The sequence below is a fragment of the Rhizobium sp. 01L419 genome (genome assembly GCF_056400025.1).
Window position 1 is genome coordinate 335,154 of the sequence record NZ_JBFTSM010000003.1, and the last position, 54,929, is coordinate 390,082.

Sequence of the window (54,929 nt, forward strand, 5' to 3'; positions counted from 1 at the left end):
GGCTGGAAGCGGAGGAAGCCTGGCTTGCGCTCGGACGCAAGCGCGGCGTGCCGGCGGCGATATTGCGTCTCTCGGGCATCTATGGGCCGGGACGCAACGCCTTCGTCAATCTCGATCGGGGCAAGGCGCGTCGCATCGTCAAGAAAGACCAGGTCTTCAACCGCATTCGTGTTGAGGATATCGGCGCTTCTGCCCGCTTTCTATCCGAGCATGCGCTCGGCGGCATCTATAATGTCACCGACGACCAGCCCGGCCCGCCGCAGGACGTCATCGTCGAAGCGGCGCGGCTGATGGATGTCGAGCCGCCACCGGAACAGGCTTTCGAGACGGCAGAAATGACGCCGATGGCCCGCTCCTTTTATGGTGAGAACAAACGGGTTTCGAATGCCAAACTGAAGGCCGCAGGTTTCCATTTCGCCTTTCCGAACTACCCGATGTCGCTTGCCCAGCTCTGGCAAAACGGTCATTGGAAGGGATGATGAAATCACCCCATTCGGGTGAGTGGGCTATAACCCGTAAAGAGTAGAAATTTCCTACTTTCTAATTTTGGCGAACTGAATTTCGCTCCATATTATGGTTAACGGCCTCTAAATTTGCGCAAATGTGGCAGCAAATATGGCAGTCTGAGAAAAAAATTTTTGTGATTTCCAACGGCTATCAAATGTTTACCGTTTTTCGGGAAAAATCGTTCATATTTTAGCTGATTTCATTTGGTTTTTTCCAAAACCTGCCAATGCGGTGCCCTGCTACCGCAATGTTACCAAAATCACAAATGTTACAGACTGTAACGTTCCGTGATTGCGAACGGCACTTTTTCGCCACTTTTCCCCGGATTGAAGCCCCACCGCCTGCGAAGGCGCAAGTTCAACAGTTGAGGGACAATCCGTTTTGAAGAAAATCTGCCGTTCTCTAATCACTACCGCAGCTATTGCAGCCTGTTCATTCGCCCTTCCGGCGGAAGGATTTGCTGGTAACGGATGTGGCGGTGCTTCGTGGTACGCACTTCGCTCCAAAACTGCTTCCGGGGAACGCATGAACCCGGCCATCTATACTGCCGCACATCGTTCTCTGGCGTTCGGCACCAAGGTGAAGGTCACCAACCGCAACAACGGCCGCAGCGTCGTCGTTCGCATCAATGATCGTGGTCCGTTCATCCGCGGTCGCGTGCTCGATCTGTCACGCGCTGCCGCGCAGAACATCGGCATGGTCTCTACAGGTACTGCGAAGGTCTGCTACGAAATCATGAGCTGAGGCCAGGTCCTCCGCGAAATCCCTGCGCCGGATGCGGCGCTTGCTCTTGCCGTCAATCGCGGGTAACCACGCGGTTGGGACTTGTGAACAATCCGCCCAGTCACTCAGGTTTCCTTGGCAGGCTTCCTGGGACTCATTTGCGCGGATCGTTCACCAGCCAAGGCAATAGGAGAAGTTTGAATGCGTTTGGGCGGCCGCCTCGAAGGGGCGATTTCGGTTCTGGCTGATATCGATGCCCGCAAACGGCCTGTCGCCGATGCGCTGAAGGATTGGGGCCTTGCCCACCGTTTCGCCGGCTCCGGCGACCGGGCGGCGATCGGCAATATCGTTTATGACGCGCTGCGCATGCGCCTCTCCCACGCCTTCCTGATGGACGACGATAGTGCTGTTGCCATTGGGCACGCCGTCATGTTCCGCCAGTGGGGCTTCACGCCGGAAACGCTGGCTGCCGAACTTGCCGACGACAAGTTCGCACCAACGCCGCTTTCGACTGAGGCGCTCGCGGCCTTTACGAGCCGCTCTCTTTCCGACGCGCCCCTGCATGTACAGGGCGATATTCCCGATTGGGTCCAATCCTCCTTCGAACAAGCTTTCGGCGACGGCTGGCTTATCGAAGCGCAGGCGCTTGCCGGGCGCCCGACGCTCGATCTGCGCGCCAATATCCTGAAGGCCACCCGCGAAAAGGCCGTCAAGGCGCTGGAACGCGCCGGCGCGAAGGAGGCCAAGATCGCACGCCACGGCATCCGGATTGCCGCCGGTGAAGGTGCCTCACGTCTTCCAAACGTCACTGCGGAGCTTTCGTTCCAGAAAGGCTGGTTCGAAGTGCAGGACGAGGGATCGCAGATTGTTGCCGATCTTGTGCTGGCTGGGGATGGCGAGCAGGTACTGGATTACTGCGCCGGCGGCGGCGGCAAGACGCTTGCAATGGCGGCCGCCATGCACAACAAGGGCCAGGTTCACGCCTATGATGCCGACCGCAAGCGGCTGGCACCAATCATCGAGCGGCTGAAGCGCGCCGGCACGCGCAACGTTCAGGTCCATGACGATGTCAGGGGCCTGTCCAGCCTGCGTGGCCGCTGCGACAAGGTGCTGGTCGATGCACCCTGCACCGGTACGGGCACGTGGCGCAGACGCCCGGATACGAAATGGCGGCTGACAACCAAGAACCTCGACGAGCGCAAAGCCCAGCAGCAGGACGCGCTGACGCAAGCGAGCAGCTTTGTGCGCCCCGGCGGCGAACTGGTCTACGTTACCTGCTCGGTGCTGCCGCAGGAAAATGAAGAGCAGGTGCGGCGCTTTGCTACCGACAACGGCGATTTCGAAATCGTCAATGCCCTGCCGGCCTGGGACAGCCTGTTCGGCAAGGAAAGCACACGCCCACGCTCTTCCGACGGCAAGACGATCACCCTGACGCCGGCCTCGACGGATACGGACGGCTTCTTCTTCTGCCGCCTCAAAAGGAACCGCTGAGCGGGCCGGTCTGCCGCGGAAATCGAAAACGCGGCGTGACCGGCATGTGCCAGATGACACAACAGCAGAACGCGCTGAATTTTCGGGCAAATGTTCTTCCGCCAGCCAGGTTGAACACAGTAAATCCATCCTTAAAACCATTCCAAACTAGAGTGTTTGACACCAGTTTGCTTTTGCGCGAAGAGACGATTGCCGGATTCAGACGGAAATCCGTCACAGGAGAGGATCATGAAGCTCAACCGCACATTCCGCGCAGCCGCGCTGGCGATTGCCCCCGCCGCCCTGCTCGCCCTTCCCGCCCATGCGGCAACCGACGCAGCGGCTGTCGTGAAGCATTATGCTGAAGTCGCACATGCGAAGTACGAAGACTCGCTGACAACAGCCAAGGCGCTCGACGCGGCCATCGACGCGTTTCTGAAGTCGCCTGATGATGCCACGCTGAAGGCCGCCAAGGACGCCTGGATCAAGGCACGTGTTCCCTATCAGCAAACCGAAGTCTATCGTTTCGGCAACCCTGTTGTTGACGACTGGGAAGGCAAGGTCAACGCATGGCCGCTCGACGAAGGCCTGATCGATTATGTCGATCCCTCCTATGGCACGGAAAGCGACGAGAACTCCCTCTATGTCGCAAACGTCATCGCCAACAAGACGATCAAGATCGACGGCAAGGATGTCGACGCCTCCAAGCTGACACCGGAGTTCCTCTCCGGCACGCTTGCTGAGGCCGGCGGTATCGAAGCCAACGTCGCGACCGGCTACCACGCCATCGAATTCCTGCTCTGGGGCCAGGATCTGCACGGCACGGGGCCTGGCGCCGGCGAACGTCCAGCCAGCGACTACGACCTGAAGAATTGCACGCACGGCAATTGTGACCGCCGCGCCGACTATCTGAAGTCGGCCTCCACGCTGCTCGTTTCCGACCTGCAGGAAATGACCGACGACTGGGCGCCGGATGGAGAAGCCGCAAAGCATGTCGAAGCCGATCCGAAGGCTGGCCTCGTCGCCATCCTCACGGGCATGGGTTCACTCTCCTACGGTGAGCTTGCCGGCGAGCGCATGAAGCTCGGCCTGCTGCTGCACGATCCGGAAGAAGAGCATGATTGCTTCTCCGACAACACCTACAACTCGCATCTGAACGACGCGATCGGCATCGCCGCCGCCTATACGGGCGAATATACCCGCGTCGACGGCACCAAGCTGGCCGGCCCGTCGCTGCACGACCTCGTTTCAGCCAAGGATAAGGCTCTGGACGCCGAGATGACCGGCAAGCTCAACAAGACGCTGGATGCCATGCATGCCATGGCCAAGCGCGGCGAGACGGTCGAGAAGTACGACCAGATGATCGGCGAGGGCAACAAAGAAGGCAACGCTGTCGTTCAAGCGGCCATCGACGGCCTCATTGACCAGACGAAGTCGGTCCAGCGCGTTATTGCCGCACTTGACCTCGGCACCGTCGAGCTTGAAGGTTCCGACAGCCTGGATAATCCTAACGCTGTCTTCAAATAAGCAAAAAGGCGGGCCGCTCCGAACCCGGAGCGGCCCGGATCCTTGAAATGTCGCATAACCCGGTCGGACGTCTTTTTATCAGCGCAGCTTTCTGCGCTTTGGTTGCCGGGCTGCCCGTCGCCATAGCCGGCGCCTTCGACCTTCCGGCTGAACGTACCGATCTTTCCAGTGCGGATTTGAAGCGCGTCGCCGATGTCACGCGGCCGACCGGCGATTTCACCAAGGCTGAACCCTATGAGGCGATGCAGGCGGGTGCAGCGACCTCCATCGATCCGATCACCGAAGACAGCTTCTCGCATATCGCCGCTAATATTCCCTTCGAGGAAGAACAGAATTTCCGACTCGGCAATGCACTCTTCCGCAAACTCTGGGTCTCTGCACCCTCCTCGACGCAAGCGTCCGACGGGCTCGGCCCACTTTTCAATGCCCGCTCCTGCATGAGTTGTCACGCCAATGACGGCCGCGGCAAACCACCGGAGGGTGGTCCGAGCGCCACGTCGATGGTCCTTCGCGTAGCCCGTGCGGCAAAAACACCTGAGGAAGAAAAAGCGATCGCCGGGGCCGATGTCGTCAATTTCCCCGATCCGGTTTACGGCCACCAGCTTCAGGATCTTGCCGTTCCCGGGCTTGCCGCCGAAGGCAAGATTGCCGTCAGCTATACAGAGGAGATCGCGGCACTTGCCGGCGGCGAGACGGTGAGCCTGCGCAAGCCTGTCTATTCCGCCAATGACCTTGCCTATGGTCCGTTCGATCCGGCGACGACGATCTCTGCGCGCGTTGCCCCGGCGATGATCGGCCTCGGGCTGATCCAGGCGATCCCCGAGGCAGATATTCTCGCTCACGCCGACCCTGCCGATCTCGATCACGATGGAATCTCCGGCAAGGCGGCCATCGTGCGCGACCACCGTAATGGCAAGATTGCGCTCGGCCGTTTCGGCTGGAAGGCGCAGAACGCCACGGTACGCGACCAAAGCGCCGACGCCTTTTCCAACGACATCGGCATTTCGACGCCGGACGCGCCCAATGCGTATGGCGATTGCACTGCGGCCGAGACAAAATGTCTCGGCATGCCTGATGGCGTGCAGAAACGCCTCGGCGACGAGGAAGCCCCGGACCCTGTGCTTGATCTCGTCACCTTCTATTCAGAGAACCTCGCCGTGCCGGCACGCCGCAAGGCGAGCTTTGCCGGGACCCTGCGCGGCAAGCAGCTTTTCTACGAATCCGGCTGCATTTCCTGCCACGTGCCGAAGTTCGTCACCCGCCGCGATACCGCTGAGAAGGCCCAATCCTTCCAGCTTATCTGGCCCTATTCGGATTTCCTGCTACACGACATGGGCGATGGCCTGGCGGACGGACAGCAAGTAGGACTTGCCAGCGGACGTGAATGGCGCACGCCTCCGCTATGGGGTATAGGACTGACCCGGACTGTCAGCGGACACAGCTTCTTCCTGCATGACGGCCGCGCCAGAAATCTCACCGAAGCGATCCTCTGGCATGGCGGCGAAGCTGAAAAAGCCCGTAACGCATTCTCCTCGCTGTCAAAAGACGATAGAGAGGCCCTGATTACATTCCTGGAGTCACTCTGATGCGCCCTTGGCATACCCTCCTTTGCCTCGCCCTGACCGGCCTTGCCACATCGGCAGCCGCCCAGAGCGCCGCACCGCCCGCTTCGGGCCTCAACGAGGATGCCGTGCCCTCAGTCATGCAGCGCGCCGTCGATGAGGTCATCCGCCCCGGCTACCGCAACATGCAGCAATCGGCCGCACGCCTGACGACCGCCATGAACGATCTCTGCGCATCCGGCACGCAGCAGACGCTCGACCGCGCCAAATCCACTTTCGACGATACGATCCGTTACTGGTCGACCATCGAGATCGTGCAAACAGGCCCGGTCATCCAGGACAATCTCTTCGAACACATCCTCTTCTATCCCGACCGCAAGGGCGTCGGCCTCAAGCAGGTGCAGGCGCTTATCGCCAAGGCCGATCCGAAGGACACGGCCGTCGATGCCATCGCCGGCAAAAGTGTGGCCCTGCAGGGCCTGACCGCGCTCGAATATGTACTTTACGGCAGCGGTTCTGAAGATCTCATCAAGCAGAAGGGCGGCTTCCGCTGCCTCTACGGCCAAGCGGTCGCCGGCAATATCCAGCGAGAGGCCGGCGAAGTGGTCGCCGCCTGGGAAAAGCCTGACGGCGTGCAGGCGAGCTGGAAGCATCCCGGCCCGCAGAGCGACGATTTCATGGACAACAAGGAGGCCGTCACCGCCCTTCTCGGCATCCTCGTCCACGGCGCCGAGAATGTCCGCGATCAGCGGCTGGAGCAGTTCTACAAGGGCAAGGATACGCCTGCTCGCCCGCGCATGGCGATCTACTGGCGGTCCAAAAACACGTGGAAGTCCATGGCTGCCAATCTCGAGGGCATCCGGACGCTCTGGCAGAAGGCCGGCATGGCCGAGCTGTTGCCGCCGGAGAAGAAGCAGGTTGCCGATGCGATCGACACCAAGCTCAAGACGATCATCGACAGCGTCTCCAAGCTGAACCCGGATATCGAAATCGCCGTCAGCGATGCGGAAAAGGCCAAGCTCGATACGCTGCTGACCGAGAGCCGCGACCTCATCACCACGATCAGCGACCAGTATGGCGCCGCGATCGGCCTTTCGGCCGGCTTCTCCTTCTCGGACGGGGACTGAGCCAGTGTGGCGCAGCGCCGCCATCGACAGACGCGGTTTCATCAAGGCCGCCGGCATCGGCTTCCTGGCCGCGCTGAAGCCGCAGGCGCTGTTGGCGCTCGACCGCGCCGATGCCGTCTATGCCTCCGGCATCCGTGCCGCCAACGGCTCCTTCGCCGTGGCAACGGTCACCGAGCGTGGCGAGATCGTCGATCAGGTGACGCTTCCCGCCCGCGCCCACGGCATGGCCCATAGCAGCGCCACCGGCCGCGCCGTCGCCTTTGCGCGCCGGCCCGGCACATTCGCCATGATCTTCGATCCCCGGAACCAGGCAGAGCCCATCGTCATCACCTCGCCGGAGGACCGGCATTTCTACGGCCACGGCGCCTTTTCGCCGGATGGACGGCTGCTCTATGCCAGCGAGAACGACTTCGACAATAACAGGGGCATGATCGGCCTCTACGATGCGACGAACCGTTTTGCCCGCATCGGTGAGTATGAGACCTATGGCGTCGGCCCGCACGACATGACGGTTTCCGATGACGGCCGCATGCTCATCGTCGCCAATGGCGGCATCGAGACACATCCGGACTTCGGCCGCACCAAGCTCAATCTCGGCAATATGCAGCCGTCGCTGGCGCTCATCGATGCGGTGACCGGCGCACTGATCGAAAAACACACGCTGCCGCCGCAATGGTCGTCAGTCTCCACACGCCATGTCGATATCGACGCCAGCGGCCGCATCTGGTTTGCCTGCCAATACGAAGGTCACCGCAAGGATCTACCGCCGCTCGTCGGCCATTTCGCCAAGGGCGAGGATCTTGTTTTCATAGACCTGCCCGAGGAGACGACACGGCTACTTGCCAATTATGTCGGGGCGATCGCCGTCAACCGGAAGGAAGGGCTCGTCGGTGTCACCTCGCCGATCGCCGGTGCGTCCGTCACCATTGATGGGAAGACGGGCAAGGTACTGCGCGAGGAAAGCATTCCCGATGCCGCGGGCATTGCGCCGGCACCTGATGGTTTTGTCGTTTCATCCTATGACGGCAATTTCCTTTCCGCTCAAAGCGATGTCGCCTGGGACCAGCATATCGTGCGCATCGCTCAGCAAGCGTCCGTACGGTAAGCCTTCCAGTCCCTTTCAGTGGCTTCCGCGGTTGCCCGCGCCGCCTCGTAAAGCCAGTTCTCGCCGCGGGAGCGCAGATCATTGCGAATTGCCGCAACACTTGCTGCGTCATCTGAATGGCAGTTGGCGATCTCGAAGCCCATCAGTTCCAGCATCGAGCCGTTCAACAGGGTCTTCGCATCGCTCTTGATCTCGATCTTGCGGCTGTTGGGCGAAAGCCTGCGAACGAGAATGCGACCGGTTACAACGAAATGGGGATCGGGGCTGCGCATCCGTCCGGCGGCGATGACGCCGGTTCTGATGACGTGATCTCCTGATCTGGCCAAAGACCAGGCGGAGGGCACAAGGGCCTTGGCTTCACGCAACACCGGGCCGCCGCGCCACTCCTTCACATAGGCGATGAAACGCGGCCGCCCGAGACTTCCCGTCCCCTTCGTCACCGGTACAGGTGTGGCATTTCCCGAACCCCTCGGCAGAGCATTTTTCAAGGCCTCGACAAAACGGCCGGGTGCCGGCCTTTTGCCGGGTTTGCGCTTATCGCATTTTTCCCAGAAGTCTTTCCGCTCATCTTCCGAAAGCAAAAGCTTGTCGCGGAGCCAAGGATGATCGCGCTCCAGGATGACCGGAGCCGAGTGCTCAAGGCCGCGCACATAGCCAGCGAGGATGAGCTCGGCGATCGCCCTGCCGGAAATCCCGTCATCCGACTGAGCCAGAACGGCGCTTGCCACCAGCCGCACGAGATCCAGCCCGTAGGGCATGATCGCCGCGTCGTCGAAATCATTGGCACCCCAGACGAGCCGTCCCTCGATATCCCGCCAGGTCCCGAAATTCTCCAGATGCGTATCCCCGATCGACAGCACTTGCGGCATGTCGGCAAGCTCGGGCCTGACGTCGTAGATGATCTCGGACCAACGCCAGTAGGTGGCGCGCAAGAATGCGAAGGCCTCGTCGCACATCTTCCGGTGTTTCTCGTCGAGATCCTCCTGCACGAGCTCGCCCTGCAGCTCGTTTGCCAGCCACGCCTCATAATCGTCCACAGATTGAGAAAATCTCTTCATCGGCTCGCCCTCAGCTTCGGTCGATCATAATCCTGCGGGCCCTTATTCAGAAGAGGTTTCGGGATGATCCCAGGACGGACGCGACGAAGCGGAAATTCAGTCGTCGCGCCCATGACAAGATGTGTATCCGTCGTCTTTCTAGGCGACTAATTGCGCCGGAGCATCGAACAGGCCGAGCTTGCCGCGGATGCTGCAGGCCGTCCGTGAAACGACTGGCGTGGCTCCCTGGGCGGAAACGATCCAGTCGAATAGATGACCAGAGAGAGCCGCGTGATCGAAATTCGACCGAAAGACAAAAACATCGTAAGCCGGATTGAAACCTTGTCGAATCCGGCCGGTCATGCCACTTTCGCGGCTGCGAGAGGGACTGCGATGAACAATACCGACAGGGGCGATTTCCGGGAGCGGATCCGCCAGAATTTTTCCCGCCAGGCGGCAATGCACACGATCGGCGCGGAGCTGACACGCGTCGAGCACGGCGTGGTGGAAATCGAGCTTCCTTTCGACGTCAAACTGACACAGCAGCACGGCATTTTGCACGCGGGCATCATTTCCGCCGCGCTCGATTCGGCGTGCGGATTTGCCGCCTACAGCGTTATCGATCCTGACGCCTCGATCCTGACGATCGAGTTCAAGGTCAACCTCATGTCGCCGGGGCGCGGCGAACGCTTCCTCTTCAGGGGCGAGATCACGAAACCCGGCTCCAACATCATCGTCGCCGATGGGCGAGGTTATGCGATCAGCGATGGGCCTGCGAAGCTCATCGCATCCATGACCGGCACGATGATGGTTATCCGCGGAAGAGAGGGAATTACGGGATGAAATTCGAACTGAAGTCGGTCGCAGGCAAATCCATCCTGTTCGTCATGGCCGCAGAGGCCGAATATGGTCCGTTCCTGCGCTCACGCATCGAGCCGCTGATGACTGGCGTCGGCCCGGTCGAGGCGGCGATCGCCCTCACCAAGTCGCTCTCCCGTCTCGATGCATCCGACGATCTGCCCGATCTCGTGGTATCGCTCGGCTCGGCCGGCTCGGCGCGGCTGCAACAGACCGAGGTCTATCAGGTTACCTCCGTCTCCTACCGCGACATGGACGCCTCGCCTCTCGGCTTCGAAAAGGGCAAGACGCCCTTCCTCGACCTGCCGGCAGACCTCGATCTGCCGCTGCGCATTCCCGGTGTTCCCGAAGCCACCCTTTCGACCGGCGGCAATGTCGTCTCCGGTGCGGCCTATGCCAATATCGCAGCCGACATGGTCGACATGGAAACCTATGCAGTGCTGCGCGCCTGCCAGGGCTACAAGCTGCCCCTGATCGGCCTTCGCGGCATTTCGGATGGTGCAGTCGAGCTACAGCATATTTCCGGCTGGACAGAATATTTGCACATCGTCGACCGCAAACTTTCCTATGCCGTCGACAGTCTGTTTACTGCTCTGGAAGATGGCGTTTTCTGGTTCTAAGGGCTGAAAACAGGGACAATCGGGACAATAAAACCCGGCTTCGGCCGAATTCCCGGATTGCAAGCAGAGGCGCTTTTCATTAAAGGCTCGCCATGACCCAGACAGCACATCCCGATAGCGTTCTCATCGTCGATTTCGGCAGCCAGGTGACCCAGCTCATCGCACGACGCGTGCGTGAAGCCGGTGTCTATTGCGAGATCGTTCCCTTCCAGTCCGCCGAAGAGGGCTTCAATCGCCTCCAGCCGAAAGCCGTGATCCTGTCCGGCAGCCCGGCCTCGACGGTGGATGAAGGATCGCCAAGGGCGCCGCAGATCATCTTCGACAGCGGCCTTCCGGTGTTCGGCATCTGCTACGGCCAGCAGACGATGTGCATGCAGCTCGGCGGCCTCGTGGAGAGCGGTCATCACCGCGAATTCGGACGCGCCTTCCTCGAAGTCGATGAGGACTGCGCTCTTTTTGAGGGATTGTGGTCCAAAGGCTCCCGCCATCAGGTCTGGATGAGCCATGGCGACCGCGTGACGAGACTGCCCGAGGGCTTCGAGGTTGTTGCAACCTCCTCCAACGCGCCATACGCCTTCATCGCCGACGAGAAACGCAAATATTACGGCGTGCAGTTTCATCCGGAGGTCGTGCACACGCCTGATGGCGCAAAGCTGATCGCTAACTTCATTCACAACATTGCCGGCATCAAGGGCGACTGGACCATGTCGGCCTATCGCCAGAAGGCGGTTGACGACATTCGCAAACAGGTCGGCGACAAGCGTGTCATCTGCGCCCTTTCGGGCGGTGTAGACTCCTCCGTTGCGGCGCTGCTCATCCACGAGGCGGTCGGCGACCAACTGACCTGTATCCTCGTCGACCACGGCCTGATGCGCAAGGACGAGGCGGCGGGCGTCGTCGCCATGTTCCGCGAGCACTACAACCTGCACCTGATCCATGTCGATGCAGCCGATCGCTTCATCGGCGAACTCGAAGGCGTCTCGGACCCGGAAACCAAGCGCAAGATCATCGGTCGCCTGTTCATCGAGACTTTCGAGGATGAAGCCAAGAAGCTCGGCGGCGCCGATTTCCTCGGCCAGGGCACGCTCTATCCCGATGTGATCGAGTCCGTTTCCTTCACTGGTGGCCCCTCCGTCACCATCAAGTCGCACCACAATGTCGGCGGCCTGCCGGAGCGCATGAAGATGCAGCTCGTCGAGCCGCTGCGTGAGCTCTTCAAGGATGAAGTGCGCGCCCTCGGCAAGGAACTCGGCCTGCCTGACAGCTTCATCGGCCGCCACCCCTTCCCGGGTCCGGGCCTCGCTATCCGCTGCCCCGGCGGCATCACCCGCGAAAAGCTCGAGATCCTGCGCGAAGCCGATGCGATCTATCTCGACGAGATCCGCAAGGCCGGCCTCTATGACGCCATCTGGCAGGCCTTCGCCGTGCTGCTGCCTGTCCAGACCGTCGGCGTCATGGGCGACGGCCGTACCTACGAATTCGTCTGCGCACTGCGCGCCGTCACCTCCGTCGACGGTATGACGGCGGATTTCTACCATTACGATATGGAATTCCTCGGCCGCGCCGCCACCCGCATCATCAACGAAGTCCGCGGCATCAACCGCGTCGTTTATGATGTGACGAGCAAGCCGCCGGGCACGATCGAGTGGGAGTGAAGGGGAGTAGTATCGGAAGCAGAGGACATTCGAGCGAACCCTGGGGCCATCGATAGCAGTCGATAGGTTCCAGGCGCCCCGCAGATCTGCCGCTCCGTCGGGCGTCTCCCCGCTCTTCGAACGGCGCCCATGCGCCGTCAGGCCCACCCCAACCTACGCGACTTTGTGGCCTTCAAATACTCGGTCGCGCGCTGCTAGAAGAAGCTAGCGCGCGACCAATTCTCGGCGTCGATCACACGGTCGCAGATCGATTACTGCTCCTTCTTGAACAAATCCTGGAAGATGAGCTGGCCCCAAGTGCGGCCGCGTGCGTGCACCAGCGCGCCACCCTCGCTGAGCTTTCCGAGCGTGACGGGTGCGAACCCGAGTCGTTTGGCCAAGGCCGCCACGGGAGCAATCGCGTCCTCGTCGTCGCTCGACAAAAAGACGACCCGGTGTCCGCCCTCGACGATCGGATCGGCGGCCAAGGTGGCCGCAACCAGGTGATTGAAACCTTTGACGAGCTTGGCGCCGGTGAACGCCTTCGCGACGAAGGCGGAGGACGGGAGACCGTCCAGCTCTTCAACGAGAACTCCAAAGGCGTTCGTGGCGTCGATGACTGTCTTGCCTTCCCAGCTCGGCAGGGCCTTCGCAACCTCGCGATGCTCACCGAACGGGACCGCCAAGATGATTGTGTCGGCCTCGAGTGCATCCCGCAGCGACTTGGCGACGACCCCGGGTCCAATCGCCCGAGCCTGCAGCGCCAACGCCTCGGCCGGCCGGCGGCTCGCGACGGCCACGTCGATGTTTTTACGGGCGAAGGTATGGGCGAGAGCCTGGCCTACCGCACCGAATCCTATAATCGCATAGCTCATAATACTTCTCCGTGTTGATATTGATCCCCCGGCCTAGCCCGGCGGAACGCGTCAGAGTTGCGCGAGGCCGCCGTCTACCGCGACCTCGCTGGCGGTCATGAAGCTGCTGTCCGGCGACGCGAGAAATGCAGCCACCGCTCCGATCTCCGCCGGATCGGCCATACGCTGAAGCGGGGTCATCGAGGCGAAGACCTTCTGGCCCTCCTCGCCGAGCGCTTCCTTCGCCAGTTCGGTCGCCGTTGCCCCGGGCGACAGCACATTTACACGGATGCCGGTGCCTTTAAGGTCTTCCGCCCAGGTCCGCGCGAGGTTGCGCACTGCCGCCTTGCTCGCGCTGTAGGCGCTGAATGCCGGGGCGCCCGTGGTGCCGGCGCTAGAGCCGGTCAGGATGATCGAACCGCCTTCCCCCATCAGCGGCAGCGCCTTCTGGACCGTCATGATCGTACCCTTCACATTGGTGTCGAAAGTTTCATCGATGTGCTCGGGGGTGATCTTGCCGAGCGGAAGCGGGCTTCCCGCCCCGGCATTGGCAAAGACGATATCGAGGGTTCCGCGCTCGGCCGCCACCGCCGCGTAGAGTCGGTCGAGGTCGGCCAAATCGGAGACCGAGCCCTTCACCGCGCGGGCATTCGGCCCGAGGTCCGCCAAAGCCGCGTCGAGCGCATCTTGCCGGCGGCCGAAGATGAAGACGAAGGCGTCCTCGTCAATGAAGCGCTTTGCTGCGGCGCGGCCGATGCCGGTAGCGCCACCGGTGATAACGGCAGTCTTTCCATTCAGTCTGTTCATGTCATGCATCCTTCGTTGCCCCTGGTCGTTCGGGGACGCCCCGAGACCCTCAACATAGGTCCGCAGGATTCAGGCGGTGAGTGCGGAAGCGCGCACATCGGTGGTGCAAAATCGATCCGGCCGGACGAATGATGCTGGCCGCGACAGTCGATATCGCGCTTGTCAACATGGCCTTTGATGACCACCAATACTGCAGTACGATGCAGTAGAGACGGCTTTGGAAGGCGCACCGGGCGGTGCAGGATTGCACCATGATCGACTGGGATGACATTCGCTACTTTCTGGCTGTGGCGCGCGGAGGCTCAGTGCGGGCTGCCGCCGAGAGCCTCGGGGTGTATCACTCGACCGTGCTGCGACGCATCGCACAGCTCGAAGAACGCCTCGGGGCGCGGATGTTCGAAAAGCTGCCTTCGGGCTATCGCCTGACGGCTGCGGGCGAGGAGGTCCTCGAGCTTGCCAACCAGATGGAAGCGTCGTCACACCAGCTGGAGACGCGCGTCTTCGGGCGCGACCAAAGCGTGCGCGGGCTTCTGCGGGTGACGTTGGCTCCGACACTCGCGACACACCTGCTCATGCCGGATTTCGCCGATTTCGCGCGCCTGCATCCGGACATCGAGATGGAAATCTCGTCGTCCGGCGAGCTGGCAAATCTTACGAACAGAGAGGCCGACGTGGCGATCCGCGTCGTTTACGACCGCAAAACGCTGCCGCTCAATCTTCACGGCCTGAAGGGACCGGAGCTGTTCGGTGGAGTCTACATGTCCCGCGACCGACTAGCCGCATGGCGTGCGGGCGCGCCTGATCCCATCCGGTGGATCGTCATAAGCATTCATGGAATTCCGGATTGGGCCAGCGAGGGTGAGGTTCGCACCGCGGGGGGTCCATTCAGGATTACGGACGCCGAGGCGCAGATCGTTGCTGTGCGGCAAGGGCTCGGGATCACAACACTGCCGTGCTTCGTCGGAGATGCCGACCCCTTACTGGTGAGGGTGCCGGGCACCGACCTGCACATGTATGGAACGCTCTGGCTTCTCACACAGGGGGAGACGCGCAAGACGAAGCGCGTGCAGCTCTTTACCGAGTTCGTATCCCGCAGGCTCGCCGCCTCCGCTCCGCTTCTCGCGGGGCTGTGCATATCGCGCGACTGACGCCCGGCAGGTCGCAGGCGACGCTTGCCGTAATCCGATCGGAAGCCGAGCTGCGATCGCTTCGCGGCGGCTACGCTATCAAATAAGGCGCCGAGAAGGGTTACTGCCCGCCACCAACCGATTACACCCAGAAAAAATCAACCTCGGACAGCAGGATAAAACAGCGCCACGCAAGGTTGCTGTTTGACCTTTTCAACTCATCACTGCGAAAGCCGCTGTCCTTTAAGCCCGAGACGCGTCTCTCTCAGGGATGAGTGCCGCCAACTCATCAACCCGAGGTAATCGATGCCAACACTTACTTTTGCGAATACGAAAGGAGGCGCCGGCAAAACGACGGTCGCCCTCGTTCTTGCCACAGAACTGGCTCGCCGTGGCCATCGCGTTTCCGTTCTGGATGCAGACCCTCAGCAATGGGCCACACGCTGGCACCGCCTGACAGGGGAAGCAGCCAATTTCGCCGTCATGCCAGGCGTCAGTGAAGATACGATCGAACAGCAGATCAAGGACCTCAAGAAACGGGGCGGTTATGTCATCATCGACCTGCCGGCCGGGATGACCCCGCTGATGGCGAAGGCCATCGGCTTTTCAGATCATGTGATGGTTCCGGTGCAGGGCTGCGCCATGGATGCCGTCGGCGGCGCGCAGGTGCTTGAGATCTTGAAGCAGCTTGCGGCCCAGCATGATATTCTCATCCCGCATTCGGTCGTGCTGACCCGCATCAGCTCGATCATCACGACGCGCGCATTGCTCGCCGTAAAGGGTCTGCTCGCCAAGCAGGAGGTGAACGTCATCGACACGGCGTTGATCGAGCGCGCGGCCTATCGCGACATGTTCGTTTCCGGCGGCAGCCTCTACACGATGGATCCTGCCCGTGTCAGCAATCTCGACAAGGCGCAAGACAATGCCCGCTTGCTGGCAGACGATGTTCTTCGTCTCGCGCCGCCGAAGGCAGCCCGCACCAGGTCTCCCAAGAAGGCGGCTGAGCTCGTCAAGAACGCTGCATAAGACTTGTCTCAACGCTCGATTGACGCCAACAAACGGCTGCCTTGCGGCAGCCGTTTCAGTCTTTAATATCCCCAAAAAATATTTTGTTCATGTTTTGTTCTTGACTATAATGTCAATCCGGGTATGCTCCTCCTTGTCGAAACAAGGAGGCGGGCGATGTAGTCCGTAGTTCAAATGCCTCATTTTCCACTCGATCCGAATAGCGCAGGCCCGCAGAAGAAATCCGATCTTGTCGGAGAATTTCACGACAGGATTTTCTTCGCGCTTCGTCCAACCATCGAAGCGGCATCCGAGGCGCTGGACATCGCGCAAGTGTATCGCAATAGACATTCTCTGACCGGGCCCTCGCGGCCCAACGCAGTGCTTCATGTCACGCTGAACGGCATTGGCGCCTACCGTCGGCTCCCGGATGATATCGTGTTCGCCGCTGAACAAGTCGCCGCGACAGTCCGTGCCCAGCCGTTCGAAATTGTTCTCGACGAGGCCATGAGCTTCAAGCATCCTGGCCAAGCGCAGGCTTTCGTCATCTGTGGCAGGCAAGAAAACGAAGGCCTGCTGGATCTTCGCAACCAAATTCAAGAAGGTCTCTACGAGGCCGGGCTACCCTATAATGTTGGCGGACATCTGACGCCGCACATGACGATGGTCTATGATCGCAAGACCGTGCTGCCTGAAAAGCTTGACCGACCTGTGCGCTGGACCGTCCAGGAGTTCCTGCTGATTCACAGCATCTATGGGAAGAGCGAGCATCACGTCATCAACCGGTGGCCTCTCATCGGCTGAGCTGCGCTTGCACCGCGGGTGGGGATTCGCCTAAAACTCCCCACTCAATATGCACATGCGGAGCAAGACAGTGGACGTTTCAGAGATCATCATCCCCGGCGATACGCCCGGCATCGAATGGCGGTTGCCGGTCATGCGCTTCAGAGGAAGCGATCCGGCGGCGCCCAAGGTCTATATCCAGGCCGCGTTGCATTCCAATGAACTGCCGGGAACGGCGCTTGCGCATTTTCTCTGCCTTCAACTCGGGCAAGCAGAAAGCGAAGGACGTATCGCCGGCGATATCACGCTCGTGCCGCAGGCAAATCCGATCGGGGCGGCGCAATCGCATTTCGGCGAGTTGCAGGGCCGCTTCGATTTGGGATCGCGGACCAATTTCAATCGGGATTTTCCGCTGATCTCGGTTCGCGACCGGGAGGAGTTGCTTGACGGTCTCGATGATTATCCGGCTACAGATCGATTGAAGCGAAAGCTGATTGACATGGCACTCGGGGCCGATCTGGTGCTCGATCTGCATTGCGATGATGAATCGCTGCAATATGCCTATATCGATGAGGCCTTCTGGCCGGAGGCAGCGGACCTTGCCAATGCGCTCGACATGGAAGCAGTGCTGCTTTCTGATGGCGAAAGCTCCGCCTTTGAAGAAGCGGTCGGTTTTGCCTGGAAATATGAGGTGCCAGGCGAGCGCAAGACAAAGCTTCCGGGCAAGCTTTCGGTGACGGTGGAGCTGCGCGGCCGGCGCGACGTCTATCCCGATATGGCCGCAAAAGACGCCGAAGGCCTGCTGCAATTCCTGATCGGGCGTGGTGTCGTCAACGGCCGGGCAGGCGGTGACAAGACCTTCTTCGGACCGGCCGTGCCGCTCGACAATGTCGAGATCGTGCGCGCGCCGCAGGGTGGCACAGTGTTGTTCCATCGCAATATCGGCGAACGTGTTTCTGAAGGAGAGCTTCTGGCGACGATCATCACCCGACCCGGCTTTGCCGAAGGCGATATCCACATCCTGGCGCCGCAGGGCGGGCTGCTGCTGACCCGCACGTCCGATCGGCTGGTGCGCCGGCGAGGCGACCTAGTGAAGATCGCGGCCGACCGGCCGAGCAAGGCGACGCGGAGGGCCGGCGCGCTGGAAAACTGAACCGGCGTTCTTTTCCACACGCGAATGTAAGGCTCCGCGCAACTGTCACACAGGCTTCAAGATAATCCGCCAAGCCGTTGCAGACATGTTGCGAAGGAGCTTTCATGCCGCAATACGACGTTGCGATCGTCGGCGCAGGAATTATCGGGCTGGCGCATGCGCTGGCGGCGGCAAAGCGCGGCAAACGCGTTGTGGTTATAGACCGCGACGCACAGGCAAACGGCGCCTCGGTGCGCAATTTCGGATTTGTGACGGTGACCGGCCAGCAGGCTGGCGACTGCTGGGGCAAGGCACGGAAGGCCCGTGATATCTGGGCCGAAGTGGTGGACGAGGCCGGCATCGATGTCCTGCAGCGCGGGCTTTTGCTGGCAGCGAGGCTCGACGAATCCGAAGGCGTGATCGATGCCTTTCTGCGGACCGAAATGGGCGAAGGCTGCGAAAGACTGACGGTCGACGAAGCACGGCGGCTCGTGCCGGCGCTGCGGCCGGAGGCAGCGCCGTTTACACTCTACAGCCCGCATGAGCTGCGCGTGGAGTCCCGAACTGCCATTCCCCTGCTCGCGCGGTATCTTGAAGTCAAATACGGCATCGAGTTCCGCCGCTCCACGGCGGTGAGTGCCGTCGAACCGCCGCGAGTCGAAACGACTGCAGGGGTGATCGAGGCGGAAACAGTGGTCGTCTGCCCGGGCGATGATTTCAAGAGCCTGTTTGCCGACCGGATCGCTGCTTTCAACGTAACGCGCTGCAAACTGCAGATGATGCGCGTCGTTCCGGCGCAACGGGTTTCGCTCGGCACAGCCGTCATGTCCGATCTCGGGCTTGGACGCTATCTCGGCTATGCCGAGTTACCGGAGGCGACTGTGCTCAAGGCGAGGCTCGACCGGGAATTCAAGCCCGAGCGCGAAAACGGCATCCATCTGATCGTCACGCAGTCGGAGGACGGCTCGCTCGTCGTCGGCGACAGCCATCATTATTCCGAAACGCCCGATCCCTTTGGGCTGGAGCGGGTCGACAGGCTGATCCTCGACGAGTTGGACACCGTGCTCAACCTGCCGGGACGCTTCATCACCGAGCGTTGGATCGGCACCTATGCCTCCGCCCCGGACCGCTGGCGGTTCACCGACAAGCCTTTCGACGCGTTGCGCATCGTCGTGGTCACGGCGGGCTGCGGTGCATCCACTGCTTTCGGCATCGGCGAGGAAACCATCGAAGATCTTTACGGGAGCGCAGCATGACGCAATTCAAGGCAGTGGTCTTCGACTGGGCCGGCACGGTCATCGATTTTGGCTCCTTCGCGCCGATGGGCGCCTTTGTGGAAACCTTCGGCAAGTTCGGCATCGAAGTGACGATCGCCGATGCCCGCAAACCGATGGGGCTCCCAAAGCGCGCGCATATTGCGGCAATGCTGGCCGAGCCGCATATTGCCGCCCGCTGGCAGGCTGCATGCGGTACCTCCCCTGACGAATCGGCAATCGATAAGGTCTACGAACTCTTCGTGCCGCTCAACGAGGCGGTCGTGAGCAATTACTGCGCACTGGTACCGGGCGCACTGAGGACGATCGAGTACTTGCGTGAGCGGCAGATGAAGATCGGCTCAACCACCGGCTATACGCGCTCGATCATGGAGCGCGTGCTGCCGCTTGCCGCCGAACAGGGCTATGCGCCCGACAACCTGATCTGCGCCGATGACCTGCCGCTCGGCCGGCCGACGCCGATCGGCATGTACAAATGCTTCGTCGATCTGATGGTCTATCCGGCCTCTGCCGTCCTGAAGGTCGACGATACGGAACCGGGTATTGCCGAAGGTGCTGCCGCCGGCTGCGTGACGGTCGGCGTAACGCTCTCCGGCAATGAAGCCGGCCTGACGCCCGAAGAAGTGGATGCGCTTTCGCCGGAGGCGCGGGCCGAGCTGCACAAAAGGATCGGCGAGAAACTGATCGCCGCCGGCGCCGACTACATTATCGAGACCGTGGCCGACCTGCCGGCGCTCATCGAAGAGCTCGAGGGATAAACGCCGAACGACGTTTGCAGCGCTTATCCGCCGTGATATCTCCCTGCCGAAACAGGGAGATCGAACCCCATGGTCGCTACCATCTACGGTATCAAGAACTGTGACACGATGAAGAAGGCCCGCAGCTGGCTGGAGGACCACGGCGTTGCCTATGACTTCCATGACTACAAGGCTGTCGGCATCGACCGCGCGCATCTGGAACGCTGGATCGACGAGGCAGGCTGGGAAACGGTGCTCAACCGTGCAGGCACGACCTTCCGCAAGTTGCCGGACGCTGCTCGCGAGGACCTCAACCGCGAGAAGGCGATCGCGCTGATGCTCGACCAACCCTCGATGATCAAGCGTCCCGTGCTGGAAGCTGATGACAAGCTGCTGATCGGCTTCAAGCCGGAGATTTACGAGCGGACGTTCGAGGGCTGAGTCATGTCCAGGACCACCCGCGCCACGCAGGTTCTCACGCAGGCAGGCATCGCCTTTACAATTCACACCTATGACTACGATCCGAATGCCGAGCGCGTCGGGCTGCAGGCGGCCGAAGCCTTGGGTGAGGAGCCGCATCGCGTGCTGAAGACGCTGATGGCGGAGGTGGATGGGAAGCCGGTCTGTGTGGTCGTGCCCTCCGACCGCGAGGTCAGCATGAAAAAGCTCGCGGGCACCTTTGGTGGCAAGTCGGCCAATATGATGAAACCGACCGATGCGGAGCGGCTGACGGGATACCATGTCGGCGGTATCAGTCCCTTCGGGCAGAAGAAGATCGTTCCGACGGCAATCGAGGAAACGGCGCTGGCCGAACCGCTGGTTTATATCAATGGCGGACAGCGTGGGCTGCAAGTGCGGCTGGACCCCAAGGACGCGCTAAAAGCACTGAAAGCGACAGCTGCGGCGCTGATCGCCTGAGGCGAGATGAATTGGCCGGAGCGCTTCATTTTCGCCGTAAAGGGGTCTAAGTCTTTCACCTCCCGTCGTAGATATCAGAAGGCAGTTGATCCCATGACGTTCATGCCCCAGAGCCACAGCTCCGTCGATCCCGTCAAACTCGAGAAGCTGGCGGAAGTCGCCATCAAGGTCGGATTGCAGCTTCAGAAGGGGCAGGATCTCGTCATTACCTCTCCTGTCGTGGCGCTGCCGCTGGTGCGCCTGATCACCAAACACGCCTATCTCGCCGGCGCCGGCCTTGTTTCGACCTTCTACTCCGACGAGGAGACGACGTTGGCGCGCTACCAATATGGCAGCGACGAGAGCTTCGACCGGGCTTCCGGCTGGCTCTACGACGGCATGGCGAAGGCCTATGAGAAGGATACCGCCCGCCTTGCTATTGCCGGTGACAATCCGATGCTCCTGTCGGAGCAAGATCCCAGCAAGGTCGGCCGTGCCAACCGCGCCAATTCCACGGCCTACAAGCCGGCGCTGGAGAAGATCTCCAACTTCGACATCAACTGGAACATCGTCTCCTATCCCAACCCCTCCTGGGCGAAGGTCGTCTTCCCCGACGATCCGGAAGCGATTGCCATCGCCAGGCTTGCCAGGGCGATCTTTGCTGCCTCGCGTGTCGACCTCGACGACCCGATCGCGGCATGGGCAGAGCATAATGCCAATCTCGCCAAACGCTCATCCTGGCTGAACGGCGAACGTTTTGCCGCACTGCATTTCACCGGACCGGGCACGGATCTCACTGTCGGCCTGGCGGATGGCCATGAATGGCATGGTGGCGCCTCGACGGCGAAGAACGGCATCACCTGCAATCCGAACATCCCGACCGAGGAAGTCTTCACCACGCCGCATGCGCTGCGCGTGGAAGGCCATGTGTCGAGCACCAAGCCGCTTTCGCATCAGGGCACGCTGATCGACAATATCCGGGTTCGCTTCGAAGGCGGCCGCATCGTCGAGGCCAAGGCCTCGCGCGGCGAGGAGGTCCTGAACAAGGTGCTGGATACGGATGAGGGCGCGCGCCGGCTCGGCGAAGTGGCGCTGGTGCCGCATTCCTCGCCGATCTCCGCGAGCGGTATCCTATTCTACAATACGCTGTTCGACGAGAATGCCTCCTGCCATATCGCACTCGGCCAGTGCTACTCGAAGTGCTTCCTCGATGGCGCTTCGCTTAGCCAGGAGCAGATCAAGGCGCAGGGCGGTAATTCCAGCCTGATCCACATCGACTGGATGATCGGTTCCGACAAGGTCGATATCGACGGCATCAAGCCGGATGGTTCGCGGGTGCCGGTGATGCGCCAGGGCGAGTGGGCGTAACCGCAGCCTTCGGCATCAGGCTGCGCTGGCTGAGCCAGACGCTGACCAGCACCATGGCAAAACCGACAAGCTGGGTTGGCGTCAGGCTTTGGCCGAGCGCCAGCCAGCCGAGCAGGGTTGCGACGACGGGGCTCAGAAAACCAAGCGATGCCGCGGCCGAGGGCTCGATGCGTGACAGGCCGCGGAACCAGAGCAGATAGGTGAAGGCTGCACCAATGAGGCCGAGATAGGCGATGCCGAATATATTGGCTGCCGTCGGTACCGGAAGCGCAGGCTCCAGAAAGAAGGCGACGGGCACGAGCAGGATGCCGCCCGCAGTCAGTTGCCATGAGGTAAAAGTCAGGCTCGATACGGGCGGCTGCCAATGGCGGGTCAGCACCGTACCAAAAGCCATGGAGACGGCACCGGCAAGACCTGCGGCAACACCGACAGGATCGAGTGCCGCTTTGGGGCTGAGCACCAGAAGTGCCACCCCACCCATGCCGATCAGGCCGGCAATGACAGCGAAGAATCGGATCGGCTTGCCAAGGAAAAGGCGCGACAGCGCGATGACGATCAGTGGCTGCACGGCGCCGACCGTGGCCGCCACGCCGCCCGGCAATCGGTAGGCCGAAACGAAAAGCATCGCCCAGAAGAATGAGAAATTCAGCGCGCCGAGAATGAAGGCGCGGCCCCACCAGATGCCCGTGGGCAGCTTCCGGACAATCAGCAGCAGAAGCAGACCGGCCGGCAGCGCACGCAGCATCGCCACCGTCAGCGGATAATCCTGCGGCAGGAAGGACGTCGTGACGAAATAGGTGCTTCCCCAGACGGCGGGAGCAACAGCGGTCATCAGCACATCGGTGGCATAGCGTGCATTTGTCTTCATTTCAAGAATCTCTACTTCAAGATAAATTTAGCATAGTGCATTTTATCTTGACGTCAAGAGATCTCCTGATATCGATGCGGCATGGGCAAAACCAATGAAGATCACGTCGACCGGATCCTGGCTCAGTGGCGGCGCGAGCGGCCAGAGCTGGATGTCGAACCCATGGGGATCTTCGGCCGGTTGAAACGGCTGACGACGCATATCGGCCGGGAAGTGGAAAACGTACTGCTCAAGCATGGCCTCTCCTCTTCCGCCTTCGATGTGCTGGCGACCCTTCGCCGCTCCGGCGCGCCCTACCGGCTTTCGCCCGGAGAATTGCTCGGCATGACCATGGTGAGTTCAGGCACGATGACGAACCGGATCGACCAGCTGGAAAAGGCCGGCTTCGTGGAACGGCTGTTTAATCCCGAAGACAGGCGCAGCGTGCTGATTGCGCTCACCGAGAAGGGGCTGGCGATCGTGGAAGAGGCGGTCGGCGCCCATGTCGCCAACCAACAGCGGTTGACGCGCAATCTGACAGATAAGGACAAGGCGGAGCTTGATCGGCTGCTGAAGAAATTCCTGTCGGACTTCGAATAGTCAGACGGCCGCGAGCACCTTGCGGATGCGCTCCAGATGCGCCCTGCGTCTGGCATCCGTCGTGCGGTCCATGTCGTGCAGGCTCAGCATACGGAATACGAGTTTCTTCGAGCAGAAATTGGCAATGCCGCGCTTCAGCAGGCGGCGGACGGGATTGCCCATATAGAAATGCACCAGCCACCAGGGTGAACCTGTCGTCGTCAGCGCATAGAGCAGCCTGATATTGGTGAGCTGCGGCACGATGCGGCCGCCGGCGGCATCGTGGGTGAAAGCGACGCCCGGCGCAAAGATGCGATCGAAGAAGCCCTTCAGGATCGCCGGGAAATTGAACCACCACTGCGGGAAAACGAGGACGAGCCCGTCAGCAGCCTGAAGACGAACCAAGATACCGGCAACGGCAGAGGTGTCGTAAGGCACGTCGAAATAGCCGCTCCGCTCGGCCTTCGATAGCCGAGGGTCAAAATCCTCGGCATAGAGATCCAGCAGATCGACAGTATGGCCGGAGGCTTCGAGTGCCTCCTGAGCGGTCCGGGCCACAGAAGCAGCAAAGCTTTCCGGCAGCGGATGGGCGAGCACGAGCAGAATGTGCATCGCTAGAACAGGCTTCCCTGTTTCGGCGGCTCGCCCCCCCTTGCAGTGCGCTTCTTAGACCCTGCCGGTGGAGTGCCGCCTTCGGTCGTCATGGCCCCGACGCGGCCATCGGCAAACTCGATGGCGATGCCCATCCCAGCGGAGAGTGCGGCAGCCTGCGATACCGGCCTGTTGTCCTCATCGCGGATGACCGCATAACCGCGCTTCAGCACGTTCTTGTAGGAGAGAGACTGAAGAACGCGGTCCTGTGCAGAAAGCTCGGCGCGCGCACGCGTCAGCTGATGGTGGATCGCAGTATCGGCATGGCGCGAAAGATTGCCGAGCCTCTCGCGGCCACGATCGGTCTGAGTCTTCAGCCGCGCCGGAAGCGAGGCGAGAATTGCTTCGGCGCGCTCAATGCGGGACTTTGAACGATCGAGCAGACGCTCGACGGTACGCTCAGCCCGGGCCATGCGCTCGTTGAGAAGCTGGCGACGCTCGGTGATGCGGTTCGACAGCACGTCCGGACGCAGATGCGAAGCGACACGCTCGAAACCGCGGCGCTTGTTGATGGTGTTGAGTTCCAGCCCGCGGCCGAGGCCGGTGGCCGCCTCATCGAAGCGGCGGCGGGGCAGCGCCAGCAATTGGTCGAGCGACGGCAGAGCGCGCATCAAAGCGCGAACGGACTGGCGGCGCTGATCCATCTGGCGGCTCATGCAGCCCTGCAGGCGGGCAGTGAGACCTGCGGTCTGCGCCTCAAGCTCGGCCTTGACGGGCACGGCCATTTCAGCGGCACCCGTCGGTGTCGGCGCACGGACATCGGCGGCGTAATCGATCAGCGTCCAGTCCGTCTCGTGGCCAACAGCGGAGATCAAAGGAATTCGGCTGTCGGCTGCGGCACGCACGACGATTTCGTCGTTGAAGCTCCAGAGATCTTCGAGACTGCCGCCGCCTCGCGCGACGATCAGCACATCCGGACGCGGGATCTCACCGCCGGGTTCCATGGCATTAAAGCCGTTGATGGCGTTCGCCACCTCCTCGCCGGAGCCCTCCCCCTGCACCTTGACTGGCCAGACGATGACATGGACCGGGAAACGATCGGAGATACGATGCAGGATATCGCGGATGACGGCGCCGGTGGGCGAGGTCACGACGCCGATGACCTCAGGCATGAAAGGCAGGCGCTTCTTGCGCGATGGATCGAACAGGCCCTCAGCGCTGAGCCTGCGCTTGCGCTCCTCGATCAATGCCATCAGCGCGCCTGCACCAGCAGGCTCCAGGGTCTCGATGACGATCTGATATTTGGAAGAGCCGGGGAAGGTCGTGACCTTGCCGGTCGCGATCACCTCCATGCCCTCTTCCGGACGGAACTTCAGGCGGGAAAAAGTGCCTTTCCAAATGACCGCATCGATGCGAGCGCGGTCGTCCTTCAACGAAAAATAGGCATGACCGGAAGAATGCGGCCCGCGGTAGCCGGAAATCTCGCCGCGCACCCGCACCTGATCAAAGGCTGTCTCGACGGTCCGCTTGATGGAACCGGACAGTTCAGAGACTGAATATTCCGCAAGATTGGTGGGCGAATCGCCGTCAAAGACATTGCTCATCCGCCCTTTCTATTTTGATCGACCCCGAACGGGAAGGTCGGCTCCGTCGAAGGGCGTATTTTTACCCGAAAATCGACGAAAGACCCTAGAAATAGGGATATCGCTACGTCCAAAAAAAACTTAGTATTATTCATGTTCGTAGGGAGTGGCGAACACTGACCCGAAAATGAGCATGCTGGTGACAGTGAAAATTCCCCGCCGATGAAAGGCGCGGGAGCGATCGCTTATCTTATCGTCGCTATTGCTCAACCTTATTGGGTATCGGCTCGCCCTCTTTCCGAACAACCAGTCGATCCGACGTCGATCGAATTGTCAGCGTGATGCTGCTTCGTTCAATGCCGGTGCCGTCACTGGAGAGTTCCGTTTACGTAAGCGAGAAAGTAACGGAACTTTTCAGCCTGTAACAGAGTTGATTTGTATCGAAACACGTACCCGGCGCGAGCCGGAGGAAATGCCGTCAGGTGAACGCATCCGTAACCATGGCCGCAATTGAAGCTTCCATGGAGGGTGGCCAATAAACTTTTGTTAGCGGAGGGCTCCTAGGCTCCTCGCAAACGACCTGAAGAAGAGGTGACGACATGATCATCCTGACAGCAACCACACTGGGCCTCACCGTCGGCCTCATGCGCTCGGCCAGCGTCATTGCGCTGGTCGCCATGCTGATCGGCGCGACCTTTGCTCTCGCCGCAATCGCTTCCGGCGGCGCGGTGTCATTCCTGGCGCTTCTCTACACGATCATCGGCTATAATGCCGGTCTGCTGCTTTATCTCGGCGGTCTCTTCACCACCGATCGCCTGCGGGCCGTACTCGTCCATTCCTGAAAAGATAGGACCTCAGTCCGACGTCGGCCGGTAACGGAAGAACTGGACGCCGCTGTTGGCGGCTTTCGGAAGCGGGTCGAGGTAGGGCGGAATAATGCCCTTGCCGAGCTGCGCATAGAGCCCATCGGGCTTCAATCTGGCAATTTCACGGGTCTGCAGATCATCCGCGCAGAACGCAAGCATCGTGACACCCGCTCCTTTCAGAAATGCTCCCGCCTCCAGCGGCTCAGCCAGACCGATATGCATCTCGGTCAGCATGCCACCCTGGTTTCGATGGTAGGGCGCCGACAGGACACGGTTGACGGTGTAGCGCAGGATTGGCACGCCCATTTCCGATGGCGCCGAGATCAGACCAGCGGGCACGGCGGCAAGCGGAGCGAGCGCCTGTTTCGATGAGCAGGAGAGACGCTCTGCCTCCTCCCCATTATTCGTCTTGTCGAGCTGCATTTCGACAAGCGCGCCGCCGACGGCCCATACCGCCGGTACGCTTGCCAGAACCGTGACGATATAGACGAGGGCAATCGCGGCATTCTCGCTATCGCCGTTCGACATGCGACGCACGTCGATGATCAGCAGGGCAAGCGGCAGGATGGACAGAAGGTTTGCGAAGACGGCTCCCCGGACCTGGACCAGGGCGACAGCCCAGCTGACGCTCAAGAGCGCCAGAAGGACGAGATGGATCTGCACGCGATCGCCCTGCACGGAGCGGAAAATGCAGACGGCGATCGCCAGCAGGCCGGGCGCATAGAATGCGCCAATGGAAAAGGGATCCGTCCGGCTGAGCGCGAGAATGGATTGCGCTTCCGAAACATTGCGAAGCCAGAGCTCGACCAGCATGGGATCAAGATCGGCAAGCGGATTGCGTAGGCATTGCGGCTCAATGACCATTGCCGAGCCGAGAACAGCAGCGCCGACGGCCGCAAGTACGGCAAAGCGCAGGCCGCGGCCGAGACGGCTGGCAAAGACTGCGGAAGCGAGCAGCAGGCCACCGCCAATCGTCGCCAAGCTGTAGAAGCCGAGCGAAAGATTGTCGCACGTCACCGTCGAATATTGTTGTGGCGGCACCGTCGCAAAGAAGAGGATGCTGATCGCAACAGCGAGGCTGAGGCCGAAAGCCTTGGTGGCGGCAGCGAACGGATCGCCTTCCCAGGCCCAGAGCAGCGCCACCACCAGACAATAGGTGGCAACGAAGGGTGTGGTTTCCGCGCCGATCGCGATCGCCAATGCCGCTGACACACCAGCGACGGCGTAGTTCCACGCGCGCTGTCTTTCATCGAACAACATCGCCACCATGGTTGCGACGAGCGCGAGCTGGGCATTGTGATGATCGACGGCGCCGGGCGCGAAGCGATTGCCGGTATAGATTGCCATACCGGCAAAGCAGAAGGACAGGTGCATACCGGCAAGGCCGCCGACACGCCTGCCGGCAAGGCCCATGGCAAGCATGGCAGGAAAAACGAGCGACAGAGGCCAGACCACAAGGGCCGCGGCTTCTGCGGCATCATGGCTGAGGAAGAGGCCGAAAAAGCGGATCAGGGCAGTGATCGGCAGGTCGATCAGCCGCGACCAATGCATGAGCGTGCCCTCGCCGAGGCCGAGCCGATACTGCATCAGATCGAACCAGCCCTGCCCATTCAGGAAATCTCTGACCTCTACGAGGCGCATGCCGTCGTCATTATCAGGGCCGACATAATCGACCGGGCCGCCGGCATATTTCATGACGGTGATAATGCCGATCAGGATCACCGTGTAGATGAGGGCGGATGGCAGGAGATGAGTGAGCATCTGCCGGATTCTGCCGATGAATCCAGTCCTGGCTGATGCGGATTGCGCCTTGGCGATCGGCTGCACTGCGTTCATCATGATAGCCAGGTGGTTGCGTGATGGGCAAACCTTAGCCTTGGCTTATCAAGAAAGTGTAAACCACAGGACGTGACGGCTTCGGTTCCTATAGCGGCTTGTTAACGCTGCATGCAGTAAATTCGCCGCGGTTTCTTTGTAACGAGTGTAACCCCATGGCGCGATCGCTCAGCGAAAGTCCTGATATTGCCGTTCTGCTTCCCTGCTACAACGAAGCGGCGACGATCGGTGCTGTTGTCAGGGGGTTCCGGGCGGCCCTGCCCGATGCGCATATCCACGTCTACGACAACAATTCCACTGACGGCACAGCGCTGCATGCCATGCTTGCCAGCGCGCAGGTCGTGCGCGAGCGGCGCCAGGGCAAGGGCCATGTGGTGCGCCGCATGTTTGCCGATATCGATGCCGACATCTACATAATCGCCGACGGCGACGGGACCTACGCGCCCGAGGATGCCGAAGAGTTGGTACGGACGCTGCTGACGGAACGGGCCGACATGGTGGTCGGCACGCGGCGCGGTGTGCATGACGACGCCGGCCGGCAGGGGCATGCCTTTGGCAACCGGCTGTTCAATATCCTCTACCGCGCGATCTTCGGGCCCGACTTCACCGATATCTTCTCCGGCTACCGGGCCTTTTCACGCCGTTTCGTCAAGAGCTTTCCAGCGGTTTCCGGCGGCTTCGAGATCGAAACGGAAATGTCGGTGCATGCATCGCGGTTGAAATTGCCTGTCAGCGAACTGGAACTGCATTATGGCAGGCGCCCGGAAGGCTCGCATTCGAAGCTCTCGACCTTCCGCGACGGCCGCAAGATCTTGTGGATGTTCGCCATGCTGATGAAGGAGACGCGGCCCTTTGCCTTCTTCGGCACGATCAGCGCGCTCTTCATGCTGGCAAGCCTCGGCTTCATGGGGCCGGTGCTGGCGGAATATTTTGCGACCGGCCTTGTCAGCCGCATGCCGACCTGGGTGCTTTCGACGGCGCTCGCGATGATCTCCATCATGTTGTTTACAGCCGGCGTCATTCTCGATTCCGTTGCGCGGGCGCGGGCCGAACAGTTGCGCATCCACTATATGAGCTTCCCTGCACCGGTCTCGCTGAAGGATAAAACCTCGTCCATAATGCCTGATGGCAACAAGGCGGATGCGGCATGAAGAAGCTCGTTCGTTTCGCGATCGCCGGCGGGCTGGGCTTCATCGTCGATGCGGGCGTACTTGCGCTGCTTCTGCATCTGACACCACTCGGTCCCTTCATTGCCCGGCTATTCGCCATTGTCCTGGCGATGGCGACGACATGGGCCTTCAACCGGACTTTCACATTTGACCGGTCCGGCCGGTCGCTGGCAGCGGAAGGCTTCCGCTACGGCTCTGTCGGCGTCACTGCCGCCCTCGTCAATTACGGGCTCTATTCGGCGCTGCTTCTATCATTACCGGCGCTGGAGCCGCTTGTCGCAATGGTGCTCGCGACCGCAGCGTCGATGTTCTTCAGCTTCTTTGGCTATTCTCGCTTCGTCTTCCGCGCGGAATAGGGGTCAGACGGCTTCCCAGCCATCCTGCTCGCTGGCCCGGTAGATGGCGTCGATGACCTTCTGATTGAGCTTCGAATCTTCCAGCGTGACGATTTCTTCCTTTTCGCCTGCTGCAGCGCGGGCAAAGGCTTCCGCCTGGCACCTGTACTGGCGGCTGTCCTGAAAGCGGATGATCTGGGATTCACTGTGACCGCGATTGGTCACTTCGATCTCCTCCGGCCCCCAGCGATTGGCATTAAAGGGCGACTTGACCTCGATATAACCGTCAGTGCCGTGGAAAACCATGATCTGCCGACCGGCCATCTGGGTGGAGATGTAAAAGCTCAGCTCGAACTCRCCGAAATCCGCCTTCACGCTGGAATAGATATCGGTGCCGAATTCCGCATCGCGCTCGGTGATCGCCTGGATCCAGGACGGCTCCTTGCCGGTGGAGAAGCGGGTGCTGATGACGGGATAGACGCCGATATCAGGCAGGCCGCCGCCGCCAAGTTCTGGAATGTTGCGCATATTGCCGGGGTCGCGGTTGTAATAGGTGAAGGCGCCCTGCACATGACGAAGCTCGCCGATCGCACCCTCCTGCAGCAGTGATCGGACTTTGCGCCAGACCGGCGAGTAGGTGACCATGAAGGCTTCGCTGATGATGACCTTGTTGCGGTCGCGGGCGGCGATCAGATCGTCGATCTCGGAGGCCTTCAGCGCGATCGGCTTTTCGCAGAGCACGTGCTTGCCGGCATCGGCAGCCTTGATCGACCACTCGACATGCTGGGCAGTCGGCAGCGGAATATAGACGGCATCGATGGTGTCGGACGCCAGCATCTCCTCGTAGGAGCCGAAGGCATGCGGCACGGAGAAGCGGTCTGCCATTTCGCGGGCACGCGCAAAATCGCGGCTGGCGATCGCGGTAATGACGCAGTTTTCCGCGTCCTGGATGGCGGGAACGACGTTGTCCCTGCCGATCTTAGCCGTTGAAATTATACCGAAACGCAGCATGAAAGGTCCTCCTGAAATCGTCTGGGCGCACCTTATGCAGCCCTGTCATGCGGCGCAATGGCGCGACGGCCGATCACGGAAGTTTGGTTTCCTTCGAGGGTACTCCGCGCTAGGTTACTTGCGAACGGCGTTCTGCCGTTTCCTCAGATTTCAATCACTTCAGCATTTTGGGAGAGCGTCATGGAAATGCGCCGGCTTGGAAAAACAGGTCTTTCAATTTCGCCGATCGTCTTCGGCGGCAATGTATTCGGCTGGACGGCCGATGAAAAAACGTCCTTCGACATTCTGGACGGCTTTTTTGACGCCGGCCTCAACACGATCGACACGGCTGACGTCTATTCGGCCTGGGTGCCGGGCAACAAGGGCGGTGATTCCGAAGAGATTATCGGCAAGTGGCTGAAGAAGGGAAAAATCTCCCGCGACAAGGCCGTCATCATCACGAAGGTCGGCTCGGACATGGGTCAGGGCAAGACGCTGAAGGCCAGCTACATCCTGAAGGCAGTCGAGGATTCGCTGCGCCGGCTGCAGACCGACTATATCGATCTCTATCTGTCGCACTGGCCGGATGCCGATACGCCGCATGAGGAATCGCTTGGTGCCTATGCTAAACTCCTGGAACAGGGCAAGATCCGTTCCGTCGGCTGCTCGAATTATGATGCGAGCCTGCTGCAGGCCTCCTTCGACGCCGCCGACAAGGCAGGTCTGCCGCGCTATCAGGCGCTACAGCCGGAATATAACCTCTACGAGCGTGCGAGCTTCGAAGGTCCGCTTGCCGATCTCTGCGCCAAGGAAGATATCGGCGTCATTACCTATTTCAGCCTCGCGGCCGGCTTTCTCTCGGGCAAGTACCGCAGCAAGGCGGATACAGAGGGCAAGGCGCGCGAGGGCCGCGTTGCCCAGTATTTGAATGACAAGGGCATGCGCATCCTCGCGGCACTCGACAAGGTCTCCGCCGAGACGGGTGCAAAACCCGCGGAAATCTCGCTCGCCTGGCTGCTGCGCAAGAAGGGCGTGACGGCGCCGATTGCCAGTGCTACGAGCCTTTCCCAGCTTGAAAGCCTGGTGAAATCCGCAACGCTTGAGCTCTCCGACGAGACAATGGCGCTGCTCGACAAGGCCGGCGCCTGAAACGAGGTGATGCCATGACCGTGACAATCCGCGATGCGAGGCCTGAGGACGAAGCACGCTGGCGTGCGCTCTGGGCGGACTATCTCGCCTTCTACGAGGTCACCGTCGATGCCGACATTACCGATTCCACCTGGCGCCGGGTCTTCGATCCGGCGTCGGCAATCTTCATGCGGATGGCGGAACTCGACGGCGCGGTCGTCGGCTTTACGCTCTGCCTGACGCATGAGGGCACCTGGATCCGCGGCAAGGACTGCTATCTGGAAGACCTGTTCGTTTCCGAGGATGTGCGCGGCAAGGGTGTGGGCCGGGCGCTGATGGACGACCTCGTGGCACTCTGCAAAAAGAACGGCTGGTCGCGGCTCTACTGGCATACGAGCGAACAGAACAAAACGGCCCGCGCACTCTACGACACATACGTCAAAAGCGACGGCCACATCCGCTACCGCATCAATTTCTGAGTTGCGGAAAACCTTCATACCATTCGGAATGATCGCCTTCCCAGTTGGTCATGCCCTGCTTGGTGAGGATGCCGCGCGGGCGTACATAACTCTGAATTACCCGCTTCGGCCGTTCATGCCATTGGATATTGAAGGCCCATAATTTGGGGAAGAAGCAGAGCGAGGCATAAGGCAGGTGGTCGTGGATCCACCAGGCGAGCCGCTGCCAGTCGCTTTCATCGCCATAGCGATCGACCATCCAGGGAATGGCGATGCAGACGGCAGCGCCCATGCAGCCGTCAAAGTCTCTGACATCCCATATGTGATGGGCAGCAGTGGCTGCGTTGGTCGAGCAATTCAGTCTGTTCTCGTTGCCGAAGCGGTTGACCGCGGGTGAACGGTAGCCGGAGCGGATATGCAGGCGTCCGAAGGTCGCTTCCAGCGGTTCCAGAAGTTGCGCGCAAAGGCGTCTGCCCACCTCGATCGCCAGATCGGGATCGTCGGGGATATTCGGGATACGGTAGAAATCGGCAATCTCGGAATGGAGAAAATCGCGAAAGAAGAAGTTCTTCGACAGGCGCACCCGGCCGAGATCCTCAAGCCCTTTCATCGATCCTGGTTTCTTCATGTGCGGGGCCTCCCGATTGCTCCCGACATCATTGCCCGGAAAATGCAGCTGTTCCACCCGAAACGCGCCGGGAACAATTAGCGCGGTATTTGCTTCTAAGAGTGTCGCCGAAAAGGGCGCGAATCCCCAATGAAGGAACGGAACAATGGCCAAGGAAAAGACGCTGGAAGATCTATTTTACGACACGCTGAAGGACATCTATTTCGCCGAACGGCAGATATTGCGCGCCCTGCCGAAGATGGCGCGCGCTGCCCAGTCGACGGAATTGAAGGCGGGTTTCGAAAAGCATCGTGAGGAAACCGAAGGCCATGTCGAACGGCTGCAGCAGGTCTTCGAGCTGATCGGCAAGCGCGCCCAGGGCAAGACATGTGAGGCAATTCAGGGCATCATCGCCGAGGGCGAAGAAATCATGGAGGAGTTCAAGGGTACGCCTGCCATCGATGCCGGCCTGATCTCTTCGGCGCAGGCCGTAGAGCACTATGAAATCGCCCGCTACGGCACACTGAAGACCTGGGCGCAGACGCTCGGCTTCAAGGAGGCCGTCACGCTTCTCGACCAGACGCTGCAGGAAGAAGGCAAGACAGACAAGTTGCTGTCACAGCTTGCGACGACCGCCGCAAATCAGAAGGCTTCGCGCGCGGCCTGAGCTGGCGCCCGAATACCGACAGGCAGAGCTGCCCCGATCGGGCGGCTCGCTTTTCTTCGAGCTTGTCTTCGCGCATGGCCCCGCTATCATTTCATTGGAAACTTGAGGCGAGGTATCGATATGGCCGACAGGCAGGCAATCGAAGCAACGGTTCATCTCTATGTCGAGGGCATGGCCTTTGCCAATGAAGCGGCCCTGAAGAAAGCCTTTCACCCGAAAAGTTCGATCATCGGGCACTATCAGAATGCGGTGGAATGGCTCTCGCGCGACGAGTTCATCGCCGCAATCCTCGAGGAAGGGGCCGCACCACCCGGCACTCAGCCTTATATGGATATCGGCAGCATCGATATTTCCGGTGACGCAGCGACCGCGAAAGTGACCGACGAGTTCGCCGGCATGCGATTTACCGACTATCTTTCATTGTTGAGGATCGACGGTCGCTGGACGATCGTCAGCAAGCTTTATCACCTTCATCTATGAAAAGACTGCAGCTTCCGGTTCCCGGGTTGATGGTCGAGGTCCGCAACAGGCTGCATGACTTCATCCGGCGCAATCGACTTTCGGAACCTTTCGTCTGCAGATTCACAAAGTCAGAGCATCGCGGGCCTGAATGGACACACGATGCTCTATCTCTCTGTTTTCACGCAATTGCGGACGCAAAACCGTTGCGCGGTTTTGCGAGAGCCTGCTTTAGCCGGCTCAGCTTCTCAGGGTACCGCCGGTGAACTTGGCGACACTGGCGACGATCTTCTGCGTTAGCGCCTCGAAATCCTCGTCGGTTAGCGTGCGCTCGGCCGGCTGGATCTGAACCTCAATCGCCACAGACTTCTTGCCCTCGCCAACAGAGGCACCTTCGAAAATATCGAAGACGTTGACGCTGGTGATAAGCTTGCGGTCGACGATGGTTGTCGCCTTGATGATAGCGCCAGCTTCCACCGACTTGTCGACGACGAAGGCGAAGTCGCGCTTGACTGCCTGGAAGGGCGAAAGGTCGAGCGCCGGCTTGGTGCGGGTCGCCTTCTTCTTGGGCTCGGCCATGGCATCGAGGTAAACCTCGAAACCGCAGAGAGCGCCCGAGACATCAAGCTTTTCAAGGGTGGTCGGGTGGAACTCGCCAAAGTAACCGAGGATCACCTTCGGGCCCATCTTGATCGTGCCGGAACGGCCAGGATGATACCATTCGGGACCGCCCTGCTCGATCTGGATATTGGCCGTCGGCAGGCCGCAGACTTCGATAACGGCCAGCGCATCGGCCTTGGCGTCGAAGACGTCGACCGGCTTGCCGCCGCCCTTCGTCGCATTCGACCACATGCGGCCGGCGCCGGAAAGCGAAGCCGTACCGCGGCGGATACCGCCGGCAACGCGACGCTGGCCTTCCGGAGTATCGTTTTCATAGGTGCCCGAGACCTCGAAGATTGCCACGTCGCCATAGCCCTTGTCGGCGTTGCGCTGGGCAGCGGTCAGCAGGCCCGGTAGCAGCGAGGGGCGCATGTCCGACATTTCTGCAGCGATCGGATTGGCGAGCTTGAGAGCCGGAGAACCGCCCCCGAAGAGCTTCGCCTGATCTTCCGGGATGAAGGACCAGGTGACGGCTTCCAGCATGCCGCGCGAGGCAAGGGCGCGCTTGGCGGCGCGGGTGCGGATCTGCAGCACCGTCAGGATTTTACCGTTGACGGCAGCATGGCTTTCGAGGGGCGCCGGCTTGATGTTGTCGACGCCGTGAATGCGCATGACCTCTTCAACGAGATCAGCCTTGCCATCCACATCAGGACGCCAGGAGGGAACGGCGACGGAGACGCGTTCGCCGGAGCCGGAGACCTTGAAGCCGAGGCGGGTCAGGATCGTGTTGCTTTCTTCCGTCGAAACCTCGAGGCCGGTCAGGCGCTTGACCTCAGAATAGGGGAAATCGACGATCTTCGGCTCGTAACCCTTGTAGCCGACGATCTCGGCCTTTGCCGGAGTGCCGCCGCAAAGCTCCAGAACCAGCTCCGTCGTGCGCTCGAGACCGGGAACCATATAGTCAGGATCGACGCCGCGTTCGAAGCGGTAGCGGGCATCGGTGATGATGCCGAGCGCACGGCCGGACTTGGCGATGTTCATCGGATCCCAGAGAGCGGATTCGATCAGCACATCGACGGTGTTTTCATCACAGCCGGAATGCTCGCCGCCCATGATGCCGCCTATCGATTCAACGCCGTTCTCATCGGCGATGACGACGTTGTTCGGGCCGAGCTTGTATTCGCGCTGGTCGAGCGCAAGTACAGTCTCGCCTTCCTTGGCACGGCGGACCGTCAGGCTTCCCTTGACCTTGGCGGCGTCGAAAACGTGCATCGGCCGACCCTGGTCGAAGGTCATGTAGTTGGTGATATCGACGAGCGCATTGATCGGACGCAGACCGATGGCGAGAAGCCGCTGCTGCAGCCAGCGCGGGCTCGGGCCGTTCTTGACGCCGCGCACGAGCCTGAGGCCGAAGCCCGGGCAGAGCTTCGCATCGTCGAGATCGAGCGTCAGCTTGACCGGGGTTTCGCCTTCGGCGGCGAAGGATGGAGCAGGCCGCGTCTTCAGCGTGCCGAGGCCGGAGGCTGCGAGGTCACGGGCAATGCCGTAGATCGACGTGCAGTCCGGACGGTTCGGCGTCAGGTTGATCTCGATGACAGGATCGTCGAGATGGGCGTAGGTAGCATAGCTCGCGCCGACCGGCGCATCTTCCGGCAGGTCGATGATGCCGTCATGGCTGTCGGAGATCTGCAGTTCCTTTTCCGAGCACATCATGCCGCGGCTTTCGACACCGCGGATATTGCCGACCGACAGCGTTACATCGATGCCCGGAACGTAGGTGCCGGGTGCCGCGAAGGCGCCGATGAGGCCTGCACGCGCATTTGGCGCGCCGCAGACGACCTGCACCGGTGCACCCTGGCCGATATCGACCATCAGCACTTTCAGGCGGTCAGCCTGCGGATGCTTTTCAGCGGAGAGAACCTTGGCGATGACGAAGGGCTTGAAGGCCGCCTTGTCATCGACATCTTCCACTTCCAGCCCGATCTGTGTCAGGCGGATGCAGATTTCATCAAGCGTTGCATCCGTTTCCAGATGATCCTTAAGCCAGGAGAGCGTGAATTTCATAGGTCCAATCCTCCCTTAAACGCTCAGGCCGCCGAACAGCGTCGGCATGTCGAGCGGGCGGAAGCCGTAGTGATTTATCCAGCGGACATCGGCGTTGAAGAAGTCGCGCAGATCGGGCATGCCGTATTTCAGCATGGCGATGCGATCGAGGCCCATGCCCCAGGCAAAGCCTTGATATTCGTCCGGATCGAGCCCCCCGTAACGCAGCACGTTCGGATGGACCATGCCGCAGCCGAGGATTTCCATCCAGTCGGTGCCTTCGCCGAACTTGACGATCGGGCCGGAGCGGTCGCACTGGATATCGACCTCGAAGGAGGGCTCGGTGAAGGGAAAGAAGGACGGGCGAAAGCGCATCGTCACGCCGTCGACCTCGAAGAAGGTCTTGCAGAATTCCTCGAGCACCCAGCGGAGGTTGGCGACATTGGCCTTCTTGTCGATGACCAGGCCCTCGACCTGATGGAACATCGGCGAATGCGTGGCATCGCTATCCTGGCGGTAGGTCTTGCCGGGAATGATGATGCGGATCGGCGGCTTCTGCGCTTCCATGGTGCGCACCTGCACCGGCGAGGTATGCGTGCGCAAAACCTTGCGCTCGCCCTTCTCATCCGGATTGAAGAAGAAGGTGTCGTGCATCTCGCGGGCCGGATGGCCCTCGGGGAAGTTAAGCGCCGTGAAATTGTAATAGTCGGTCTCGATATCCGGCCCTTCGGCGATCGAGAATCCCATATCGCCGAAGATCGCGGTGATCTCATCGACGATCTGGCTGATCGGATGGATACGGCCGCGCTCGGCAGGCGACGAGCGGACCGGCAGGCTGACATCGACCGTTTCAGCCGCCAGCCGGGCGCTGATCGCTGCTTCCTTCAGCACCGACTTGCGGTCGGTGAGGGCGTCGCTCACCTCGTTCTTCAGCGCGTTGATCGCTGCGCCGCGGGTCTGGCGTTCATCTGGGGTCATCGCGCCCAGCGTCTTCAAGAGCTCGGAAATCGAGCCCTTCTTGCCAAGCGCCGAAACACGGACGGCTTCGAGCGCGGGCTCGTCATTGGCGGCGGCAATTTCGGCAAGCAGAGCGGATTTAAGCTGGTCGATATCTGACATTGTCTTCTTTCCGTCCAGATCAGGCGGCGTTCGAAAGGCGGGCGCGGCAAGGCCGCGCCAGCAGTACAAAGAAAGAAAAACCCGCGCTAGCCCAAACCAGCGCGGGTTTCCCAAAATTCAAAAAAGCGTCAAGCTTGGGAAGCGCTGGTTACCGAACCGCGCCTTCAAACTCGTTAGCCGTGCCGGATTCCTTGAGGTATTCAAGGGCCTTCTTGGCGGCAGCAACCAGGGCGCCGAATGCTTCCGGCTCATGGATTGCCATATCGGAGAGAACCTTACGGTCGACTTCGATGCCAGCCTTGTTCAGACCGTCGATGAAGCGGCCGTAGGTCAGGCCGAATTCGCGGACGGCAGCGTTGATACGCTGGATCCAGAGGGCGCGGAAGTTGCGCTTGTTAACCTTGCGGTCGCGGTAAGCGTACTGCTTGGAGCGATCGACTGCGGCCTTGGCGGTACGGATGGTGTTCTTGCGGCGGCCGTAGAAACCCTTGGCCTGCTTCAGAACCTTCTTGTGCTTGGCGTGGGCGGTGACGCCTCTTTTTACACGTGCCATTTCATGATCTCCTTAATCTAACGCGTTACCGGAATAGTCTCAGAGACCGTTCGGCAGATAGTTCTTCACAACCTTGCGGCCATCGGGTTCTGCCAGAACCATCGTGCCACGTGCGTCGCGAATGAACTTGTTCGAGCGCTTGATCATGCCATGGCGCTTGCCAGCGGCAGCCGCCTTGACCTTGCCGGTGGCGGTGATCTTGAACCGCTTCTTGGCAGAGGACTTCGTCTTCATCTTGGGCATTTTGCTACTCCGTTTCTGTCCTCCCTGCGCGCTTCATCAAAGAAGCCCTTCTGCGCAAGCCCGGTTTTCCGGTCTTCGCCCAAGGCGCGGGAGCGTTTGTTGTTGATCTGCGGGTCAGGCGACGAAACCTGTCCGCAAGCATTCGAAACTGCCACGGCATGCCCTGCCGGTCAGTTCGGACGCGCGCTTATAACCGCAGCGTCATGAAAGTGCAACGGGGCGGATGACGAATCTTGCCGCCCAGGAAACACAAAAGCCGCCCTGTCGGACGGCTTTGAGCGAAAGAATGCGGCACCGGTCACTTCGGCGCCAGCACCATCATCATCTGGCGGCCTTCGAGCTTGGGCTCGGCTTCGACCTTGGCGATCTCAAGCGTGTCGGCCTTGACCTGCTGGAGAAGCTTCATGCCAAGTTCCTGGTGGGCCATTTCACGGCCGCGGAACTTTAGCGTCACCTTCACCTTGTCGCCTTCGTCAAAGAAGCGACCCATCGCCTTCATCTTCACCTCATAGTCATGGGTGTCGATGTTGGGACGCATCTTGATTTCTTTGACTTCGACAATCTTCTGCTTTTTGCGCGCCTCGGCGGCCTTCTTCTGGTTGGCATATTTCAGCTTGCCCAGATCAAGGATCTTGCACACAGGCGGTTCGGCATTGGGGGAAATTTCGACGAGGTCGAGGCCGGCTTCTTCCGCCATTTTCAAAGCCTGGTCAGTGGGCACGATGCCCATATTCTGGCCGTCAGCAGCAATCAGCTGAACTTTCGGAATGCGGATATCCCGGTTCGAGCGCGGTCCATCCTTTACGGGCGCGTCGGTTTTAAAGGGTCTGCGAATGGTCGTATTCTCCTCGCGTTGTTCGGAACGTTGCAGCTTCGTGTCCCAGTTCGAAAGGGGGGGCACAAACGGGTCACGCCATCACTGCAACGGATTCAATAACACCCTATAGCGGAAAAATCACCTGCTGTCAGCCTGTCAAGAATCTGTTTTATAGGCGAAAACAATAGGAGTTCTGCCCGATGTCCGACCAGATGCCTGTTCTTGAGCCCCAGTTCCTTGATGTCGGCGAAGGCGAGGCCGCGCGGCAGATCGCCACGCTGGTACGCCCGGCGCGGGCCAACACCGATCTTCCCGCCCTCGTTTGGCTATCCGGCTACCGATCCGACATGAGCGGCAGCAAGGCCATCGAAATCGACCTGCTTGCCGCGGAACTAGGCGCGGCCTGCATCCGCCTCGACTATTCCGGCCACGGGCTTTCCGGCGGAGCCTTCACCGATGGCACGATCTCGCGCTGGCTGGAAGAAGCGCTCGCGGTGATCCGTCACTGCGCCCCGGAACGAATGATCCTTATCGGCTCTTCGATGGGGGGCTGGATTGCGCTGCGGGTCGCACAGGAGCTTGCCCGGCATGGCGGACCAAAGCTCGAAGGCATGGTGCTCATCGCACCGGCGCCGGACTTCACCTCCGATCTCATCGAACCGAACCTCAAGAAAAAGGAACGCGCCTCGCTGGAGGAGCGCGGCTATTTCGAGGAACGCTCGCAGTATAGCCCGGAGCCCAACATCTATACGCGCGCGCTGATCGAGGATGGCCGCCAGAACCGGGTGCTGACCGGCATCATTGAAACGGGCTGCCCGATCCATATCCTGCAGGGCATGAAAGATGCCGATGTTCCCTATCTGCATGCCATGAAGCTCGTGGAACATCTTCCGGCAGACGACGTAGTACTGACCTTCATTCGCGATGGCGATCACCGGCTATCGCGTCCGCAGGACATCGAGAGGCTGCGCAGCGCCGTCAAAGGCCTGATCCGCTGAGCGCAAGCCAGTTCCCATCAAAGCATATGCAACTGCCCAAATAGAAGGCCATGGTTGAATAAGATCTGTTCAATCATCCAGAGGTTATGTTGCATTTTAACCATGTCTACGAGTTGTACGGCACTCCCAAGAAGTAACGATTGACTCCTTTCGGCCCTCTCCGTTAACTCTTTGTTAATAAATAAAGCGCGATGCAGGGAAGTAGGGCGTGCGGATCAAGGGTTTCCTCGTGGCCATGATGGCCGTGTTTGCAATGGCGCCGGCCGCTATTCCGGCTCCTAGCAAGAATGCATCCATGGTGACCGGCAATGCGACATCGCAGCCGGTTGGCCATTACGACTTCTGTCAGACGCACCGCAGCGAATGCGGTGCCAACCGCAATACCGGCCCGGTCGCCATGACGGGTGCCCGGTGGGCGACGGTCCGTTCGGTCAACGCGACGGTCAACCGCACCATCACGCCGATGACCGACAAGGAAATCTACGGCAAAGACGAGGTCTGGGCCTATCCGACCACGGCTGGCGACTGCGAGGATTTCGCGCTTCTGAAGCGCCGTGTCCTCATCCAGCGCGGCTTCTCGCCTGCCGATCTGCTGATGACCGTGGTGCGCAAGCCCGATGGCGAAGGCCACGCTGTGCTGACGCTGCGCACTGCTGAAGGCGATTTCGTGCTCGACAACCTCGCCTCCGACGTCAAGCCGTGGTTTGCGACGCCCTATAGCTTCATCAAGCGCCAGTCGAGCTTCAACGCCGGCCGCTGGGTCACCATTGAGAACGGCCGTGACGTTCTGGTCGGCGCTCTCAAGTAAAGAGTTTCGAGGGGACTGTGAAAGAGCCGGCGAAAGCCGGCTTTTTTATTTTGGCGTGTGGACGTCTCTCCGCACTGGCTGGGGCTGTGCCAGACCGCAATTAGGCATTGCCGATCAGAATACCGGCTGCGAGCACGAGGCTGCCGCCGACGACCACCTGGAAGGCGGCGCGCAGGAACGGCGTCTCCATGTATTTGTTCTGAATGAAGGCGATCGCCCAAAGCTCGAAGAAGACGATGACGGCGGCGGTGATGGTCGCGGTCCAGAAATGCGGGATCAGGTAGGGCAGTGCGTGACCGAGACCGCCGAGCGCCGTCATGATACCGCAGGCAAGGCCACGCTTGATCGGCGAGCCGCGGCCGGAGATCTTGCCGTCGTCATGGGCGGCTTCGGTGAAGCCCATCGAGATGCCTGCACCGACCGAAGCCGACAGACCGACGAGGAAGGTCTGCCAGGTATCCTGCGTGGCGAAGGCGGCAGCGAAGATCGGTGCGAGCGTGGAAACCGAGCCATCCATGAGACCGGCGAGACCCGGCTGCACATAGGTCAGTACGAACCGGCGCCGCGCCGTCTCGTCCTCTTCCTTCTTCACATCGTCGGGCGTGTGCTTGTCGCCCAGCATGCGGGCAATTTCCTCATGCCCCTGTTCGGCAATCGCGAGATCGCCGAGAAGCTGACGCGTGGAGGCATCAGATGTCTGCTTGATCGCCTCGACATAGAAACGATAGGCCTGCTCCTCCATCGCCTCAGCTTCCTGCCTGATGGAGTCGAGTGAGAGATTGGCGCGAAGCCAGTCCGGCTTGCGTTCGTAAAAGCCCTGAACATGCTCGCGCCGGATCAGCGGGATACGCTCGCCGAAGCGCTGGCGGTAGATTTCGATCAGCGACTTGCGGTGCGTGTCCTCCACCTCAGCCATATCCTCGAACACCTTGGCTGACGCCGGAAACTCGGCACGCAGGTGCTCAGCATAAGCGAGATAGATGCGGGCATCGTCTTCCTCGGACGCGATGGCGAGAGCCAGGATTTCCTGTTCGGAGAGAGAACGGAAGGAACGTTTCGGTGATCTGAAAAACCGGGCCAACATAGATATTCTCCAATAATTTAGAATTATTCTAAATTTAAAGAGTGATGTGGCGAGGGTCAAGATCCAAGCCCGGCAAGATTGGCGGATTGCCGCAATTCGTCCATCGCGGTTTGGCAATCCCGTGCGCGGGCCTATATGAGGGCTGCCAGCAGCAAGCGGCGCCGGGGTATACGATGAATAATGAGATACAGGGACGGGCTGCGCATGTTGCCGCGATCCGCGAAAAGGCCGAGGCCGAGATGAAGGCGATCGGCGTCGACGAGGCCTTCATTGCGAAGCTTGTGGAAACCTTTTACGGGCGTGTGCTGCAGCATCCCAAGCTCGGACCGGTGTTCGACGCGCGGCTTTCCGGGCGTTGGCCCGAACATATGGACAGGATGAAAAGCTTCTGGTCATCCGTCGCCTTTCGCAGCGGCGCCTATGGCGGCAAGCCGGTGCAGGCGCATCACGGCGTGGCGAACATGACGCCTGATCTTTTCCCGCAATGGCTTTCGCTGTTTTCCGAAACGCTCGAGGACGTGGCACCGACGCCAGAGGCCAAGGACTGGTTCATGGCGACGGCCGAACGGATCGCAAAAAGCCTGACGCTGTCGCTCTTCTACAATCCGGCGCTCGACGATCCCACGAAGAAAACAGGCTGAGGCTCATTGCCTCGCGGAAAAGGTTGCACCGGCGCTTGCGGCAACGACCAAAGCTGTTCCGGCCATCTGCAGAAGCGTCATGGGCTGTGCCAGAATGATGAAGCCTGCGACCGCGGCAATGGCAGGCTCCAGGCTCATAAGGATGCCGAATGAAGCCGTCGGCATGCGCCGCAACGCAATCAGTTCCAGCGTGTAGGGCAGCAGAGGCACGAGAACGGCGAGACCCGCCATTTCGATCAGGCCGTAAGCATCGAGCTTCGGCACGGCGCCCGAAAAACCCAGGGGTGTCGCGACCACCGCGGCGACCATAAGCGACATGGAGAGCCCCTCCAGTCCCTTGAAGCTCGCGCCGATCTTCTTCGTGAGCACGATATAGATCGCCCAACCGGTTCCGGCGCCAAATGCAAAGAGAACACCGAGCGGATCTCCAACCCAGCCCTCACCATCATGGGCAAGTGCCAGAACACCGAACGCGGCGACGAGCGGCCAGACGAGACGCCGGCTGAGGCCGTAGCCAATGGTCGCGACCGACAGGGGGCCGAGAAAATCAATCGCCACAGCAAGACCGAGCGGAATACGCGCGATCGCTGAGAAGAAACTCGTGGTCATCAGCGCCGTCGTCGTGCCGAGAACCAGCGCACTTACCCATTGATCGCGGCTATAGCTGAAGATGCGCGGGCGAACGACGATGGCCAGAATGACGGACGCAAAGGCAAGGCGCAGCCATGTGGCACCCGCCGGTCCATAAGTGGCGATGGCGGAGGAGGAAAGTGCCGCGCCGAACTGGATGGAGGACATGGACATGAGGCACATCAGCCCACCAGCCGCTACGCCGYCGAATGCTGGTGATGTCTCCGCGATCAAGGCGTCGGCTTCAGCGTTCGTTCTCTCTTCCATTGATGTCTCCGATTGCGGGCTCTTCATACGAAGGCAGTTCGCCGGCGACAAATTCAAACTTCTGATCGTGTCAGCAAAAGGCTTGATGCGATATCAGAGGCGACCAGCGAGGATCACCTCTTCGGCATCCTCGAAGCTCATCTCGAAGACCTTCCTGCCGATCTCGAAACTGAAGCCGTTGCGGGCGAAGGCGGAGAGTTCCTTTGCTTTCCGCTTGTCGTCGAGTTCGACGCGACGGAAGGGACCGAAGGCGCGCTTGCGGGCGAATATCGCTGCGGCATAGAGATCGTCAGCCTCTTCAAGCGCGGCCTCAACCCTGTCGCTGGAGACGCCCTTGACCGCAAGCTTCCGGGCGATGGCACGCTTCGATTTGCCGCTGCGCACGGCGGAACGGGTGCTGATTTCGGCATAGGCGGTATCGTCTAGCACCTTGTTGTCATAAGCGAATTTGACGGCGAAATCGGCAACCGCCTTGAGCTGTGCTCCGCTGATACCCTCGAATTTCTCCTTCGCCTTGCGGGCGATGGCATCAAAGAGCTGCTTTTCCGTCATCATGCGCCGTTCGAGGCGATAGATCGTCGAGTTGCGCGCCCAACTCAGCATGCGGGGCGTCGGGATATCGGATGGAATGGTCTCCTCGGTCATCGGCAGTGATCAGGCTTCCAGGCCCTTGAGCACATTGGCGACGTTGAGGCCGATTTCGGGCACGCCGTAACCGCCCTCCATGCAAGTGACGACCGGCAGGCCGGCAGCGGAGATCGTCTCGCCCATACGGATGAAGTCCTCCGATTTCAGCTTGAAGAAGGAGATCGGATCGCGCTCGAACGTATCGACGCCGAGGGCCACGACGATCGCTTCCGCGCCGAAGGCCTTGATGCGGGAGAGCGCATCCGACAGGGCCGATGCCCAGACATCGAAGCTCGTACCGCGTGCCATCGGATAATTGCGATTGGCGCCCTCGCCCTCCCCTTCGCCCACTTCATCGGCATGGCCGAGGAAATAGGGAAAGGCGTGGATGGGATCGCCATGCAACGAGGCGGTAAAGACATCGCTGCGGCGATAGAAAAGATCCTGTGTGCCGTTGCCATGGTGGAAATCGACATCGAGCACGGCGACCTTCCTGGCGCCATGATCGAGCAGGCGTTGCGCCGCGACGCCGGAATTATTGATGAAGCAGTAGCCACCGAAGAGGTCGATGCCGGCGTGATGGCCGGGCGGGCGGCAGAGTGCGAAGGCGAAGCGGTTGCCGGCATTCAGCCAATCCGCGGCTGTCATCGCGCAGCGCATCGAGGCAAGTGCTGCCTCGTAAGACCCCTTGGTGATGGAAGTATCGGCGGCATTCGCATAATGGCCGATCGCACCGACGATGTTCTCAGGCACGCGCTGGCTGGTGCGGCGGACGGGAAAGGAATTGGCAATCGCCTCACCCTTATAGCCTGCCGCCACCCAACGATCCCAGACCATCGCCAGAAATTCCAGATAGGCGGGATCATGCACCTTGCGGGCCGTTTCAAGGCCGTGGGCCTCCGGCGCCACGACCTCGGAAAAGCCTGCTTCTCTGACCGCAGACAGAATCCATTCCGCCCGGAACGGCGCCTCGAAGGGCGTCACAAGCTGGCCATCATGCAGCTCCGTCTTCGCATCACGCAGCTTGTGGTCTTCGGAATAGATGACGCGCACCGAGGTCCTCCGCAAATCAGTCTGTCAAACTCAAGCCTTACACAGGCTGGTCCGAAGAAAAAAGCGTTGAACACGCCTTGATCGCTGCCGCGGACGACGCCACGTTCAAGCCGATTTCAGAATGCGTTCCTTTTTCTCAAGAGATTAAGCCCCATGAAAATCCTGATGGTCGATGTCGATGGCGTGCTGGTTCACGGGCGGCCGGCGGACGGTCTGCCGCTATTTACCTACCTTGAGCGCGACCTCGGCCTGTCGCCGTCGTTGCTTCAACAGGAGTTTTTCAAACCCTTTTGGGTGGGCATTATCACCGGCCAGGAGCCGATAGAGCCCCGCCTGACGGAGGTTCTCGGCCGCATCGCCCCGCACCTTACCGCCGAGAAACTGCTCGACTACTGGTTTGAAAATGATTCCCGCCTGGACCGGCAGTTGCTTGCCGACCTCGCCCGCCTGAAGGACGAAGGCACGCTTCTCTATCTTGCTACCAATCAGGAGCATAGACGGGCGGCCTATTTGCGCGACGTGCTCGAACTCGGCGCGCTTTTCGACGGCATTTTCTATTCCGCAGCACTTGGCGCTCGCAAGCCGGCCACCGACTTCTTCCGCCTTGCAACAGAAGGCGTCGGTGTCGCGCCTGAAGACATCGGCTTTATCGACGATCTCGAGGAGAATATCGCTGCTGCCACGCAGTTTGGCTGGAAGGCATTGCACTGGACGCCGGCTTCGGCGCTTGCAGATGCCATCGCTGCCTTTACGCAGAATGCTCAGGCGACCCGCTTGTAGAAAAGCGTCGTGGCGCAAAGCCCGCCTTCCGGCCACAACGCGTAGTCGGGGATGACACCAACGCGCTCCCAGCCGAGGCGCGGGTAGATGGCTTCGGCGTCGCTGCCGGTTGCCGTGTCGAGAACGAGGATCGTCTTGCCGCGGCGGGCCGCTTCCTGTTCAGCCATGTCCATCAGCAGGCGCGCCAGACCATGGCCGCGGGCGGAGCGGTGGACGAGCAGCTTCTTCAGGTCGCCGCGATGCGGCTGATTCGGCATCTGGGCAGCGCCGACCTGCACGGTGCCGACAACCTTGCCATCCACGTCGGCGACAAAGAGCAGAGTGGCACCATCGGCCACGGCTTCGGCGACACCACGCCAATAGGGTTCGGCATCGCCAGGCGTGTAGGGCTGCATGAAGCCGACCGAGGCGCCACCGTTGACGCAATCGGCGAGCACTTCGCAAAGGTCGGGAATGGCCGCGTGGGCCTCGGCGGCGGCGAGAAGGCGAATGGTCGGCATGATGGTCCCCTGGTAAATGAGTGCGTGAATTAGCGGCCGCCGCGATCCAGCACGACGCAATAGCGTGCCGGTGCGTGACCCGGATTGTGAAAGACATGGCCGTCACCGACCGGCATGAAGAGACAGTCGCCGGGCTTGAGGCGATGAACGGTGTCGCCGACCGTCATTTCCAGCTCACCATCAAAGAGCCAGACGTGCTGAGTCATGCCGCGGCTCGCCGCGTGCGGCGGGAAGCTGACCCGTGCACCCACCGGAAATTCAACATCGACGATGTCGATATCCGAGGACGTGCCCGGTGGCGAAACGGCACGGCGCATATATCCGGTTTCGGGATCGCGCCAGACCAGTTGCTCCTGCCGGCGCGAAAGCGGCGACGCCTGCTGTCCCTCCTCGGCGAAGAAGGCAGACAGGGACAGGCCGAGTGCGGCGCAGACCCGGGCGAGCAGCGAAGCCGTCGGGCTCGCCTCCGCACGCTCGATGCGGGAGATCATCGCACGGCTGACGCCGGAAGCGGTGGCGAGGTCATCCAGCGTCAGCCCCTTCTCCATCCGCAGTGTGCGGATACGGATGCCGATCGCCTGTTCAAGTTCCAGTTCCATTTCTACGGTCCGAAATTCTACTATAAGAGAAATACATGATCCGATGGTGGAATCAAGTGCTTGTGTGCGGCCTTGCTTTCACCGTAACGCAGTCGATATATGGCAGCGGCATTCAAGAGCGGAGACCAGCATGGACGGCATCACGCAAGGCACTGAGACCGCGGAAAGCTTCACGGCTGCCGCCTGGCACCGGATCAAACCAATCATGGCCGAGATCGAGAGATTGCCGCTGCTGCAACGTCTTTCCGACGGCACACTGCCGCCGGAGGTTTTCCGCCACTATATCCTGCAGGACGCAATCTACCTGAAGCACTATGCCCGGTGCCTTGCGATCGTCGCCGCCAAGGCGCCCGATAATGCACAGGTGCTGCGCTTCCTCGGTTCGGCGCAGAAGGCGATCACCGTCGAGCAGGGGCTGCATGCCGGTTTTCTCAGCCAATTCGGTATTTCCAGCGCCGACGTGACGGCGGCCGAACCCTCGCCTGCCTGCTTCGCCTATACGAATTTCCTGCTGGCGACGGCCTACCACAACTCCTATGCGGTGGCGCTTTCGGCGATCCTGCCCTGCTTCTGGATCTACTGGCATGTCGGCGAAGACATCAAGAGCAAGCCGGCGATCGAAGGGAATGTCTTCCAGGCCTGGATCAACACCTACGGCGATCCGCAGTTCGCAGCCGGAGCCCGCGAAGTCATCGCTTTGACTGATATCGCCGCCCGTGCTGCCTCGCCGGCAGAGCGCCAGCAGATGATGGACGCCTTCGTGCGCGCCTCGCAATATGAATGGATGTTCTGGGATTCGGCCTGGCGGCTGGAGACGTGGCCGGTCTGAGCCAAGTTCCACAGGCTGCAAAATAGGGTAAACTGCAGGATAATTACCGCTTTGCGGGCGATGTGCGCGCTGCTATATGGCGCGCATGAGCACCAATCCGACGACTCCGCTATCCCATATCCGCAACTTCTCGATCGTGGCCCACATCGACCACGGCAAATCGACGCTGGCCGACCGCCTGATCCAGACGACAGGTGGCCTCGCCGAGCGCGAAATGTCCGAGCAGGTGCTCGACAATATGGATATCGAGCGCGAGCGCGGCATCACCATCAAGGCCCAGACCGTGCGCCTGCACTATCAAGCGAACAACGGCGAGAAATACATTCTCAACCTCATCGACACGCCCGGCCACGTCGACTTCGCCTATGAAGTCTCCCGTTCGCTGTCGGCCTGCGAGGGTTCGCTGCTTGTCGTCGACGCCTCGCAGGGTGTCGAGGCGCAGACGCTCGCCAACGTCTACCAGGCGATCGACAACAACCATGAGATCGTCACCGTCCTCAACAAGATCGACCTGCCGGCCGCTGAACCGGATCGCATCAAGGAACAAATCGAAGAAGTGATCGGCATCGATGCTTCGGAGGCCGTGCTGATTTCGGCGAAGACCGGTCTTGGCATTCCCGACGTGCTCGAAGCAATCGTGCATAAGCTGCCTGCGCCGAAGAGCGTCGGCGGCGAAAAGGCGCCGCTGAAGGCGCTGCTCGTCGACAGCTGGTACGACACCTATCTCGGCGTCATGGTTCTGGTGCGCGTCATCGACGGTGTGCTGACCAAGGGACAGACGGTGCGGATGATGGGCACGGATGCGAAATACCAGGTGGAGCGCGTCGGCGTGCTCACACCGAAGATGGTCAATGTCGACAGCCTCGGCCCCGGCGAGATCGGCTTCATTACCGCTTCGATCAAGGAAGTGGCCGACACCCGCGTCGGCGATACGATCACCGAGGACAAGCGGCCGACGGCCGAAGCGCTGCCGGGCTTCAAGCCGGCGCAGCCGGTGGTGTTCTGCGGTCTCTTCCCGGTCGACGCGGCCGATTTCGAGGATCTGCGCGCCGCCATGGGCAAGCTACGGCTCAACGACGCGTCCTTCTCCTTCGAAATGGAATCGTCGGCTGCTCTTGGCTTCGGTTTCCGCTGCGGCTTCCTTGGCCTTCTGCATCTCGAAATCATCCAGGAACGGCTGGAACGCGAGTTCGACCTCGACCTCATCGCAACCGCACCATCCGTCGTCTACAAGATGTACATGACAGACGGCACGGAGCGCGAGATGCACAACCCCGCCGACATGCCCGATGTCGTCAAGATCTCGGAAATCCACGAGCCGTGGATCCGCGCGACGATCCTGACGCCGGACGATTACCTCGGCGGCATCCTGAAGCTTTGCCAGGACCGGCGCGGCATCCAGGTCGAACTCACCTATGTCGGCACGCGCGCGATGCTGACCTACGACCTGCCGCTCAATGAAGTCGTCTTCGACTTCTACGACCGGCTGAAGTCGATCTCCAAGGGTTATGCCTCCTTCGACTACACACTCACCGAACACCGCGAGGGCAACCTCGTGAAGATGTCGATCCTCGTCAACGGCGAGCCGGTCGACGCGCTGTCGATGATGGTGCACCGGACAGCCGCGGAAAAACGCGGCCGCGACATGTGCGAGAAGCTCAAGGAGCTGATCCCGAAGCACATGTTCAAGATTCCGATCCAGGCCGCGATCGGCGGCAATGTGATTGCCCGCGAGACGATCTCGGCGCTGCGCAAGGACGTGACCGCGAAGTGCTACGGCGGCGACGCCACCCGCAAGCGCAAGCTGCTCGACAAGCAGAAGGCCGGCAAGAAGCGCATGCGCCAGTTCGGCAAGGTAGAAATCCCGCAGGAAGCGTTTATTGCAGCGCTGAAGATGGGCGACGAGTAAGCGCCTCAGCTTTTTACCGGCCGAGCATAATCGGGGACACGGAACCGGCGGCGATAGACGCCGGGGCTTAGTCCTGTCATGCGCCTGAAGAGCCGGCGGAAGAAGGCGGGCTCCTCATAGCCGACCTGCCAGCTTATCTCATCGACCGGAGCATCCGTGCGCTCCAGTCGCCGCTTTGCGTCCTCCACGCGCAACCTCTGCACATAGGCGATTGGGCTGATGCCGGTCGCATGGGTAAAACGGCGCTTGAACGTTCGCTCTGTCAGGCCAGCGTGGCGAAACATCTCCTCGATGGGATCGGCGACCGAGAAATGGCTTGAAATCCATTCCTGTGCCATCCGGATGGCAATATCGCCGTGATCCCTGCGCCCTTCGAAGACGATGTAGGGGGCAAGCCCATCCTGATGCCATTGCAGCGCAAAGAAGCGAGCGATCGCCTGCGCTGCCGAAGCGCCGGCATGGCGGGCGATCAGGTAGAGTACCAGATCATGCCAGGTCATCGAGGCGCCGGAGCTGATCAATTCCTCCCGCCTGCCGCAAACCACAAGCACGCGCTCGGGATGGACAGGCACCTGCGGAAAACTGGCCCGGAAGGCATCGGCGTAACCGAAATGTACGGTCGCATCCATTCCATCGAAGAGCCCGGTTTCGGCGAGCAGAAAGAGCCCCGAGCAGGCCGAGCAGATGAGCGCACCGTGCGCATGCATGGCGCGGACCCATTCGACAAGTTCCGCATGGCGACCTTTCTCCCAGCCATCCGATGGCAGCAATATAGAGGGAACGATGATGATGTCCGTATGCTCAAGCGATGAAATGCTGCGCTGAACGGTGATGGGCACGCGGCTGGCAAGCTCGAGCGGCGCTGCGGACACGCCGACGATTTCCACTCTGAAGGGCGGACCGCAGGGGATGATTTCGCCTGCTGCCGGCAAGACTGTGAAGGCATTCATGACATCGAAGATGCCACTCAGCGTCGAGACGACCGCCTCGGGAATGGCCACGAGGCTGACATGAAGCGGTTCGGATGCTGCAGGATCGACACCGGATTGCATCTCATCCCCCGGAAGAAAGCGGCTCCGTCACTTGCCCCTATTGCCTACACCGCTGCAAGGATTGGCGCAAATGGCCCGCTTCTGGTCCATACCGCTCTGCCGCTCGGCTCCGCCACCTGTCATTCAATTCGCATTCCGAATGTTTCGACAGGAGAAGACAATGGACCAGATAAGAAGCAGGACAATCGATGCGGCCAAGCTCGACCTCATCGTTTCACGGGCAATCGGCGATCTCTCTGCCGGCTATGGCGGGGTGATGGTCAGTATCGGGCACCGGCTCGGCCTTTATAAGGCGATGGCGGAAGCGGGTCCGGTCAGCTCGCATCAGCTTGCCGCCCGCACCGGATGCGCGGAGCGCTATATCCGCGAATGGCTGGGTTCGCAGGTTGCCGGTGGCTATGTGATCTACGATGTCGCCGGCCACAGCTACGAATTGCCGGCGGAAAACGCAATGGTGCTGGCGCAGGACGACAGCCCGGTCTTCATGGCGGCAGCCTGGGCGATCCCGGCTTCGATGTGGGCGGATGAGGACAAGGCGCTCGAAGCCTTTCGCACGGGGGCCGGCATTCCCTGGGGCGACCATGACGGACGGCTCTATTGCGGTGTCGCCTCGCTTTACCGCAATGCCTACAAGGCAAGCCTCATCTCCGAATGGCTGCCGGCGCTCGATGGCGTGGTCGAAAAGCTGAAGGCCGGCGCGCTGGTCGCCGATGTCGGCTGCGGCCACGGACATTCAACGGCCCTGATGGCGGCGGCCTTTCCGGCCTCACATTTCCGTGGATTCGATTCGCACGCGGAATCGCTGGACGAAGCTCGACAGGTCGTAGCGAAGGTGGGTGGGACAGAGAATGTCATATTCGAGACGGCGCGAGCGGATGCCTATCCGGACTCCGGCTATGATCTCATCTGCCTCTTCGACTGCCTGCACGACATGGGCAATCCGCTGGCTGTCGCTGATCACGCAGCCAGAACCATTGCGGCCAATGGGACAGTGATGCTGGTCGAGCCTTTTGCGAAAGACGGCGTCGGCGATAATATCTCGCCGGTCGCGCGCATGTATTATGCCGCCTCGACGACGATCTGCTGTGCCCATGCGATCTCGGATGGCGGCCATATGGTGCTTGGCGCACAGGCAGGCGAAAAACGACTGGCCGAGATTTTTCGCAAAGCAGGGTTCACACGGTTCCGTCGGGCAATGGCTACACCGTTCAACCTTGTTTTGGAGGCACGGCTCTGATCTTTGCGATCGATGCCGAAAACCTTGCTGGGCTGATAAATTCAGCCCACCGGCAGGTTTCAAAGCCCGGCCACCCAGCGGTGCCATTCATCCTCGCTGCCCCGGAAGACATTGAGGTCGATACGGCCTTCGACGCCGTGCGAGAGGCCGGAGCCGGAATATTGCCAGAAGAGCCATTTGCGGTTCGGATAGACCTTCGAAGGATGTTCCGCGACCGCACGCAGCCAGAAGTGATAGTTCTGGAAGGCGCCTTCGAGATTGTCCTCGTAGAAATCCGGGGCAGTATAAATAATGGGACGCTTGCCGTAGTGGCGCTCGATCTTCTCCATGAAGACCTGCATTTTCTCCAGCACGCGGGCGCGGGAGAGCTTCACCTTGCAGCTCGATTCGCCGTTCCATTCCACATCGATGACCGGCGGCAATGCATCCGGATCACGCGGGACGTTGCGGATGAACCAGTCGGCCTGCTCGCCGGCTGTGCGGCACCAATAGAAGAAGTGATAGGCGCCACGCTTGATGCCGGCTTCCTTGGCTCGCCGCCAATTGGTCTTGAACATCGGGTCCAGGTGGTCGCCGCCATCGGTCGCTTTGATGAAGGCGAAGTTCGCGCCGCGGGTCCGCAGCGTTTCCCAGTCAATATCTCCCTGCCAGCGTGAGACGTCGACGCCGTGGACGGCGAGCTTGCGTGGCGAGATCTTGCCAAAATTGATCGGCTTGGCATCGCGGAAACCGTAGCCATAGACGCGCGAGCGGCCGCGGGTCGGCTGCTGGATCGCAGGAGCTGCCGCCATCGCGAATTCGACCGGGCGCTCAACGGGGACAGGCATTCCAGGCTGCGAAAGAGCTGAAGGCGTCACCGCCGAAAAGGCGCGCGATTCCGGCGCCGACGCATCCCAGGCAAGGCTTTCCTGCGGGGTGGCCTCGTCCGGTTCGACCGCTGCGACCGTGGCCTGCGGTACGTGAGCCGGCGGCGGCGTGACGGAGGAGGTCATTTCCTTCGAAGGCTTCGGAGTGACACCGGCGACGAGACTTTCCGGACCGGAAGCCGACGAGCAGCCCGCCAGAGCGAGGCAGGCAAGAAGGATTGCTGGGACAGCCGTGGAACGCATGAGCACCGTTACGCAAAACAACAACTGGGGGGTGCCTCAGCTATTCCGTGAGAACACCAATCCAGCATGACTAATAGAAAATTATCAAAAAAGACTGAATCCGATCTTTCCGCCCGGCGATTTGATAGCAGACGGATTGCGAGGTCCCTTACGAGCCTCTAGATCCCTTGAATAAAAGGAGCCTCCCATGACCGAGAAAGCCCGCGTGACCATCCTCTACTGCACCCAATGCAACTGGCTGCTGCGCGCCGGCTGGATGGCGCAGGAGCTGCTGCAGACTTTTACGGACAGTCTTGGCGAGGTAGCGCTCATTCCCGGCACCGGCGGCAATTTCGAAATCCGAGTCAACGGCGATCTGATCTGGGAGCGCAAACGCGATGGCGGCTTTCCGGGCCCGAAGGAACTCAAGCAGCGGGTGCGCGACATTATCGAGCCCGATCGCGATCTCGGCCACACAGATCGGGCTTCGCTGGAGAGCTGAGGCTCAGCGATAGGGCGAGCGGCAGGTTTTGTAGATACCTTCGTACGTCACGAAGCGATCCGTGCGCGGATTGTAGGACCGGTATTCATTCCGGCACCATTCCACATGGCGACTGCTATCTTTCGCCGAAGGCTGCACCCGTTGCACCGGTGGCGGGTCATAGGTCAACCGTGGCGGCAAAGTGCCGGGCGGCTGATAATATTTCGGACCGGCAGCATTCGGCGGGCGGTAATTCGGCTGGACATAGGCCGGGCGATGCCACTGCTGCGGACCGAAACCGAAGCAACCGCGATAATCACAAATCGTCGATTGCGTATTGATAGGCCCAAGCGACGGCGAAGCGGCGTTGGCCTCAGCCAGCGGCACCGCCATAAGCAGGCCTGCGAGAAAAGCGTGGCGAAGGTCGAACATGGTGCATTCCTTTGCGGATATCCCCTAATATAGTGCGAATAGCAGGCCGTGCCATCCACTGACCCGCCGGGTGCGACAACGGCTTCATGAAGCTTTTTCACAGACTGTCAGGAAAACTTCAAAAACCCTGTTGACAGCAAAGAGCCACCCCCGTACATGGCTCTCCGTCGCCCAGATGGCGGAATTGGTAGACGCGCCAGCTTCAGGTGCTGGTACCCGAAAGGGTGTGGAGGTTCGAGTCCTCTTCTGGGCACCATTCCCATTGATCTC

Annotated in this window: 59 protein-coding genes and 1 tRNA gene (1 of these 60 only partly in view); 36 read left to right on the forward strand and 24 right to left on the reverse strand. The window is 60.6% G+C overall.

Annotation, left to right across the window (positions count from 1 at the left end; translation table 11 throughout):
• The 7 genes from AC1DUP_RS08645 to AC1DUP_RS08675 all read left to right on the forward strand — a co-directional run.
• Window positions 1-479, forward strand: the 3' portion of a protein-coding gene (locus AC1DUP_RS08645) for an SDR family oxidoreductase (protein WP_477832427.1). The gene continues 391 nt to the left of window position 1, outside the view; 479 of the gene's 870 nt are visible here — the last part of the coding sequence; its start codon lies beyond the left edge, outside the window; it ends in the stop codon at window positions 477-479.
• Window positions 480-888: 409 nt separating this feature from the next.
• The gene (locus AC1DUP_RS08650) at window positions 889-1,251 is read left to right on the forward strand and encodes a septal ring lytic transglycosylase RlpA family protein (RefSeq protein WP_113298269.1); all 363 of its coding nucleotides are present in this window, start codon (window positions 889-891) and stop codon (window positions 1,249-1,251) included.
• A gap of 180 nt (window positions 1,252-1,431) precedes the next feature.
• Entirely contained in the window at window positions 1,432-2,721 is a 1,290-nt protein-coding gene (locus AC1DUP_RS08655) for an RsmB/NOP family class I SAM-dependent RNA methyltransferase (protein WP_477832428.1), read from the forward strand.
• Window positions 2,722-2,949: 228 nt separating this feature from the next.
• Window positions 2,950-4,227 (forward strand): imelysin family protein, encoded by a 1,278-nt coding sequence (locus tag AC1DUP_RS08660; RefSeq protein WP_113507388.1) that lies wholly within the window; start codon window positions 2,950-2,952, stop codon window positions 4,225-4,227.
• Between the two features lie 47 nt (window positions 4,228-4,274).
• Window positions 4,275-5,813: a di-heme oxidoreductase family protein gene (locus AC1DUP_RS08665; protein WP_477832429.1), complete on the forward strand. Its 1,539-nt coding sequence runs from the start codon at window positions 4,275-4,277 to the stop codon at window positions 5,811-5,813.
• On the forward strand, window positions 5,813-6,916 hold the full coding sequence (locus AC1DUP_RS08670) for an imelysin family protein (RefSeq protein WP_477832430.1): 1,104 nt from the start codon (window positions 5,813-5,815) through the stop codon (window positions 6,914-6,916). Before AC1DUP_RS08665 ends, AC1DUP_RS08670 begins: the two co-directional genes overlap by 1 nt.
• A 4-nt stretch (window positions 6,917-6,920) precedes the next feature.
• On the forward strand, window positions 6,921-8,021 hold the full coding sequence (locus AC1DUP_RS08675; RefSeq protein ID WP_477832431.1) for a DUF1513 domain-containing protein: 1,101 nt from the start codon (window positions 6,921-6,923) through the stop codon (window positions 8,019-8,021).
• On the opposite strand, the gene AC1DUP_RS08680 is transcribed toward AC1DUP_RS08675, so the two are convergent.
• A complete protein-coding gene (locus tag AC1DUP_RS08680; protein ID WP_477832432.1) occupies window positions 8,000-9,079 on the reverse strand; it encodes a DUF2252 family protein in 1,080 nt (359 codons plus the stop codon). The two genes, AC1DUP_RS08675 and AC1DUP_RS08680, sit on opposite strands and share 22 nt — an antisense overlap.
• 138 nt (window positions 9,080-9,217) lie before the next feature.
• Window positions 9,218-9,421 (reverse strand): hypothetical protein, encoded by a 204-nt coding sequence (locus tag AC1DUP_RS08685; protein WP_477832433.1) that lies wholly within the window; start codon window positions 9,419-9,421, stop codon window positions 9,218-9,220.
• Window positions 9,422-9,451: 30 nt separating this feature from the next.
• Between AC1DUP_RS08685 and AC1DUP_RS08690 the strand changes: the two genes are divergently transcribed.
• From AC1DUP_RS08690 to guaA, 3 genes are all read left to right on the forward strand, one after another.
• Window positions 9,452-9,901: a PaaI family thioesterase gene (locus AC1DUP_RS08690; RefSeq protein WP_113298261.1), complete on the forward strand. Its 450-nt coding sequence runs from the start codon at window positions 9,452-9,454 to the stop codon at window positions 9,899-9,901.
• Window positions 9,898-10,536 carry a 5'-methylthioadenosine/S-adenosylhomocysteine nucleosidase gene (locus AC1DUP_RS08695; RefSeq protein ID WP_113298260.1) on the forward strand — a complete coding sequence of 213 codons (639 nt, stop codon included), beginning with the start codon at window positions 9,898-9,900 and terminating at the stop codon, window positions 10,534-10,536. Before AC1DUP_RS08690 ends, AC1DUP_RS08695 begins: the two co-directional genes overlap by 4 nt.
• A 92-nt stretch (window positions 10,537-10,628) precedes the next feature.
• The gene (gene guaA, locus AC1DUP_RS08700) at window positions 10,629-12,191 is read left to right on the forward strand and encodes a glutamine-hydrolyzing GMP synthase (RefSeq protein ID WP_113298259.1); all 1,563 of its coding nucleotides are present in this window, start codon (window positions 10,629-10,631) and stop codon (window positions 12,189-12,191) included.
• Window positions 12,192-12,442: 251 nt separating this feature from the next.
• Here guaA and AC1DUP_RS08705 read toward each other — a convergent pair whose 3' ends face one another.
• The gene (locus tag AC1DUP_RS08705; protein WP_477832434.1) at window positions 12,443-13,045 is read right to left on the reverse strand and encodes an NADPH-dependent F420 reductase; all 603 of its coding nucleotides are present in this window, start codon (window positions 13,043-13,045) and stop codon (window positions 12,443-12,445) included.
• Between the two features lie 51 nt (window positions 13,046-13,096).
• A complete protein-coding gene (locus tag AC1DUP_RS08710; protein ID WP_477832435.1) occupies window positions 13,097-13,831 on the reverse strand; it encodes an SDR family NAD(P)-dependent oxidoreductase in 735 nt (244 codons plus the stop codon).
• Between the two features lie 251 nt (window positions 13,832-14,082).
• Between AC1DUP_RS08710 and AC1DUP_RS08715 the strand changes: the two genes are divergently transcribed.
• The 9 genes from AC1DUP_RS08715 to AC1DUP_RS08755 all read left to right on the forward strand — a co-directional run bounded on the left by AC1DUP_RS08715 (window position 14,083) and on the right by AC1DUP_RS08755 (window position 22,154).
• Window positions 14,083-14,979, forward strand: a complete 897-nt coding sequence (locus AC1DUP_RS08715) for a LysR family transcriptional regulator (RefSeq protein ID WP_113507381.1) — start codon at window positions 14,083-14,085, stop codon at window positions 14,977-14,979.
• A 285-nt stretch (window positions 14,980-15,264) separates the two neighbouring features.
• Complete coding sequence (locus AC1DUP_RS08720; protein ID WP_477832436.1) at window positions 15,265-15,984, forward strand: AAA family ATPase; 720 nt, start codon at window positions 15,265-15,267, stop codon at window positions 15,982-15,984.
• 174 nt (window positions 15,985-16,158) lie between these two features.
• On the forward strand, window positions 16,159-16,767 hold the full coding sequence (locus AC1DUP_RS08725; protein WP_477832437.1) for a 2'-5' RNA ligase family protein: 609 nt from the start codon (window positions 16,159-16,161) through the stop codon (window positions 16,765-16,767).
• A 70-nt stretch (window positions 16,768-16,837) separates the two neighbouring features.
• Entirely contained in the window at window positions 16,838-17,899 is a 1,062-nt protein-coding gene (locus tag AC1DUP_RS08730) for a M14 family metallopeptidase (protein ID WP_477832438.1), read from the forward strand.
• A 104-nt stretch (window positions 17,900-18,003) separates the two neighbouring features.
• Entirely contained in the window at window positions 18,004-19,134 is a 1,131-nt protein-coding gene (locus AC1DUP_RS08735; protein ID WP_477832439.1) for a TIGR03364 family FAD-dependent oxidoreductase, read from the forward strand.
• Window positions 19,131-19,910: a phosphonoacetaldehyde hydrolase gene (gene phnX, locus AC1DUP_RS08740; RefSeq protein ID WP_113298251.1), complete on the forward strand. Its 780-nt coding sequence runs from the start codon at window positions 19,131-19,133 to the stop codon at window positions 19,908-19,910. The genes AC1DUP_RS08735 and phnX overlap by 4 nt, the downstream gene beginning before the upstream one ends.
• Before the next feature lie 69 nt (window positions 19,911-19,979).
• Entirely contained in the window at window positions 19,980-20,330 is a 351-nt protein-coding gene (locus AC1DUP_RS08745) for an ArsC family reductase (protein WP_113307697.1), read from the forward strand.
• A gap of 3 nt (window positions 20,331-20,333) precedes the next feature.
• Complete coding sequence (gene ybaK / locus AC1DUP_RS08750; protein ID WP_113298249.1) at window positions 20,334-20,807, forward strand: Cys-tRNA(Pro) deacylase; 474 nt, start codon at window positions 20,334-20,336, stop codon at window positions 20,805-20,807.
• Window positions 20,808-20,900: 93 nt separating this feature from the next.
• Complete coding sequence (locus tag AC1DUP_RS08755) at window positions 20,901-22,154, forward strand: aminopeptidase (RefSeq protein WP_477832440.1); 1,254 nt, start codon at window positions 20,901-20,903, stop codon at window positions 22,152-22,154.
• Here the strand turns inward: AC1DUP_RS08755 and AC1DUP_RS08760 are convergent.
• Complete coding sequence (locus AC1DUP_RS08760) at window positions 22,102-23,022, reverse strand: EamA family transporter (protein ID WP_477832441.1); 921 nt, start codon at window positions 23,020-23,022, stop codon at window positions 22,102-22,104. The genes AC1DUP_RS08755 and AC1DUP_RS08760 overlap by 53 nt on opposite strands.
• An 81-nt stretch (window positions 23,023-23,103) precedes the next feature.
• Here AC1DUP_RS08760 and AC1DUP_RS08765 point away from each other — a divergent pair, with 81 nt between their 5' ends.
• Entirely contained in the window at window positions 23,104-23,601 is a 498-nt protein-coding gene (locus tag AC1DUP_RS08765; RefSeq protein WP_113298246.1) for a MarR family transcriptional regulator, read from the forward strand.
• Here AC1DUP_RS08765 and AC1DUP_RS08770 read toward each other — a convergent pair whose 3' ends face one another.
• Together AC1DUP_RS08770 and xseA are read right to left on the reverse strand one after the other, a co-directional pair.
• The gene (locus tag AC1DUP_RS08770) at window positions 23,602-24,192 is read right to left on the reverse strand and encodes an NAD(P)H-dependent oxidoreductase (protein ID WP_477832442.1); all 591 of its coding nucleotides are present in this window, start codon (window positions 24,190-24,192) and stop codon (window positions 23,602-23,604) included.
• A 2-nt stretch (window positions 24,193-24,194) separates the two neighbouring features.
• Window positions 24,195-25,775 carry an exodeoxyribonuclease VII large subunit gene (gene xseA / locus AC1DUP_RS08775; RefSeq protein ID WP_477832443.1) on the reverse strand — a complete coding sequence of 527 codons (1,581 nt, stop codon included), beginning with the start codon at window positions 25,773-25,775 and terminating at the stop codon, window positions 24,195-24,197.
• A gap of 578 nt (window positions 25,776-26,353) precedes the next feature.
• On the opposite strand from xseA, the gene AC1DUP_RS08780 reads away from it, so the two are divergent.
• Window positions 26,354-26,596 carry a hypothetical protein gene (locus AC1DUP_RS08780; RefSeq protein ID WP_113298243.1) on the forward strand — a complete coding sequence of 81 codons (243 nt, stop codon included), beginning with the start codon at window positions 26,354-26,356 and terminating at the stop codon, window positions 26,594-26,596.
• A gap of 12 nt (window positions 26,597-26,608) precedes the next feature.
• Here AC1DUP_RS08780 and AC1DUP_RS08785 read toward each other — a convergent pair whose 3' ends face one another.
• Complete coding sequence (locus AC1DUP_RS08785; RefSeq protein ID WP_477832444.1) at window positions 26,609-28,456, reverse strand: hypothetical protein; 1,848 nt, start codon at window positions 28,454-28,456, stop codon at window positions 26,609-26,611.
• A 155-nt stretch (window positions 28,457-28,611) separates the two neighbouring features.
• On the opposite strand from AC1DUP_RS08785, the gene AC1DUP_RS08790 reads away from it, so the two are divergent.
• Together AC1DUP_RS08790 and AC1DUP_RS08795 are read left to right on the forward strand one after the other, a co-directional pair.
• Window positions 28,612-29,607: a glycosyltransferase gene (locus tag AC1DUP_RS08790; RefSeq protein WP_113298241.1), complete on the forward strand. Its 996-nt coding sequence runs from the start codon at window positions 28,612-28,614 to the stop codon at window positions 29,605-29,607.
• On the forward strand, window positions 29,604-29,981 hold the full coding sequence (locus AC1DUP_RS08795) for a GtrA family protein (RefSeq protein WP_113298240.1): 378 nt from the start codon (window positions 29,604-29,606) through the stop codon (window positions 29,979-29,981). The genes AC1DUP_RS08790 and AC1DUP_RS08795 overlap by 4 nt, the downstream gene beginning before the upstream one ends.
• A gap of 3 nt (window positions 29,982-29,984) precedes the next feature.
• Here AC1DUP_RS08795 and AC1DUP_RS08800 read toward each other — a convergent pair whose 3' ends face one another.
• Window positions 29,985-30,971 (reverse strand): Gfo/Idh/MocA family protein, encoded by a 987-nt coding sequence (locus tag AC1DUP_RS08800; protein ID WP_113298239.1) that lies wholly within the window; start codon window positions 30,969-30,971, stop codon window positions 29,985-29,987.
• Window positions 30,972-31,151: 180 nt separating this feature from the next.
• On the opposite strand from AC1DUP_RS08800, the gene AC1DUP_RS08805 reads away from it, so the two are divergent.
• Together AC1DUP_RS08805 and AC1DUP_RS08810 are read left to right on the forward strand one after the other, a co-directional pair.
• Window positions 31,152-32,099, forward strand: coding sequence for an aldo/keto reductase (locus tag AC1DUP_RS08805; protein ID WP_477832445.1), 948 nt, complete (start codon window positions 31,152-31,154; stop codon window positions 32,097-32,099).
• A 14-nt stretch (window positions 32,100-32,113) separates the two neighbouring features.
• Window positions 32,114-32,557, forward strand: coding sequence for a GNAT family N-acetyltransferase (locus tag AC1DUP_RS08810; RefSeq protein WP_113298237.1), 444 nt, complete (start codon window positions 32,114-32,116; stop codon window positions 32,555-32,557).
• Here AC1DUP_RS08810 and AC1DUP_RS08815 read toward each other — a convergent pair.
• Window positions 32,547-33,164, reverse strand: a complete 618-nt coding sequence (locus tag AC1DUP_RS08815) for a hypothetical protein (RefSeq protein ID WP_477832446.1) — start codon at window positions 33,162-33,164, stop codon at window positions 32,547-32,549. The two genes, AC1DUP_RS08810 and AC1DUP_RS08815, sit on opposite strands and share 11 nt — an antisense overlap.
• 145 nt (window positions 33,165-33,309) lie before the next feature.
• Between AC1DUP_RS08815 and AC1DUP_RS08820 the strand changes: the two genes are divergently transcribed.
• The gene (locus tag AC1DUP_RS08820) at window positions 33,310-33,810 is read left to right on the forward strand and encodes a YciE/YciF ferroxidase family protein (protein ID WP_113307271.1); all 501 of its coding nucleotides are present in this window, start codon (window positions 33,310-33,312) and stop codon (window positions 33,808-33,810) included.
• A 120-nt stretch (window positions 33,811-33,930) separates the two neighbouring features.
• Window positions 33,931-34,290, forward strand: coding sequence for a nuclear transport factor 2 family protein (locus AC1DUP_RS08825; protein ID WP_113298234.1), 360 nt, complete (start codon window positions 33,931-33,933; stop codon window positions 34,288-34,290).
• 219 nt (window positions 34,291-34,509) lie between these two features.
• On the opposite strand, the gene pheT is transcribed toward AC1DUP_RS08825, so the two are convergent.
• From pheT to infC, 5 genes are all read right to left on the reverse strand, one after another.
• Complete coding sequence (gene pheT, locus AC1DUP_RS08830) at window positions 34,510-36,933, reverse strand: phenylalanine--tRNA ligase subunit beta (RefSeq protein WP_477832447.1); 2,424 nt, start codon at window positions 36,931-36,933, stop codon at window positions 34,510-34,512.
• A gap of 15 nt (window positions 36,934-36,948) precedes the next feature.
• Entirely contained in the window at window positions 36,949-38,031 is a 1,083-nt protein-coding gene (gene pheS, locus AC1DUP_RS08835; RefSeq protein WP_477832448.1) for a phenylalanine--tRNA ligase subunit alpha, read from the reverse strand.
• A gap of 148 nt (window positions 38,032-38,179) precedes the next feature.
• Window positions 38,180-38,584 (reverse strand): 50S ribosomal protein L20, encoded by a 405-nt coding sequence (gene rplT, locus AC1DUP_RS08840; RefSeq protein WP_113298232.1) that lies wholly within the window; start codon window positions 38,582-38,584, stop codon window positions 38,180-38,182.
• 39 nt (window positions 38,585-38,623) lie between these two features.
• Window positions 38,624-38,827 carry a 50S ribosomal protein L35 gene (rpmI, locus tag AC1DUP_RS08845; RefSeq protein ID WP_007813308.1) on the reverse strand — a complete coding sequence of 68 codons (204 nt, stop codon included), beginning with the start codon at window positions 38,825-38,827 and terminating at the stop codon, window positions 38,624-38,626.
• 298 nt (window positions 38,828-39,125) lie between these two features.
• Window positions 39,126-39,662: a translation initiation factor IF-3 gene (gene infC, locus AC1DUP_RS08850; RefSeq protein ID WP_113298231.1), complete on the reverse strand. Its 537-nt coding sequence runs from the start codon at window positions 39,660-39,662 to the stop codon at window positions 39,126-39,128.
• A 182-nt stretch (window positions 39,663-39,844) separates the two neighbouring features.
• Between infC and AC1DUP_RS08855 the strand changes: the two genes are divergently transcribed.
• A complete protein-coding gene (locus AC1DUP_RS08855; protein WP_477832449.1) occupies window positions 39,845-40,642 on the forward strand; it encodes an alpha/beta hydrolase in 798 nt (265 codons plus the stop codon).
• Between the two features lie 208 nt (window positions 40,643-40,850).
• Window positions 40,851-41,450: a transglutaminase-like cysteine peptidase gene (locus tag AC1DUP_RS08860; protein WP_113298229.1), complete on the forward strand. Its 600-nt coding sequence runs from the start codon at window positions 40,851-40,853 to the stop codon at window positions 41,448-41,450.
• A gap of 100 nt (window positions 41,451-41,550) precedes the next feature.
• On the opposite strand, the gene mbfA is transcribed toward AC1DUP_RS08860, so the two are convergent.
• On the reverse strand, window positions 41,551-42,534 hold the full coding sequence (gene mbfA, locus AC1DUP_RS08865) for an iron exporter MbfA (RefSeq protein ID WP_113298228.1): 984 nt from the start codon (window positions 42,532-42,534) through the stop codon (window positions 41,551-41,553).
• A 173-nt stretch (window positions 42,535-42,707) separates the two neighbouring features.
• Between mbfA and AC1DUP_RS08870 the strand changes: the two genes are divergently transcribed.
• The gene (locus AC1DUP_RS08870) at window positions 42,708-43,175 is read left to right on the forward strand and encodes a truncated hemoglobin (protein ID WP_113298227.1); all 468 of its coding nucleotides are present in this window, start codon (window positions 42,708-42,710) and stop codon (window positions 43,173-43,175) included.
• Between the two features lie 3 nt (window positions 43,176-43,178).
• Here AC1DUP_RS08870 and AC1DUP_RS08875 read toward each other — a convergent pair whose 3' ends face one another.
• From AC1DUP_RS08875 to AC1DUP_RS08885, 3 genes are all read right to left on the reverse strand, one after another.
• Entirely contained in the window at window positions 43,179-44,072 is an 894-nt protein-coding gene (locus AC1DUP_RS08875) for an EamA family transporter (RefSeq protein ID WP_477832450.1), read from the reverse strand.
• 93 nt (window positions 44,073-44,165) lie between these two features.
• Entirely contained in the window at window positions 44,166-44,717 is a 552-nt protein-coding gene (recX, locus tag AC1DUP_RS08880; protein WP_113298225.1) for a recombination regulator RecX, read from the reverse strand.
• Between the two features lie 9 nt (window positions 44,718-44,726).
• Entirely contained in the window at window positions 44,727-45,752 is a 1,026-nt protein-coding gene (locus AC1DUP_RS08885) for a histone deacetylase family protein (protein ID WP_477832451.1), read from the reverse strand.
• A gap of 153 nt (window positions 45,753-45,905) precedes the next feature.
• Between AC1DUP_RS08885 and AC1DUP_RS08890 the strand changes: the two genes are divergently transcribed.
• Window positions 45,906-46,532: an HAD-IA family hydrolase gene (locus tag AC1DUP_RS08890; protein WP_113298223.1), complete on the forward strand. Its 627-nt coding sequence runs from the start codon at window positions 45,906-45,908 to the stop codon at window positions 46,530-46,532.
• On the opposite strand, the gene AC1DUP_RS08895 is transcribed toward AC1DUP_RS08890, so the two are convergent.
• Together AC1DUP_RS08895 and AC1DUP_RS08900 are read right to left on the reverse strand one after the other, a co-directional pair.
• On the reverse strand, window positions 46,514-47,032 hold the full coding sequence (locus AC1DUP_RS08895; protein ID WP_477832452.1) for a GNAT family N-acetyltransferase: 519 nt from the start codon (window positions 47,030-47,032) through the stop codon (window positions 46,514-46,516). The genes AC1DUP_RS08890 and AC1DUP_RS08895 overlap by 19 nt on opposite strands.
• A 29-nt stretch (window positions 47,033-47,061) precedes the next feature.
• Window positions 47,062-47,631, reverse strand: coding sequence for a helix-turn-helix domain-containing protein (locus AC1DUP_RS08900; protein WP_477832453.1), 570 nt, complete (start codon window positions 47,629-47,631; stop codon window positions 47,062-47,064).
• A 130-nt stretch (window positions 47,632-47,761) separates the two neighbouring features.
• On the opposite strand from AC1DUP_RS08900, the gene tenA reads away from it, so the two are divergent.
• Window positions 47,762-48,460 carry a thiaminase II gene (gene tenA / locus AC1DUP_RS08905; RefSeq protein WP_477832454.1) on the forward strand — a complete coding sequence of 233 codons (699 nt, stop codon included), beginning with the start codon at window positions 47,762-47,764 and terminating at the stop codon, window positions 48,458-48,460.
• A gap of 76 nt (window positions 48,461-48,536) precedes the next feature.
• Window positions 48,537-50,369 carry a translation elongation factor 4 gene (lepA, locus tag AC1DUP_RS08910; protein ID WP_477832455.1) on the forward strand — a complete coding sequence of 611 codons (1,833 nt, stop codon included), beginning with the start codon at window positions 48,537-48,539 and terminating at the stop codon, window positions 50,367-50,369.
• Between the two features lie 5 nt (window positions 50,370-50,374).
• Here the strand turns inward: lepA and AC1DUP_RS08915 are convergent, their stop codons facing one another.
• On the reverse strand, window positions 50,375-51,421 hold the full coding sequence (locus AC1DUP_RS08915; RefSeq protein WP_477832456.1) for a GlxA family transcriptional regulator: 1,047 nt from the start codon (window positions 51,419-51,421) through the stop codon (window positions 50,375-50,377).
• Window positions 51,422-51,581: 160 nt separating this feature from the next.
• Here AC1DUP_RS08915 and AC1DUP_RS08920 point away from each other — a divergent pair, with 160 nt between their 5' ends.
• The gene (locus AC1DUP_RS08920; RefSeq protein WP_113507355.1) at window positions 51,582-52,658 is read left to right on the forward strand and encodes a methyltransferase domain-containing protein; all 1,077 of its coding nucleotides are present in this window, start codon (window positions 51,582-51,584) and stop codon (window positions 52,656-52,658) included.
• A 59-nt stretch (window positions 52,659-52,717) separates the two neighbouring features.
• On the opposite strand, the gene AC1DUP_RS08925 is transcribed toward AC1DUP_RS08920, so the two are convergent.
• Window positions 52,718-53,767, reverse strand: coding sequence for a GH25 family lysozyme (locus AC1DUP_RS08925; protein WP_113298217.1), 1,050 nt, complete (start codon window positions 53,765-53,767; stop codon window positions 52,718-52,720).
• A gap of 187 nt (window positions 53,768-53,954) precedes the next feature.
• Between AC1DUP_RS08925 and AC1DUP_RS08930 the strand changes: the two genes are divergently transcribed.
• Window positions 53,955-54,248 (forward strand): SelT/SelW/SelH family protein, encoded by a 294-nt coding sequence (locus tag AC1DUP_RS08930; RefSeq protein WP_113298216.1) that lies wholly within the window; start codon window positions 53,955-53,957, stop codon window positions 54,246-54,248.
• 3 nt (window positions 54,249-54,251) lie between these two features.
• Here AC1DUP_RS08930 and AC1DUP_RS08935 read toward each other — a convergent pair whose 3' ends face one another.
• Window positions 54,252-54,659: a BA14K family protein gene (locus AC1DUP_RS08935; protein WP_113307259.1), complete on the reverse strand. Its 408-nt coding sequence runs from the start codon at window positions 54,657-54,659 to the stop codon at window positions 54,252-54,254.
• A gap of 169 nt (window positions 54,660-54,828) precedes the next feature.
• Here AC1DUP_RS08935 and AC1DUP_RS08940 point away from each other — a divergent pair.
• Window positions 54,829-54,915: transfer RNA gene (locus tag AC1DUP_RS08940), tRNA-Leu, on the forward strand.
• The last annotated feature ends 14 nt before the right edge of the window (window positions 54,916-54,929 follow it).

Bases quoted from the DNA above. Each gene is read 5' to 3' on its own strand.
- AC1DUP_RS08655 (WP_477832428.1), top strand. From the start codon at position 1,432: ATGCGTTTGGGCGGCCGCCTCGAAGGGGCGATTTCGGTTCTGGCTGAT.
- AC1DUP_RS08660 (WP_113507388.1), top strand. From the start codon at position 2,950: ATGAAGCTCAACCGCACATTCCGCGCAGCCGCGCTGGCGATTGCCCCC.
- AC1DUP_RS08665 (WP_477832429.1), top strand. From the start codon at position 4,275: ATGTCGCATAACCCGGTCGGACGTCTTTTTATCAGCGCAGCTTTCTGC.
- AC1DUP_RS08670 (WP_477832430.1), top strand. From the start codon at position 5,813: ATGCGCCCTTGGCATACCCTCCTTTGCCTCGCCCTGACCGGCCTTGCC.
- AC1DUP_RS08680 (WP_477832432.1), bottom strand. From the start codon at position 9,079: ATGAAGAGATTTTCTCAATCTGTGGACGATTATGAGGCGTGGCTGGCA.
- AC1DUP_RS08685 (WP_477832433.1), bottom strand. From the start codon at position 9,421: ATGACCGGCCGGATTCGACAAGGTTTCAATCCGGCTTACGATGTTTTT.
- AC1DUP_RS08690 (WP_113298261.1), top strand. From the start codon at position 9,452: ATGAACAATACCGACAGGGGCGATTTCCGGGAGCGGATCCGCCAGAAT.
- AC1DUP_RS08695 (WP_113298260.1), top strand. From the start codon at position 9,898: ATGAAATTCGAACTGAAGTCGGTCGCAGGCAAATCCATCCTGTTCGTC.
- guaA (WP_113298259.1), top strand. From the start codon at position 10,629: ATGACCCAGACAGCACATCCCGATAGCGTTCTCATCGTCGATTTCGGC.
- AC1DUP_RS08705 (WP_477832434.1), bottom strand. From the start codon at position 13,045: ATGAGCTATGCGATTATAGGATTCGGTGCGGTAGGCCAGGCTCTCGCC.
- AC1DUP_RS08710 (WP_477832435.1), bottom strand. From the start codon at position 13,831: ATGAACAGACTGAATGGAAAGACTGCCGTTATCACCGGTGGCGCTACC.
- AC1DUP_RS08715 (WP_113507381.1), top strand. From the start codon at position 14,083: ATGATCGACTGGGATGACATTCGCTACTTTCTGGCTGTGGCGCGCGGA.
- AC1DUP_RS08720 (WP_477832436.1), top strand. From the start codon at position 15,265: ATGCCAACACTTACTTTTGCGAATACGAAAGGAGGCGCCGGCAAAACG.
- AC1DUP_RS08725 (WP_477832437.1), top strand. From the start codon at position 16,159: ATGCCTCATTTTCCACTCGATCCGAATAGCGCAGGCCCGCAGAAGAAA.
- AC1DUP_RS08735 (WP_477832439.1), top strand. From the start codon at position 18,004: ATGCCGCAATACGACGTTGCGATCGTCGGCGCAGGAATTATCGGGCTG.
- phnX (WP_113298251.1), top strand. From the start codon at position 19,131: ATGACGCAATTCAAGGCAGTGGTCTTCGACTGGGCCGGCACGGTCATC.
- AC1DUP_RS08745 (WP_113307697.1), top strand. From the start codon at position 19,980: ATGGTCGCTACCATCTACGGTATCAAGAACTGTGACACGATGAAGAAG.
- ybaK (WP_113298249.1), top strand. From the start codon at position 20,334: ATGTCCAGGACCACCCGCGCCACGCAGGTTCTCACGCAGGCAGGCATC.
- AC1DUP_RS08755 (WP_477832440.1), top strand. From the start codon at position 20,901: ATGACGTTCATGCCCCAGAGCCACAGCTCCGTCGATCCCGTCAAACTC.
- AC1DUP_RS08760 (WP_477832441.1), bottom strand. From the start codon at position 23,022: ATGAAGACAAATGCACGCTATGCCACCGATGTGCTGATGACCGCTGTT.
- AC1DUP_RS08765 (WP_113298246.1), top strand. From the start codon at position 23,104: ATGGGCAAAACCAATGAAGATCACGTCGACCGGATCCTGGCTCAGTGG.
- AC1DUP_RS08770 (WP_477832442.1), bottom strand. From the start codon at position 24,192: ATGCACATTCTGCTCGTGCTCGCCCATCCGCTGCCGGAAAGCTTTGCT.
- xseA (WP_477832443.1), bottom strand. From the start codon at position 25,775: ATGAGCAATGTCTTTGACGGCGATTCGCCCACCAATCTTGCGGAATAT.
- AC1DUP_RS08780 (WP_113298243.1), top strand. From the start codon at position 26,354: ATGATCATCCTGACAGCAACCACACTGGGCCTCACCGTCGGCCTCATG.
- AC1DUP_RS08785 (WP_477832444.1), bottom strand. From the start codon at position 28,456: ATGAACGCAGTGCAGCCGATCGCCAAGGCGCAATCCGCATCAGCCAGG.
- AC1DUP_RS08790 (WP_113298241.1), top strand. From the start codon at position 28,612: ATGGCGCGATCGCTCAGCGAAAGTCCTGATATTGCCGTTCTGCTTCCC.
- AC1DUP_RS08795 (WP_113298240.1), top strand. From the start codon at position 29,604: ATGAAGAAGCTCGTTCGTTTCGCGATCGCCGGCGGGCTGGGCTTCATC.
- AC1DUP_RS08805 (WP_477832445.1), top strand. From the start codon at position 31,152: ATGGAAATGCGCCGGCTTGGAAAAACAGGTCTTTCAATTTCGCCGATC.
- AC1DUP_RS08810 (WP_113298237.1), top strand. From the start codon at position 32,114: ATGACCGTGACAATCCGCGATGCGAGGCCTGAGGACGAAGCACGCTGG.
- AC1DUP_RS08815 (WP_477832446.1), bottom strand. From the start codon at position 33,164: ATGAAGAAACCAGGATCGATGAAAGGGCTTGAGGATCTCGGCCGGGTG.
- AC1DUP_RS08820 (WP_113307271.1), top strand. From the start codon at position 33,310: ATGGCCAAGGAAAAGACGCTGGAAGATCTATTTTACGACACGCTGAAG.
- AC1DUP_RS08825 (WP_113298234.1), top strand. From the start codon at position 33,931: ATGGCCGACAGGCAGGCAATCGAAGCAACGGTTCATCTCTATGTCGAG.
- pheT (WP_477832447.1), bottom strand. From the start codon at position 36,933: ATGAAATTCACGCTCTCCTGGCTTAAGGATCATCTGGAAACGGATGCA.
- pheS (WP_477832448.1), bottom strand. From the start codon at position 38,031: ATGTCAGATATCGACCAGCTTAAATCCGCTCTGCTTGCCGAAATTGCC.
- rplT (WP_113298232.1), bottom strand. From the start codon at position 38,584: ATGGCACGTGTAAAAAGAGGCGTCACCGCCCACGCCAAGCACAAGAAG.
- rpmI (WP_007813308.1), bottom strand. From the start codon at position 38,827: ATGCCCAAGATGAAGACGAAGTCCTCTGCCAAGAAGCGGTTCAAGATC.
- AC1DUP_RS08855 (WP_477832449.1), top strand. From the start codon at position 39,845: ATGTCCGACCAGATGCCTGTTCTTGAGCCCCAGTTCCTTGATGTCGGC.
- mbfA (WP_113298228.1), bottom strand. From the start codon at position 42,534: ATGTTGGCCCGGTTTTTCAGATCACCGAAACGTTCCTTCCGTTCTCTC.
- AC1DUP_RS08870 (WP_113298227.1), top strand. From the start codon at position 42,708: ATGAATAATGAGATACAGGGACGGGCTGCGCATGTTGCCGCGATCCGC.
- recX (WP_113298225.1), bottom strand. From the start codon at position 44,717: ATGACCGAGGAGACCATTCCATCCGATATCCCGACGCCCCGCATGCTG.
- AC1DUP_RS08890 (WP_113298223.1), top strand. From the start codon at position 45,906: ATGAAAATCCTGATGGTCGATGTCGATGGCGTGCTGGTTCACGGGCGG.
- AC1DUP_RS08895 (WP_477832452.1), bottom strand. From the start codon at position 47,032: ATGCCGACCATTCGCCTTCTCGCCGCCGCCGAGGCCCACGCGGCCATT.
- AC1DUP_RS08900 (WP_477832453.1), bottom strand. From the start codon at position 47,631: ATGGAACTGGAACTTGAACAGGCGATCGGCATCCGTATCCGCACACTG.
- tenA (WP_477832454.1), top strand. From the start codon at position 47,762: ATGGACGGCATCACGCAAGGCACTGAGACCGCGGAAAGCTTCACGGCT.
- lepA (WP_477832455.1), top strand. From the start codon at position 48,537: ATGGCGCGCATGAGCACCAATCCGACGACTCCGCTATCCCATATCCGC.
- AC1DUP_RS08915 (WP_477832456.1), bottom strand. From the start codon at position 51,421: ATGCAATCCGGTGTCGATCCTGCAGCATCCGAACCGCTTCATGTCAGC.
- AC1DUP_RS08920 (WP_113507355.1), top strand. From the start codon at position 51,582: ATGGACCAGATAAGAAGCAGGACAATCGATGCGGCCAAGCTCGACCTC.
- AC1DUP_RS08925 (WP_113298217.1), bottom strand. From the start codon at position 53,767: ATGCGTTCCACGGCTGTCCCAGCAATCCTTCTTGCCTGCCTCGCTCTG.
- AC1DUP_RS08930 (WP_113298216.1), top strand. From the start codon at position 53,955: ATGACCGAGAAAGCCCGCGTGACCATCCTCTACTGCACCCAATGCAAC.
- AC1DUP_RS08935 (WP_113307259.1), bottom strand. From the start codon at position 54,659: ATGTTCGACCTTCGCCACGCTTTTCTCGCAGGCCTGCTTATGGCGGTG.